The organism is Streptococcus suis (assembly GCF_019794555.1).
Lineage (GTDB): Bacteria > Bacillota > Bacilli > Lactobacillales > Streptococcaceae > Streptococcus > Streptococcus suis_AB.
In genome coordinates this window covers 1-57,671 of sequence record NZ_JAIMEP010000005.1, presented here as the reverse complement: position 1 = coordinate 57,671, position 57,671 = coordinate 1, and the positions used below count along the sequence as shown (strand labels likewise).

The 57,671-nt window shown below is 36.2% G+C and carries 53 protein-coding genes, 3 tRNA genes and 1 other annotated feature; of the genes, 32 read left to right on the top strand and 24 right to left on the bottom strand.

Going from position 1 to position 57,671, the window contains the following annotated elements; translation table 11 throughout:
- Positions 1–63 precede the first annotated feature (63 nt).
- Positions 64–735: an L-serine ammonia-lyase, iron-sulfur-dependent subunit beta gene (gene sdaAB / locus K6V48_RS03370; protein WP_172019099.1), complete on the top strand. Its 672-nt coding sequence runs from the start codon at positions 64–66 to the stop codon at positions 733–735.
- A 12-nt stretch (positions 736–747) separates the two neighbouring features.
- Entirely contained in the window at positions 748–1,620 is an 873-nt protein-coding gene (gene sdaAA, locus K6V48_RS03365; RefSeq protein WP_172019098.1) for an L-serine ammonia-lyase, iron-sulfur-dependent, subunit alpha, read from the top strand.
- A 39-nt stretch (positions 1,621–1,659) separates the two neighbouring features.
- Here the strand turns inward: sdaAA and K6V48_RS03360 are convergent, their stop codons facing one another.
- The 12 genes from K6V48_RS03360 to yfmF form a co-directional block, all read right to left on the bottom strand.
- Positions 1,660–2,262 carry a DUF3642 domain-containing protein gene (locus K6V48_RS03360; RefSeq protein WP_222367998.1) on the bottom strand — a complete coding sequence of 201 codons (603 nt, stop codon included), beginning with the start codon at positions 2,260–2,262 and terminating at the stop codon, positions 1,660–1,662.
- Between the two features lie 120 nt (positions 2,263–2,382).
- A complete protein-coding gene (locus K6V48_RS03355) occupies positions 2,383–3,051 on the bottom strand; it encodes a response regulator transcription factor (protein WP_222367995.1) in 669 nt (222 codons plus the stop codon).
- Positions 3,048–4,430, bottom strand: coding sequence for a HAMP domain-containing sensor histidine kinase (locus tag K6V48_RS03350; RefSeq protein WP_222367993.1), 1,383 nt, complete (start codon positions 4,428–4,430; stop codon positions 3,048–3,050). Before K6V48_RS03350 ends, K6V48_RS03355 begins: the two co-directional genes overlap by 4 nt.
- Positions 4,431–4,545: 115 nt before the next feature.
- Entirely contained in the window at positions 4,546–5,121 is a 576-nt protein-coding gene (apf, locus tag K6V48_RS03345) for an aggregation-promoting factor (protein ID WP_172129862.1), read from the bottom strand.
- A 244-nt stretch (positions 5,122–5,365) separates the two neighbouring features.
- Positions 5,366–6,136: an aggregation-promoting factor C-terminal-like domain-containing protein gene (locus tag K6V48_RS11785; protein WP_261311033.1), complete on the bottom strand. Its 771-nt coding sequence runs from the start codon at positions 6,134–6,136 to the stop codon at positions 5,366–5,368.
- 141 nt (positions 6,137–6,277) lie between these two features.
- Entirely contained in the window at positions 6,278–7,075 is a 798-nt protein-coding gene (locus tag K6V48_RS03335) for an energy-coupling factor transporter transmembrane component T family protein (protein WP_024404131.1), read from the bottom strand.
- Positions 7,068–7,910: an energy-coupling factor transporter ATPase gene (locus K6V48_RS03330; RefSeq protein ID WP_222367990.1), complete on the bottom strand. Its 843-nt coding sequence runs from the start codon at positions 7,908–7,910 to the stop codon at positions 7,068–7,070. Before K6V48_RS03330 ends, K6V48_RS03335 begins: the two co-directional genes overlap by 8 nt.
- Entirely contained in the window at positions 7,886–8,722 is an 837-nt protein-coding gene (locus K6V48_RS03325; protein ID WP_105126890.1) for an energy-coupling factor ABC transporter ATP-binding protein, read from the bottom strand. The genes K6V48_RS03330 and K6V48_RS03325 overlap by 25 nt, the downstream gene beginning before the upstream one ends.
- Positions 8,722–9,261, bottom strand: a complete 540-nt coding sequence (gene pgsA / locus K6V48_RS03320) for a CDP-diacylglycerol--glycerol-3-phosphate 3-phosphatidyltransferase (protein ID WP_024397268.1) — start codon at positions 9,259–9,261, stop codon at positions 8,722–8,724. The genes K6V48_RS03325 and pgsA overlap by 1 nt, the downstream gene beginning before the upstream one ends.
- Before the next feature lie 11 nt (positions 9,262–9,272).
- Positions 9,273–10,163, bottom strand: coding sequence for a helix-turn-helix domain-containing protein (locus K6V48_RS03315; RefSeq protein ID WP_315863152.1), 891 nt, complete (start codon positions 10,161–10,163; stop codon positions 9,273–9,275).
- 66 nt (positions 10,164–10,229) lie between these two features.
- Positions 10,230–11,510: an EF-P 5-aminopentanol modification-associated protein YfmH gene (gene yfmH / locus K6V48_RS03310; RefSeq protein WP_222367988.1), complete on the bottom strand. Its 1,281-nt coding sequence runs from the start codon at positions 11,508–11,510 to the stop codon at positions 10,230–10,232.
- Entirely contained in the window at positions 11,507–12,760 is a 1,254-nt protein-coding gene (gene yfmF / locus K6V48_RS03305) for an EF-P 5-aminopentanol modification-associated protein YfmF (RefSeq protein ID WP_222367985.1), read from the bottom strand. The genes yfmH and yfmF overlap by 4 nt, the downstream gene beginning before the upstream one ends.
- 73 nt (positions 12,761–12,833) lie before the next feature.
- On the opposite strand from yfmF, the gene K6V48_RS03300 reads away from it, so the two are divergent.
- Entirely contained in the window at positions 12,834–13,217 is a 384-nt protein-coding gene (locus K6V48_RS03300; protein WP_222367982.1) for an RNA-binding S4 domain-containing protein, read from the top strand.
- Positions 13,218–13,219: 2 nt separating this feature from the next.
- Positions 13,220–14,311, top strand: coding sequence for a DNA replication/repair protein RecF (gene recF / locus K6V48_RS03295; protein ID WP_222367979.1), 1,092 nt, complete (start codon positions 13,220–13,222; stop codon positions 14,309–14,311).
- Positions 14,312–14,386: 75 nt separating this feature from the next.
- Here the strand turns inward: recF and guaB are convergent, their stop codons facing one another.
- Positions 14,387–15,868: an IMP dehydrogenase gene (guaB, locus tag K6V48_RS03290; RefSeq protein WP_015647590.1), complete on the bottom strand. Its 1,482-nt coding sequence runs from the start codon at positions 15,866–15,868 to the stop codon at positions 14,387–14,389.
- A 231-nt stretch (positions 15,869–16,099) separates the two neighbouring features.
- The gene (gene trpS / locus K6V48_RS03285) at positions 16,100–17,125 is read right to left on the bottom strand and encodes a tryptophan--tRNA ligase (protein ID WP_024391640.1); all 1,026 of its coding nucleotides are present in this window, start codon (positions 17,123–17,125) and stop codon (positions 16,100–16,102) included.
- 46 nt (positions 17,126–17,171) lie between these two features.
- Positions 17,172–17,378, bottom strand: a binding site (T-box leader).
- A 93-nt stretch (positions 17,379–17,471) separates the two neighbouring features.
- Between trpS and K6V48_RS03280 the strand changes: the two genes are divergently transcribed.
- From K6V48_RS03280 to K6V48_RS03270, 3 genes are all read left to right on the top strand, one after another.
- Positions 17,472–18,344, top strand: a complete 873-nt coding sequence (locus tag K6V48_RS03280) for a YitT family protein (RefSeq protein WP_024391641.1) — start codon at positions 17,472–17,474, stop codon at positions 18,342–18,344.
- Between the two features lie 64 nt (positions 18,345–18,408).
- On the top strand, positions 18,409–20,031 hold the full coding sequence (locus K6V48_RS03275; RefSeq protein WP_024391642.1) for an ABC-F family ATP-binding cassette domain-containing protein: 1,623 nt from the start codon (positions 18,409–18,411) through the stop codon (positions 20,029–20,031).
- A 36-nt stretch (positions 20,032–20,067) separates the two neighbouring features.
- The gene (locus tag K6V48_RS03270) at positions 20,068–22,647 is read left to right on the top strand and encodes a YfhO family protein (RefSeq protein ID WP_222367976.1); all 2,580 of its coding nucleotides are present in this window, start codon (positions 20,068–20,070) and stop codon (positions 22,645–22,647) included.
- Positions 22,648–23,230: 583 nt separating this feature from the next.
- Here the strand turns inward: K6V48_RS03270 and K6V48_RS03265 are convergent.
- The 5 genes from K6V48_RS03265 to K6V48_RS03245 all read right to left on the bottom strand — a co-directional run bounded on the left by K6V48_RS03265 (position 23,231) and on the right by K6V48_RS03245 (position 30,936).
- Positions 23,231–24,550, bottom strand: a complete 1,320-nt coding sequence (locus K6V48_RS03265) for a DUF6287 domain-containing protein (protein ID WP_222367973.1) — start codon at positions 24,548–24,550, stop codon at positions 23,231–23,233.
- Positions 24,551–25,618, bottom strand: a complete 1,068-nt coding sequence (locus tag K6V48_RS03260; RefSeq protein WP_222367970.1) for a DUF4767 domain-containing protein — start codon at positions 25,616–25,618, stop codon at positions 24,551–24,553. It lies immediately after the preceding gene.
- Between the two features lie 12 nt (positions 25,619–25,630).
- Entirely contained in the window at positions 25,631–26,722 is a 1,092-nt protein-coding gene (locus K6V48_RS03255) for a hypothetical protein (protein WP_222367968.1), read from the bottom strand.
- Between the two features lie 9 nt (positions 26,723–26,731).
- Positions 26,732–27,340 (bottom strand): zinc ribbon domain-containing protein, encoded by a 609-nt coding sequence (locus K6V48_RS03250; protein WP_105126406.1) that lies wholly within the window; start codon positions 27,338–27,340, stop codon positions 26,732–26,734.
- Between the two features lie 77 nt (positions 27,341–27,417).
- Positions 27,418–30,936: an SEC10/PgrA surface exclusion domain-containing protein gene (locus tag K6V48_RS03245; RefSeq protein ID WP_222368054.1), complete on the bottom strand. Its 3,519-nt coding sequence runs from the start codon at positions 30,934–30,936 to the stop codon at positions 27,418–27,420.
- Between the two features lie 149 nt (positions 30,937–31,085).
- On the opposite strand from K6V48_RS03245, the gene K6V48_RS03240 reads away from it, so the two are divergent.
- Positions 31,086–31,418 carry a helix-turn-helix domain-containing protein gene (locus K6V48_RS03240; RefSeq protein WP_024378806.1) on the top strand — a complete coding sequence of 111 codons (333 nt, stop codon included), beginning with the start codon at positions 31,086–31,088 and terminating at the stop codon, positions 31,416–31,418.
- Between the two features lie 66 nt (positions 31,419–31,484).
- Here the strand turns inward: K6V48_RS03240 and K6V48_RS03235 are convergent, their stop codons facing one another.
- On the bottom strand, positions 31,485–32,378 hold the full coding sequence (locus K6V48_RS03235) for a hypothetical protein (protein ID WP_222367966.1): 894 nt from the start codon (positions 32,376–32,378) through the stop codon (positions 31,485–31,487).
- Between the two features lie 304 nt (positions 32,379–32,682).
- Here K6V48_RS03235 and K6V48_RS03230 point away from each other — a divergent pair, with 304 nt between their 5' ends.
- The 6 genes from K6V48_RS03230 to K6V48_RS03205 all read left to right on the top strand — a co-directional run bounded on the left by K6V48_RS03230 (position 32,683) and on the right by K6V48_RS03205 (position 37,216).
- A complete protein-coding gene (locus tag K6V48_RS03230; RefSeq protein ID WP_222367964.1) occupies positions 32,683–32,970 on the top strand; it encodes a hypothetical protein in 288 nt (95 codons plus the stop codon).
- Between the two features lie 54 nt (positions 32,971–33,024).
- A complete protein-coding gene (locus K6V48_RS03225) occupies positions 33,025–33,519 on the top strand; it encodes a hypothetical protein (RefSeq protein WP_222367962.1) in 495 nt (164 codons plus the stop codon).
- Positions 33,516–34,283, top strand: coding sequence for a type IV secretory system conjugative DNA transfer family protein (locus tag K6V48_RS03220; RefSeq protein ID WP_222367960.1), 768 nt, complete (start codon positions 33,516–33,518; stop codon positions 34,281–34,283). Before K6V48_RS03225 ends, K6V48_RS03220 begins: the two co-directional genes overlap by 4 nt.
- Positions 34,284–34,397: 114 nt before the next feature.
- A complete protein-coding gene (locus K6V48_RS03215) occupies positions 34,398–35,636 on the top strand; it encodes a replication initiation factor domain-containing protein (protein ID WP_222367958.1) in 1,239 nt (412 codons plus the stop codon).
- 57 nt (positions 35,637–35,693) lie between these two features.
- Positions 35,694–36,032, top strand: coding sequence for a DUF771 domain-containing protein (locus K6V48_RS03210; RefSeq protein WP_222367956.1), 339 nt, complete (start codon positions 35,694–35,696; stop codon positions 36,030–36,032).
- A 62-nt stretch (positions 36,033–36,094) separates the two neighbouring features.
- Positions 36,095–37,216: a site-specific integrase gene (locus K6V48_RS03205; RefSeq protein WP_222367953.1), complete on the top strand. Its 1,122-nt coding sequence runs from the start codon at positions 36,095–36,097 to the stop codon at positions 37,214–37,216.
- Positions 37,217–37,388: 172 nt separating this feature from the next.
- On the opposite strand, the gene K6V48_RS03200 is transcribed toward K6V48_RS03205, so the two are convergent.
- Positions 37,389–37,461, bottom strand: a tRNA-Asn gene (locus K6V48_RS03200).
- Between the two features lie 5 nt (positions 37,462–37,466).
- Positions 37,467–37,538: transfer RNA gene (locus K6V48_RS03195), tRNA-Glu, on the bottom strand.
- A gap of 120 nt (positions 37,539–37,658) precedes the next feature.
- Between K6V48_RS03195 and K6V48_RS03190 the strand changes: the two genes are divergently transcribed.
- Positions 37,659–37,732, top strand: a tRNA-Arg gene (locus tag K6V48_RS03190).
- A gap of 15 nt (positions 37,733–37,747) precedes the next feature.
- Here the strand turns inward: K6V48_RS03190 and K6V48_RS03185 are convergent.
- Both K6V48_RS03185 and rlmH read right to left on the bottom strand, forming a co-directional pair.
- Entirely contained in the window at positions 37,748–38,410 is a 663-nt protein-coding gene (locus K6V48_RS03185) for a YoaK family protein (protein WP_277942094.1), read from the bottom strand.
- Between the two features lie 27 nt (positions 38,411–38,437).
- Positions 38,438–38,917 (bottom strand): 23S rRNA (pseudouridine(1915)-N(3))-methyltransferase RlmH, encoded by a 480-nt coding sequence (gene rlmH, locus K6V48_RS03180; protein WP_024396349.1) that lies wholly within the window; start codon positions 38,915–38,917, stop codon positions 38,438–38,440.
- 192 nt (positions 38,918–39,109) lie between these two features.
- On the opposite strand from rlmH, the gene K6V48_RS03175 reads away from it, so the two are divergent.
- From K6V48_RS03175 to ftsH, 17 genes are all read left to right on the top strand, one after another.
- Entirely contained in the window at positions 39,110–40,291 is a 1,182-nt protein-coding gene (locus tag K6V48_RS03175) for a S1C family serine protease (protein WP_222367951.1), read from the top strand.
- 62 nt (positions 40,292–40,353) lie between these two features.
- Entirely contained in the window at positions 40,354–41,112 is a 759-nt protein-coding gene (locus K6V48_RS03170; protein ID WP_024404574.1) for a ParB/RepB/Spo0J family partition protein, read from the top strand.
- 202 nt (positions 41,113–41,314) lie between these two features.
- Positions 41,315–42,679: a chromosomal replication initiator protein DnaA gene (gene dnaA / locus K6V48_RS03165; protein WP_024404575.1), complete on the top strand. Its 1,365-nt coding sequence runs from the start codon at positions 41,315–41,317 to the stop codon at positions 42,677–42,679.
- Between the two features lie 154 nt (positions 42,680–42,833).
- Entirely contained in the window at positions 42,834–43,970 is a 1,137-nt protein-coding gene (dnaN, locus tag K6V48_RS03160) for a DNA polymerase III subunit beta (protein ID WP_171989299.1), read from the top strand.
- A gap of 91 nt (positions 43,971–44,061) precedes the next feature.
- On the top strand, positions 44,062–44,943 hold the full coding sequence (locus tag K6V48_RS03155) for a diacylglycerol/lipid kinase family protein (RefSeq protein ID WP_222367950.1): 882 nt from the start codon (positions 44,062–44,064) through the stop codon (positions 44,941–44,943).
- 9 nt (positions 44,944–44,952) lie between these two features.
- A complete protein-coding gene (locus K6V48_RS03150) occupies positions 44,953–45,156 on the top strand; it encodes a DUF951 domain-containing protein (RefSeq protein WP_024404576.1) in 204 nt (67 codons plus the stop codon).
- Positions 45,157–45,257: 101 nt separating this feature from the next.
- Positions 45,258–45,614, top strand: a complete 357-nt coding sequence (locus K6V48_RS03145) for a helix-turn-helix domain-containing protein (protein ID WP_044687198.1) — start codon at positions 45,258–45,260, stop codon at positions 45,612–45,614.
- 85 nt (positions 45,615–45,699) lie between these two features.
- A complete protein-coding gene (ychF, locus tag K6V48_RS03140) occupies positions 45,700–46,815 on the top strand; it encodes a redox-regulated ATPase YchF (RefSeq protein WP_172017527.1) in 1,116 nt (371 codons plus the stop codon).
- A gap of 587 nt (positions 46,816–47,402) precedes the next feature.
- A complete protein-coding gene (pth, locus tag K6V48_RS03135; protein WP_222367949.1) occupies positions 47,403–47,972 on the top strand; it encodes an aminoacyl-tRNA hydrolase in 570 nt (189 codons plus the stop codon).
- Positions 47,972–51,466, top strand: coding sequence for a transcription-repair coupling factor (gene mfd / locus K6V48_RS03130; RefSeq protein WP_222367948.1), 3,495 nt, complete (start codon positions 47,972–47,974; stop codon positions 51,464–51,466). Before pth ends, mfd begins: the two co-directional genes overlap by 1 nt.
- Before the next feature lie 50 nt (positions 51,467–51,516).
- Positions 51,517–51,789: an RNA-binding S4 domain-containing protein gene (locus K6V48_RS03125; protein WP_130555441.1), complete on the top strand. Its 273-nt coding sequence runs from the start codon at positions 51,517–51,519 to the stop codon at positions 51,787–51,789.
- Positions 51,776–52,147 carry an FtsB family cell division protein gene (locus K6V48_RS03120; RefSeq protein ID WP_222367947.1) on the top strand — a complete coding sequence of 124 codons (372 nt, stop codon included), beginning with the start codon at positions 51,776–51,778 and terminating at the stop codon, positions 52,145–52,147. Before K6V48_RS03125 ends, K6V48_RS03120 begins: the two co-directional genes overlap by 14 nt.
- Entirely contained in the window at positions 52,140–52,253 is a 114-nt protein-coding gene (locus K6V48_RS11780) for an SP_0009 family protein (protein WP_032512079.1), read from the top strand. The genes K6V48_RS03120 and K6V48_RS11780 overlap by 8 nt, the downstream gene beginning before the upstream one ends.
- 22 nt (positions 52,254–52,275) lie before the next feature.
- Positions 52,276–53,556 carry a serine hydrolase gene (locus tag K6V48_RS03115; RefSeq protein ID WP_222367945.1) on the top strand — a complete coding sequence of 427 codons (1,281 nt, stop codon included), beginning with the start codon at positions 52,276–52,278 and terminating at the stop codon, positions 53,554–53,556.
- A complete protein-coding gene (gene tilS / locus K6V48_RS03110; RefSeq protein WP_222367941.1) occupies positions 53,557–54,825 on the top strand; it encodes a tRNA lysidine(34) synthetase TilS in 1,269 nt (422 codons plus the stop codon).
- Between the two features lie 7 nt (positions 54,826–54,832).
- On the top strand, positions 54,833–55,375 hold the full coding sequence (gene hpt / locus K6V48_RS03105) for a hypoxanthine phosphoribosyltransferase (RefSeq protein WP_024391661.1): 543 nt from the start codon (positions 54,833–54,835) through the stop codon (positions 55,373–55,375).
- A gap of 21 nt (positions 55,376–55,396) precedes the next feature.
- On the top strand, positions 55,397–57,367 hold the full coding sequence (ftsH, locus tag K6V48_RS03100) for an ATP-dependent zinc metalloprotease FtsH (RefSeq protein WP_024403536.1): 1,971 nt from the start codon (positions 55,397–55,399) through the stop codon (positions 57,365–57,367).
- Positions 57,368–57,671 lie beyond the last annotated feature (304 nt).

Sequence of the window (57,671 nt, the reverse complement as noted above, 5' to 3'; positions counted from 1 at the left end):
CTAAGCATATTCTCGTAAATGAATTTTTGATATAATAGAACCAAGAAAATCGTGAGGATTACTATGACAAATTTAAAATTTCAATCGGTCTTTGATATTATTGGACCAGTCATGATTGGACCTTCTTCCAGTCACACAGCAGGTGCAGTTCGTATCGGCAAAATTGTCTCATCTATCTTTGGAGAGCAACCCACCGAAGTTGAATTCCAACTCTACAACTCCTTCGCTAAAACATACCGAGGGCATGGTACTGACGTAGCCTTGGTCGCAGGTATTCTAGGTATGGATACCGATGATCCTCGGATTCCTGACTCCTTAGATATTGCGAGGGAACGTGGTATCAAAGTTTACTGGCGTGTCAACAAAGAGAGTAATACACCCCATCCCAATACAACGCGAATCATCATAAAAAATGAGAAAAAATCTATTTCTGCAACAGGTGTATCCATAGGAGGAGGAAATATTCAGGTAACGGAACTAAATGGATTTTCTGTCAATCTGAATATGAACACCCCAACCATCATTATTGTTCATCAAGATGTCCCAGGCATGATTGCAAAAGTTACTGATATTTTATCTAAATACAATATTAATATTGCTCAAATGAATGTCACCCGTGAAAAAGCAGGGGAAAAAGCCATCATGATTATTGAGGTGGACTCCCGCCAGTGTGAAAATTCCATTGACGAGATTGAAAAAATTCCCCACCTGCACAACGTCACCTTCTTTAACTAGAAAGAGAGAACCATGTTTTATACAATTGAAGAATTGGTTTCACAGGCAGAACAGTTTTCTGGTAGCGTCTCAGAACTAATGATTGCTACTGAAATGGAGCTAACTGGTCGGAACCGTGACGAAATATTGACAATTATGTCAAGAAACTTGACAGTAATGAAAAATTCCATTATTGATGGTCTCTCCGAAAGTAAATCTGTTTCAGGATTGACAGGAGGGGACGCAGCAAAACTTGACGCATATATAAAAGGTGGAATAACACTGTCCGACACCTCCATACTGTCAGCAGCTAGAAATGCTATGGCTGTCAATGAACTAAACGCTAAGATGGGTCTTGTTTGTGCCACTCCGACTGCTGGCTCCGCTGGATGTTTACCAGCTGTTTTAGGAGTTGCCATTGACAAGTTGAAGTTGACAGAAGAGCAACAACTTGACTTTCTCTTTACAGCTGGTGCCTTTGGGCTTGTCATCGCCAACAATGCTTCTATTTCTGGAGCAGAGGGTGGGTGTCAAGCTGAAGTTGGTTCAGCTTCTGCTATGTCTGCTGCCGCACTAACATTAGCTGCAGGCGGGACAGCGTATCAAGCTAGTCAAGCTATCTGCTTTGTTATCAAAAATATGCTTGGTCTCATCTGTGATCCTGTCGCTGGCCTAGTAGAAGTGCCTTGTGTCAAGAGAAACGCGATGGGCGCTAGCTATGCTATGGTAGCAGCTGATATGGCATTAGCTGGGATTGAATCAAAGATTCCTGCTGATGAGGTAATAAATGCTATGTATCAAGTAGGTGCTGCTTTACCAACAGCCTTTCGTGAAACAGCCGAAGGCGGGCTTGCTGCTACACCGACTGGTCGCCGACTTGCACAGGAAATTTTTGGGGAAGGTTGACAGTTTTGTAAACAATAAAAGGACCTGACGGTCCTTTTATTATTGTTTCGTTAATATTAGTTTCTCTAAGGTTGTATCATTTGCATCAATTTCTGTCAAAGTAAGAGTTGGACCATTCAAGGTATAACTATCTACCTCACCATCAATGTAGGCAAGTTTTTTATCTAAATCAAAGATAACTTGTTCAATATCTTGATTTCCGTCTTTGTCAACTTCTGTCAAGGTTGCTTGATTCCCTTTTACAGTCAACGTGTAGGTATCATTTCCAGATGTTGCTGTATAAGTACCATCTAGCTCAGAGGTATCAACTAACTTTACACCGTAACTTGTTGCTAGTTGACTAGCAGAAGTTGTATTTTCTGATGAGGCTGATGATGCATTAGCTTGTGCTATTACCTGTTGATTATCATCATCATCTACAATTCCAACTTGTTGCTCAATTTGATTTCCCAATACTTCTATTTTACTATCATATACTTCTGCTAAAACGACTCCTGCAGTTGCAAGTGTCAGAATACCAACAGATAGTAGAATCATTGTTTTCTTACTCATACTTGTCAGTCTGTTCTTTACAGATTCCAATATCGTTTTCTTTGAATTTTCTGTTGCCTCAATGAGTTCTGGTTGATTATGTTGTTCCATCTAATGCTCCTCTTTTATTTGTAGGGATATCTTTCAGCTCATTTGCTGATAAACCCATTATTAAGGATATTCTTGAATAATTTATGGAAAGTTTTTAAATAAATCTTAAACACTCACTAATTAATCATTAAGACGATACCCTGCGCCCCAAACTGTTTCAATTAACTCACTTCCCAACTTGTCTCGAAGGCGATTGATGTGCACTGCAACTGTTGCACTATCCCCCACATAGTCATACCCCCAAATCTTCTCAAATAAATGTTCCTTAGAGAATACTCTGTTTGGGTGTTTTGCTAGATAAACAAGTAATTCAAATTCGCGATTAGGTAGCTTTATCTCTTGTCCATCCAATGTCACCTTCCAATTTTCCAAAAATATTATCATATTTCTGATTGTCAATTCACTGCTGTCACTACCTTTTTGAAAGCGTTGATAGCGCATCAAATGAGCCTTAACACGCGCCACTAGCTCCATTGGATCAAACGGCTTACTAATGTAATCATCTGCTCCTAAACCCAAACCTCTCACAATATCCACTGTCTCTTGTTTAGAAGTAACCATTAAGATAGGAAAATCTACCTTATCCCGCAAATCACGACAAAGATCATAGCCTGTTTTATTCGGCAACATGACATCCAACAGAAGGAGAGAATACTCTTCTTTTTTTATTTGTTCCTCCACAAGACTTCCATCATGGACTAAGTCCACTTGGTAACCCTGCATTTCTAGGTAATCTCGTTCTAAATATGCAATCTCTATATCATCTTCCGCAATCAATATCCGTATCATTTCATATCCTTTCTAGGTAATTTGAAAGTAAATCGAAGCCCTGGAGATGCCTCAACCGACACAGAACCGCCCAATCTATCTATGATATTTTTTACAATGGATAGTCCCAAACCATGACCTTCTACTTTCTGTCGTGTATTATCTTCCCGATAAAATTCGTTAAATATTAAATTCAGCTTTGCATTTTCAATGCCTTTTCCATTGTCTGTAAATGTCCAAATAACTACCTGTCCCTGCGCGTGACCAGAAATATCAATCTTTAATGGACTAACAGCTGCATATTTTCGAGCATTGTCAACTAGATTATCTAAAATTCGTCGAAATTGAATAGGATCAATCTCAACCAACAATCCATCCGAAGTATCCAATTGGAATTGAATAGCCTCATCTGCTAACTCCTTTGATTTTTCCAATACATATGATTGTAGAAAGATTGCTAAATCAAGGGTAATCTTGTCAAAAGGCATTTTATCTGTTTGTAATTGTGAAAAAGCAAATAATTTTTCCAGCAAGTTTTCCATAAGCTGAGATTTTTGATATATAACTGTCAAATACTGTTTACGTTTTTCTTCCGTATTAGCAATCCCATCCAAAATTCCCTTGGCGTATCCTTTGATAGAAGTCAAAGGAGTACGCAAATCATGGGAGATATCTGCAATCATTTGTGTTCGATTTTGCTCATTGATTCGATTTTGCTCATGGGCATCCATCAAGGAAGTCTGCATTTGATTAAATCCTTGGGTCAATTCTTCAAATTCCTTATCTCCTTGATAAATCAGTGGCACCGTATAATCTCCCTGTTGAATACGTTCTACACCGCGATGCAATTCATCCAAAGGACGCATAACAACAGCCAGTAATCGTCGAGTAAAAAAGAAATTAAGAATAACTAAAACAATTATCCCTGTACCACCAACTATTAACAGTTGGACAAGAAAGGCTTGAAATTCCTGACTTTCTTGCTGTTCCTCTATATCTTCCAAAATAGCATACAGGTGATACATTTGTCCATCTGTAGTCACTTTCCGGCTAATTACAACTTCTCCATCAACATAAGAAGTATGAGTGGTAGCTGAAATACTGACAGTAGACAGGTCTTCACTATCATCCTTGAAATTTGAAAATACGACCTCGCCATTGCTTTCTACGTGTAGTTGTGCGCCACTCTTTGCTAATTCATCTGCCAAGGATGAACAATCAGTTCCCGAAAAGTTTTCTAGGCTAGCCTGACTAGTTGCTGTTTTCTGACTGGTAGACTGCCATGTTCCCTGGTTCCGGTAAATACTATTCACCACATAAATACTAACACCAAGCATAGCAATCAAGGATAAAACCAACATCATCATGTTTAATCGAAAAATTCGTTTCTGTAAATTCATTGTTCTACTTTTCTAGTCAATTTTTCCACAATTATAAACAAAACCGACTTATCTGTAAAGTTAAAAAACTCAATCAAAAAAGCCTAGCAGAATGCTAGACTTCCTCTTATGTATTTTAGTACCATCCATTTGCCAACCAGAATGCTTTGGCTGCTGACCATGAACCGTAACGACTGGCAACATAAGCATCAGCTACGCGCTCCTGGTTTTCGATAGAATAATCACCATTTAGGTACGTATTTGTCAATTGGTAACGACCAATATAGATACCATTTTGAGCATCATAGCTACCACTTGATTCCTTCATTGCAATCCATTCTTTAGCTGCGGCATCCTCAGCACTCAAGTTTGAAGAATAAGAGCTAGTTGAAGTAGTTGTAGTTGTTTCTGCTGATACCTCTGTCGTTGTTTCTGCGGTTGTTTCTTGAGTTGCCTCTACTGAACCACTCGCTACTGTGACATCGCCTAATTCAAGTGTTTGACCAACACTAATGAAGTCTGGATTAGCAATATTGTTTTGCTCAGCAATTTTTTCAACAGTTGTACTATACGATTTTGCAATTTCTGATAATGTATCTCCAGATTTTACTGTATACGTATCTGCACTAACTACACCCGCACCTAAAAGTGAGGCACCTGCTACCAAACCATAAATAGTTGTTTTTAAATTCTTTTTTAATGTAATGTTCATAAATAGTCACATTCCTTTCTGTTATGTATCTATCTTACCTTCTAACTATTACTTTAACTTTGTAAATGTATTACAAATGTTACAATGACATTGAGTTTACACTATAAAAGGGCTTTTTATGGGATTTTAGAGAGTCTTTTCCCAAATAAATTTACAGATTTCTTTACATAAATATCTTTGTCTTGACAATTCCTGTCAATGAAAATAAAATGCCTAGGACTTCCCTAGACATCTTAATTTTATGTTAATACCATCCATTTGCCAACCAAAACTGGTAGGCTGCCGACCATGAACCATAGCGTTGCAAAACATAGGCATCCGCTACACGCTCCTGATTTTCTGGGGAATGGTCTCCATTTAGATATGCACTACTCAATTGATAGCGTCCAATGTAAATACCATTACTTACTGTATAGCTTCCACCCGACTCTTTTTGTGCAATCCATTCTTTAGCAGACGCATCATCAAGTACGGAACCTGATGGAACAGGATTAACGGTGGGAGTTGAAACAGCAACTGATTGAGTTTGCTCTACAACTGGAGTGTTTACTTCAGCTACGACAAGCACAACATCCGTGACGGCTTGTACTGTTGATGCTGCTGTATCATACGCTTGATTAGAATCTTCCACAGGTGTTGATATTTCGGTCTGAATACTCTCCTGCGATGCATCTACTGGAGTTTCTGAACTTGAATCCACCACTTCTGTTGATTCAATAATTTGCGGTTCTTCAAACGTGATTTCTAAAGCTTCCACTTGAAGTGGTTGAGAATCAGTCTTCAACTTTAATATGGTTTCATAGCCCAATTCAAAAATAGGACTTGCTGAAATATATTCAGTTGTATGTGGAACACCATTACGAATCTTATTTACTGTATTCTTAATAGTATATGGGGCATCAGATACTGCTCTCACAATTTGTGTATGAGATATCTTCCCTGTTAGAATGAAACCAACTAACACCAAAGCAAGAATAGTGAATAGTCCAGTAACACCTTTCAGTGCTTTATACATCAAACTCTTTTTCATTAAAAAGAATAGTCCTCTACTTATTGTTATAACTATTCCTATCATACTATTATAATATTACTTTTTATTTAAAATTTTATTACAAATATTACAATAAAGTTGTTTTACGGTGAAAAAAATAGTATTTTAAGCACTTTTTAGTACATAGAGTGTTACACCAAGTAATATCATGACAATAACTGCACAGGTATCTGGCAGTTTCCATTCTAAAACACGGTATTTGGTTCTTCCTTCGCCTCCTTGATAACCACGCGCTTCCATCGCTGTAGCAAGGGCATCAGCTCTCTTGAAACTTGAAGCAAATAGTGGAATCAAAATAGGAATAACCGATTTAACTTTTTGAATCAAATTTCCTTCATTAAAATCCACACCACGCGCTCTCTGTGCATTCATAATGCGGGTGGTATCATCCATAAGGGTTGGTACAAAACGTAAACTCATCGAGAGCATTAGACCAATTTCATGAACAGGAACTTTCAACCGTTTCAGAGGGGCTAAACCAGATTCAATACCATCAGCCAAACTCAAAGGTGTTGTTGTTAATGTTAACAAGGTTGAAAAGAAAATAATGAGTACAAAGCGGATGAAGATAATCAGCGCCTGCTGCAAGCCTTCAATTGAAACCTTAAAAATCCAAAATTCCCACAAAACATTTGCTCCAGGTGTGAAGAAAACTTGGAAAAAGGTTGTAAACAGAATAATCCCTATCATTGGTTTTAAACCATTAATAAAAAAAGATAGGCGTATTTGTGATAAAAGGACCATTGCAAACACAAAGGCAATGATTAGAACATTTGTTATCAAATTATTTGCCCAGAAAATAAGCAAAAGAAAGGCAAACATAGCTAACAATTTACTACGTGGATCTAAACGATGAATCATCGAATTTCCAGGAATATACCGACCTAAAATCAATTTATCCATGACTCATCACCTCGGCAAATTCTTTTATCGTAACTGGCAAGCGTTCAAATACAAAGCCCCTTCTCTCCAGATTCGCAGCAAATTTTGTTATTTTTGGCACGCCTAATTGAATTGTTTCCAAAAATTCAACCTCTTGAAAAACATCCCTCGGTTTTCCTGAACGGATTAACTTCCCTTTCTCCATCACATAGACCCAATCTGCATAATTAGCAACATCATCCATTAAATGAGTTACCAGAACGATCGTCATACCATTAGCGTGTAACTGTTTAAAGATATCCATTAATTCCTGACGTCCAGCTGGATCTAGTCCTGCTGTAGGTTCATCCAATACTAGAACATTTGGTTCCATGGCCAATATTCCTGCAATCGCCACTCGGCGCATTTGACCTCCAGATAACTCGAAAGGACTTCGTTCAAATAGCTCTTCTGAAATACCAACGAGTGCAAGTTTTTCACGAGCAATCTTTTCAGCTTCTTCTTGGGAAATACCAAAATTTTGTGGACCAAATGCCACATCTTTTAAGACTGTCTCATCAAAAACTTGACTTTCTGGGAACTGAAAAACCAAGCCAACTTTTTTTCTTACTTGCTTAATACCTTTTTTATCTGAAGTCGCGTTGATAACCATATCATCAACAATCACACTACCAGATGTGGGGATATTTAATCCATTTAAAAGTTGCAAAATAGTTGATTTCCCAGAACCAGTATGCCCAATCAAAGCAGTATAGGAACCCTCAACAATTTCCAAATCTACACCGAAAAGCGCACGCCCCTCAAAAGGTGTGCCAGCTTGATAGGTATAGCTTACTTCTTGGAGATGAATTCCCATAAAGTTTCCTCTAATTCTTCCTCTGTAAAATAGCGTAGCGGAATAGCGATTCCCGCCTGGCGCAATGATTCAGCTAAATTTGCTGTAAATGGCTGTTCTAAATCAAGCTCAATCAAATCGTCCCTCATAAATAATTCTGCTGGGGTACTGGTTGATTCAATTTGCCCATTCTTCATCACAATCACACGATCACTTAGAGCAACTTCGTCTAAATCATGGGTAATAGAAATAACCGTCATATTATGTTGATCTTTAATTTCCTTCACAATACGAATTAATTCTAAACGCCCTTCAGGATCTAACATAGACGTTGCTTCATCCAAAATAACAATATTGGGACGCAAAGCCACGATACCTGCTATTGCAACACGCTGTTTTTGTCCACCAGAGAGTCTAGCAGGTTCTCTCTTCTTAAAATTAGCCATGCCAACCAATTCCAAAGCTTCTTGAACACGAACACGCATTTCTTCAAGAGGAACCCCTTGGTTTTCCAAACCAAAAGCAACATCATCCTCTACTGTAGCCCCAACGAATTGATTATCTGGATTTTGAAAGACCATTCCAATTAGACGGCGTTTTTCCCAGACATTATCAGCTGTCAATTTATCGCCGGATATGTAAATGTCCCCAGATTCAGCTTCCAATAAGCCATCAATTAAACGGACAGTTGTTGATTTCCCTGATCCATTATGGCCAATGATGGACAACCACTCTCCTTGTTTCACGTGAAACGAAACGTCGTTTAAAGTATATTTTTCGTCTTCTTGATCGTACTTATACTTAAGATTTTTAACTTCGATAATATTTTCCATTATTTAAATGTATCTTTGAATAGAAATGAAGCACCCTTGAAATAATCATAACCTGAATAAAGGGTGAAGAAAAGTGCGATATACAATGTTATGTGACCAAGCAGGTTCCAATGCAAGAGTAGGAAAATGACCGCAAACATTTGAGAAAAGGTTTTAATTTTCCCTGGCATTGCTGCGGCTAGGACTGTCCCACCATTTTCAACTAAAAGTAAACGCAAACCAGTTACAGCAAGCTCCCTACAAATGATAATCGCAACAACCCAAGCAGGAGCAAATCCCAATTCAACTAGCATAATAAAAGCTGTCATTACCAGTATTTTATCCGCCATTGGATCTGCAAACTTTCCGAAATTTGTAACAACTTTCCATTTTCTAGCTAAATAACCATCTAAATAGTCCGTAATACTAGCTAAAGCAAAGATAATTGCAGCAAAGGTATGGCTGATTGCATTGTTCCAAAGCGTTAATAATAAAATAAAGATGGGGATAACGAGAATCCGACCAATTGTTAAAGCATTGGGAATATTTTCTTTTTTCATCTTTTCGTCCTTTATTGTTCAAAGTATAAGATAACACTTCCTGTCTCAGTTGTTAATGCAGAAGTGTCTAACGGTTGACCTGCTATTGTTATATCAACACCTTTTACCACACCTAAAACCAAAATTGAAGAAGATACCCCGTCTTCAATTTTTGTTGTTGCTGTTGGATTACTAGGAGTTAGAGTGACCCCTCCTGATAAAGTTGATTCCGTTAGACTAACCCAACTAGTTGTATTTTTAGCCGTAAGAGTAATATCTACTGGGTAGGTAACTTTAGACACTGTTGCAATAATATTTTCTCCAGATCCTGTGACACTTATTTTGCTTGTCGAAGCTGTAGATGAACTATTTGTCGAGCTACTTGTTGTGGTAGAATTGGACGTCCCATCCGAAGAAGATTCACTAGTTGCTGCACTTGACGAGCTTACTGCCTGCTGAGACACACTATAAGAAGTGCTTTGATTCGAAAAAACCGAGGCTTGTTTCATGCGATTATGAATGACAAAAGTTACAAAAATAATCATCAAACTTGATGCTAATAACAAGTAAAACAAAGGAAGAAAAGATGCCTTTTTATTCTTTCGTCCTTTATATCTTCTTTTAAAATCAGTGGAAAGCTCCTCTTCGTCTCCCTCCTCATAATACATCACAAGACTATTCTTTTTATAGGCATCAAGCAATACTGCTGCATCCAAATCAAGCGCTTCTGCATATGTTACCAAAAAACTTTCTATATAGTCTTTGTCAGGAATGTATTCAAAATCATTGTACTCTAATGCCTGCAAATATTTAGCCTGAATTTTTGTTATTCTCTGCACATCATTTAGATTCCAACCTCTATTTTCTCGAGCTGCTCGAAGAACTTCACCAATACTTTTTTGCCTCATAATCCCTTCTCTCATTCTTTCATCATATACAATACTCTATTTTAACAAAAAATAGTAGAAATTTCGATGCTTTATTACTACCTACTTAGGAAAAATCGTATAATCTGTCATATCACAGTTGTAAATAAACTGCCGCCCAACCTCCATTACATCTTCCAGTGTAATAGATTGAATAATCTCTGGTAAATCAAAAATTGTTTCATCATTAAATAAATGTTCGATAAAATGACTGGCAGTAAATTCTAAAGAGTTTAAACTTCTAATAAAATCGCCATACATTTCATTTTTAAGTAAATGGAGTTGATCATCGGTGATATCCATGTCTTTTTCAAATTGCTGAATTGCTTTAATAATCAGACTAGATAGTCGAATCGGTGACTCAGTATCTGTCGTAATAACTACGAAGTGATAATCTGGGTTCACCTCAATTTGAAATTGAAACGAAGAATCAATTATTCCATCCTCATATAAGGATTGATAGCGTTTTGAAGTCCAACCAAATAACATTGCAAACAGTAACTGTAAACAAATTCTATACGCACTTATCTCATGAATCACAATATGATCATTCCCTCTTAACCCTATTGCTAATTTTGAAGTAGCTACCTCAAATTGCTCTGTTTGATGTTCTAAAATTGGTAAATGTGTCAAGGAAAGTTTTTCAAAAGACCTACTATCTTGCTCAGAGTTCTCTTGGGTTTGAATAATTTCTTCCCACACCTCTTCTAGAATAAAATTTCCAACAATAAACATATGCATATTACTTGGACGATAGAAGGCTAAATAATTTTCATACAAAGCATCAGCTGTAATTTGTGAAATTGATTCAACAGTACCAGCAATATCATAAGCTAATGGAGTTCCCGGATAGAGTGAAGCTAAAATTCCCATATAAAGACGATAATCTGCATCGTCTTGGTACATTTCGATTTCTTGTTCAATAATTCCTTGCTCACGCTCTACATTTTCTTTTGTAAAATAAGGCTTAGTAACAAATGATTGCAGTAAATTCAAACAAGATAACACTTCTTGGGTAGTTGAAAAAAGATAGCTTGTTTGACGAAATCCAGTATAGGCATTTGCACTAGCACCTAATTTGGCAAATTGATTCATCACATCGCCATCTTCTTCTGTTTCAAATAGTTTATGCTCCAAAAAATGGGCAATTCCTGCGGGATAGTGAACAATTTCTTGACCATCTGCTTTAAATTGAGTATGTAGAGCCCCAAATTCTGTCGTTAATACTCCATAGGCCTCATTAAAATCAGGTTTTGGAAGTAAAGTTACTGTCAACCCATTGTCAAGTTTAGCATAATAAAGACTTTCCTTCATATACGGATAGCATTTTTCAATTAGTTTCATTGAGCAACTCCTTCCATAAAGTAAATAGCCTGTAAACGAATAACTTTTCCAACTTTTACAACATCGTCTATCGATACTGCATTAATACTATCAATCCACTGTTGCCAAGTTAGATTTCGTTCTCCTAAGCAGACTTCATTATAGGCCTGTTCAATAAGATTATTTTGCCTATCTTGAGCCAGCGTTGCAGAGTGAGTTAGTAATTTTTTTGTTAATTCCAAGTCATCCTCTGTAATTTGACCACGTTTTAGTGCAAGAAATTCACGATTTATGAGCTTCATTGTCCTCAATCGATCTTCTCGATTAATTCCAGCATATACTTTCAACATACCTGAAAAAATATTCACTTGACTCCCAATCGTATAGGCCAGACTTTCTTTTTCCCGAACATTCATAAATAATTTAGAATGAGAAAAGGCACCGAACAGACCATTAAATACCAATAATGCAGGATAGTTTACATCGTTGTAAACAACTTGTAAATGATATGCTAATTCTAAAATAGATTGCTGAGCAACTTTTCGTTCCACTTTTTCATGAACGATATTGGAATAATCTTGTGAGTACTCTAACTCCAATTTTGGATTTCGGTATGTAAAGTCAAAGTTTTTAAATTTATTTTGAACCTCTAATTGATTGATTTCTCCAGCAACAAAAATATCAATTCTGTCCATTTTTAGCATTCTTTTGTATGCTTCATAAACAGATTCAGCTGTCTCCTTTTGTACTAAATCAATTCGAGCAACTCGTGGCACCTGGATATCTTCATCATTAAAATAAAGACGACTCATTTCAACATCCGCATGATAAAAATTATCTTCTACCTCAGATTCTAAAAAACTTAATAAATTTCTTTTCTCCACTTCGAACATTTTTTTATTGAAAGCTTTTCCTTCTGTCAACGGTCGAAATAGACAGGCATATAAAAAATCAATTATTTCTAAGGTTATATCTTCTTTATTGAGCAAAAATGATGATTTCACATACGAGATGTTCACATCAACAAAATGAACTCGTCCCCTCTTAGAAACAGAGGTTGAAAAATGTGCTCCGTATAAAGCAGCTAATTTCATTCGAAGTTGACGCGCTGTTGGATAATCTTGATTTCCCATTTCTAGTAAATTGGCTAGTAGCACACGACCTGCCACTGTATTTTCACTCATTGCTGCAGCAAAACGAACACGAATTCTATTGGTCGTAAACTTACTTGATTCTATAAAATGAAGATTAACTCCTTCTTGTAATTGCATTCTATTCCTCTTTCAAACATTGTACCTTTCATTATACCATTTTGTGTTATAATATTCTGTAACGAGGTGACATATGGAATTTAAACTATTTGATGACTACATTACTTTACAGGCCCTTTTAAAAACAACTGGTATTCTTCACTCAGGCGGTGCTATCAAAGGTTTTTTAGAGGAAAATACCATCCTTTTTAATGGAGAAGATGAAAAAAGAAGAGGGAAAAAAATCCGTATCGGTGACACAGTCGCACTACCAGAACATGGTATTACTATAACTATTATTGCTCCAAGTACAGAAGAAATTCAGCAATACCAAGAAGACAAGGCTGAAAAAGAGCGGGTAGCTGCCATTGTTAAAAAATTGAATCAAGAGAATAAAAAAAATGAGAAACAGGTCCCTCCTTCAAAAAAAACAGCTCAAAAAGCTGATAGAAAACCTGTTCGTTTCCCTGGTACATAAACATGTGGTTGGAACGATTAGCATTAAAACATTTTCGGAATTACAACCATTTAGATATTGAGTTTCACAAAGGACTCAATGTCTTTTTAGGTGAAAATGCCCAAGGTAAAACCAATGTGCTAGAATCTATCTATTTTTTAGCCCTGACACGGAGTCATCGAACCCGAACAGATAAAGACCTTCTACAATTTCAGGAAAAAGAATTATCTATTTCCGGAATACTTCATCGTACAAATGGTAAGATTCCGCTTGACATTCGCTTGACAGATAAAGGGCGAGTAACAAAAGTCAATCATCTCAAGCAAGCAAAGCTTTCAAACTACATTGGACACATGAACGTTGTTCTCTTTGCACCGGAAGACTTGCAATTAATCAAAGGTGCCCCTGCCTTAAGGAGAAAGTTCATTGATGTCGAATTAGGACAAATCAAACCAATATATCTCTCAGACTTGTCAAGCTATAACCATGTTTTAAAACAAAGAAATGCCTATCTTAAATCTACAGAAAAAGTAGACAATACCTTTTTATCTGTATTGGATCATCAACTAGCAGAGTATGGTAGTCGTGTTATCCAACACCGGATTGACTTTCTAAAAAAATTAGAATTACATGGCAACAGCAAAGTTCAAGAAATCTCAAATCAAAAAGAAACCTTAACCATTCAATATCTATCTTCAGTTAACTTGACTAACTCTGTCAATTTAATTGACACTTTCTTGACAGAGTTAGAAAATAGTCGTAAACGTGATTTATTCAAAAAAAATACAGGTGTAGGACCACACCGTGATGATATTGCCTTCTTTCTAAATGATATGAACGCCCATTTTGGTAGCCAAGGACAACACCGTAGTCTTGTCCTTTCTCTCAAACTCGCTGAAATAGAGTTAATGAAAGAAATGACAAGAGAGTATCCGATTCTATTGTTAGATGATGTCATGAGCGAACTTGATAACAATCGACAATTGAAATTGCTTGAAACAATTACCGATACGATTCAAACATTTATAACTACGACATCTTTGGACCATTTACATAAGCTGCCTGAAAATCTTAAAATTTTCCATATTCAAAAGGGAAACATTACCGAAGACTGAAAAGATGCTTTACAATATTTGTCAACTATATTTACATTTAAAGAAAGACCCTGTCAACTAGGGTCTTGTTTTTGTTTACTGTACTGAATAGTTTGGAGCTTCGTTTGTAATTTGAACATCGTGTGGATGGCTTTCTTTCAAACCAGCGCCTGACATTTCGATAAACTGAGCATTTTCATGCAATTCGGTCAAGTTGCCAGCACCTACATAGCCCATACCTGAGCGAAGTCCACCAACCATTTGGAATATCATATCTGCAACAGATCCTTTATAGGCTACACGTCCCTCAATTCCTTCTGGAACAAGTTTGTTAGCTTCATTTACAGATGCTTGGAAGTAACGGTCTTTCGAACCTTGTTTCATGGCAGCGATAGAGCCCATACCACGGTAAGTCTTAAATTTACGACCTTGGAAGATTTCTGTTTCACCTGGTGCTTCATCCGTTCCTGCAAACATAGAACCCAGCATAACGGCATGACCACCTGCTGCAAGTGCCTTCACAATGTCACCTGAATACTTGATACCACCATCAGCAATAATGGTTTTTCCATATTCACGCGCAACACCAGCTGCATCATAGATAGCAGTCACTTGTGGTACCCCAACACCTGCGATGACACGTGTTGTACAGATTGAACCTGGTCCAATACCGACCTTCACAACATCAACACCAGCTTCATAAAGAGCACGAGCTCCCTCAGCTGTGGCAATATTGCCGGCAATTAAGGTACGAGTTGGGAAGTGTTCACGGATTTCTTTAATCTTACGAAGAACACCAGCTGAGTGACCATGAGCAGTATCGATAACAATCGCATCAGCACCCGCTTCAAAGAGAGCCTCAGCACGTTCAAAAGTATCAGATGTAACACCAACAGCACCCGCAACCAAGAGACGACCAAATTCATCCTTCGCTGCATTTGGGAACTCAATGACTTTCTCAATGTCTTTGATAGTAATCAAGCCTGACAAACGACCATTTTCATCAACCAATGGCAATTTTTCAATACGATGCTTGTGAAGAATAGCCTCCGCAGTCGCAAGATCTGTTCCAACTGGCGCTGTCACCAATTCATCGCTTGTCATGTTGGTCGAAATTGGCTGTGAGTAATCTGAAATGAAACGCATATCGCGGTTGGTGATAATACCGACCAACTTACGATTTTCTAATGTTTCAACAATTGGCACACCGGAAATACGATAGGTAGCCATCAATTTCTCAGCCTCTGCAATGGTGTGTTCTGGTGTTAAGAAGAATGGATCGATAATGACACCATTTTCAGAACGTTTTACCTTACGCACCTCATCTGCCTGCTCCGCGATAGACATGTTCTTATGGATGACGCCCAAACCACCTGCACGCGCCATAGCGATAGCCATTTTGCTATCTGTTACAGTGTCCATGGCAGCAGAAATAATCGGAAGATTAAGGGTCAAATTTGGTGCTAATTGTGTTTTTAAATCAATATCATGTGGTAATACATGACTTTCAGCCGGAATAAGTAATACATCGTCGAAAGTAAAGCCTTTTTTCAAAAATTTAGTGTCCCAGTTTGACATTTTCTTCCTCTTTTCTTATTTAGTATTTAGCATGATTGCTATTTGTATTTTAATTATGATAACATTTTGAAATCATTTGTCAATCATTATTCGCTTTAATATTGTCAATCCTAAAAATTCAGAAAATTCTATTCAGTTTTATCTATAAAAATCGAACGTTTGTTTTTTGCTGTGTCGTAAAACAAATGAAAAAAGCAACATTTTTTCAACATTGCTCTTTTATTGTTAACCTTATTTAAAATAGTTAATTCCCATAGCTGACTTCACTTGATCAAGAGTTGTCGCAGCAACTTGGCGAGCTTTTTGGCTACCTGCTTCCAACATTGCATAGACCTGTCCCATATCCTGTGCAAACTCCAGACGGCGTTCACGGATTGGTCCTAATTCTCTCTCTAAAATGTCCAGCAAATAGCGTTTAGTCTTCACATCGCCCAAACCACCACGTTGATAGTGCTCCTTCATAGCCTCAATCTCAGCCTTATCTTCTTCGCGCCCAAAAACGTCAAGATAGTGGAAAACCATGTTTCCTTCAATCTTACCTGGATCTTCAACACGGATGTGGTTGGGATCAGTGTACATGGACATGACTTTCTTTTTGAGTGTATCCATGTCATCTGCCAGATAAATACCATTTCCAAGTGACTTAGACATCTTGGCATTGCCGTCCAAACCTGGCAAGCGACCGGCTGCCTCATTTTCAGGATAAATACCTTCTGGCTCTACCAAAACATCTGTTTGGTAAGCATGATTAAAACTACGAACAAGTTCACGAGTCTGCTCAATCATAGGTTTCTGGTCATTTCCAACAGGGACAAAATTTGCCTTAAAGGCTGTGATGTCAGCCGCTTGAGACACAGGATAGACCAAGAAACCAGCTGGAATTCCTTCGCCAAAACCTTTTTGAGCAATTTCTGTTTTAACGGTTGGGTTACGTTCTAGACGTGCAACAGATACCAAGTTCATGTAGTACATGGTCAACTCTGCCAATTCAGGGATTTGACTCTGGATGAAAATCGTTGTCTTAGCTGGATCAAGTCCTGCCGCTAGATAATCTAGCGCTACGTTTCCAACGGATTCAACAATCTTTTCCGGTTCCTTTGCATGATCTGTCAAAGCTTGTTGGTCTGCTAAAAAGACAAAAAGTTCATGTTGACCTGCATCCTGTAATAAAACACGATTTTTCAACGAACCAACATAATGTCCAATATGTAATTTGCCTGTTGGACGGTCTCCTGTTAGGATAATCGGTTTACTCATAAAATATTCTCCTTTTACATAATAAAAGCCCACGCACAGAAAACTGTGCGAGGGCGTCAAGGACACGGTGCCACCTCACTTATAAGCATTAAATAAGCTTATATCTTTTCGCACATAAGGCCTGCTAGCCGAATCCTTATTTGTTCAGATTCTATTCACTCAGTCCATTCATAAGCGACTCTTGTTTGTTTCCACCAACCACAAACTCTCTAAAAATTATCCACTTACTACTCTTCTGATTGATTCCTATTATAACCGCAAAAAATTAGAAAGTCAAGGTCAGTAAAGCCTTGACGCTACCAAGAGAATGATGGATAATAGTATAGAATTATTTTTAGTGGAGCTTATTATGCAACGATTTAAAGAGTTTTTTCTAGTTACCATTGGTACCTTTATCATGGCTGTTGGCTTTAACAGCCTCTTTTTAGCGAATAACATCGCTTCCGGGGGGATAAGTGGTCTGGCTATTAGTATTAACAAATTATTTGAAATAAATCCAGCCACCTTTGTATTTATCGTTAACATTCCCCTACTTATTGCATGTTACGTTTTTCTAGGTAGAACAACCTTTTTGAAGACCGTATATGGTTCTAATATTTACCCATTTTTTCTTAAACTCACAGACTCACTTCCAACACTTACTAAAGATCCGCTATTAGCAGCACTATTTGGTGGTATTATTGTTGGAATTGGAATTGGTCTTGTTTTTCTTGGAAATTCTTCAACTGGCGGTACTGGAATTATTACTCAATTACTCAATAAATTAACCCCGATTCCTATTGGGATTTTAATGGGTATAATTGATGGAATAATCGTTATTATAGGTTTTATTGCTTTTGATCCTGATTCTGTAATGTACTCCATCCTCGCACTGATGACCATCACTTATATTGTCAACTTGATGATGTCCGGTGCTGATTCCTCTCGAAATGTAATGATTATATCGAGATATCATGAAGAAATAAAAGAATACATTACAACAGTTGTTGATCGAGGTGTTACCGAATTTCCTGTTGTTGGTGGGTTTACAGGTAAAGAACAACGAATGCTGATGACAACCGTTTCACGTCCAGAAATTCAAAAACTTGAAACAAATATTCTTGCAATCGACGATACTGCATTTCTAATTGTCATGCCAGCAACTCAAGTTAAAGGACGTGGATTCAGTCTTCAAAAAGACCACAAACAGTATAATGAAGATATTTTGATTCCAATGTAATTCATTGAAAATTCAAGTTCTTTCTAGTACAATAAAACTAATAGACAGAAAAATAGGAGAAACTATGCTTACAGTATCAGATGTGTCGCTACGTTTCAGCGATCGTAAATTATTCGATGATGTCAACATTAAGTTTACAGCAGGAAATACCTATGGATTGATTGGTGCTAATGGTGCCGGAAAATCTACTTTTTTAAAAATCTTAGCAGGAGATATCGAACCAACAACTGGCCATATTTCCCTTGGTCCAGATGAACGACTTTCTGTCCTTCGTCAGAACCATTTCGACTACGAAGATGAACGTGTGATTGACGTCGTTATCATGGGAAATGACCAACTTTACAGCATCATGAAAGAGAAAGATGCCATCTATATGAAGGAAGACTTTTCTGATGAAGATGGTGTCCGAGCTGCCGAGTTAGAAGGTGAATTTGCTGAACTTGGTGGATGGGAAGCTGAGAGCGAAGCTTCACAGTTACTCCAAAACCTCAACATCTCAGAAGACCTTCACTACCAAAATATGAGCGAATTGACAAATGGTGAAAAGGTCAAAGTTCTCTTAGCCAAGGCGCTTTTTGGTAAACCCGATGTTCTTCTTTTGGACGAGCCAACCAACGGTTTAGACATCCAATCCATCAACTGGTTGGAAGACTTCCTCATTGATTTTGAAAATACCGTCATTGTTGTTTCCCATGACCGTCACTTCTTAAATAAAGTATGTACACATATGGCTGATCTTGACTTCGGTAAAATCAAGATTTTTGTTGGTAACTACGACTTCTGGAAACAATCAAGTGAGTTGGCTGCCCGTTTACAAGCAGATCGAAATGCAAAGGCTGAAGAAAAAATCAAAGAATTACAAGAATTCGTTGCCCGTTTCTCTGCTAATGCATCTAAATCCAAACAAGCCACTTCACGTAAAAAAATGTTGGATAAAATTGAATTAGAAGAAATCATACCCTCTAGCCGTAAGTATCCATTCATCAACTTCAAATCTGAACGTGAAATCGGTAATGACCTCTTGACAGTTGAGAACTTAAAAGTTGTCATCGATGGTGAAACGATTCTTGACAATATCAACTTTATCTTACGTCCAGGTGACAAGACTGCTCTTATTGGACAAAATGACATCCAAACAACTGCTCTCATTCGTGCGCTTATGGGTGATATTGAATACGAAGGAACTGTCAAGTGGGGTGTCACTACTAGTCAATCCTACTTACCAAAAGACAATACTCGTGACTTTGATACCAATGAATCAATCCTTGATTGGCTTCGTAATTTTGCTAGCAAGGAAGAAGATGACAATACCTTCTTACGTGGATTCTTGGGACGTATGCTCTTCTCGGGTGATGAGGTTAACAAACCTGTAAACGTCTTATCAGGGGGCGAAAAAGTGCGCGTGATGTTGTCAAAACTCATGCTCCTCAAGTCAAATGTCTTGGTCTTAGATGATCCAACCAACCACTTGGACTTGGAGTCAATTTCCAGTCTGAACGATGGTTTGAAAGCTTTTAAAGAGTCCATCATCTTTGCCAGCCATGACCACGAATTTATTCAAACTTTAGCAAACCATATCATCGTCATTTCTAAAAATGGCGTGATTGATCGAATCGACGAAACTTATGATGAATTTTTGGAAAATGCTGAAGTACAAGCTAAAGTACAAGAACTTTGGAAAGCATAATAAAAAGGCGATTTATTCGCCTTTTCTTTTAAATCTATGAAAAAAATATTTACAAAAACATCCATTTATTACCTCTTATCTTTCCTTATCCCGCTAACTATTATTTCTATTGTCTTGGCATTTCAAGGAATCTGGTGGAGAAGTGACACAACTATATTAGCAAGTGATGGCTTCCATCAGTATGTTATATTTAATCAAACATTGCGAAATGCTTTACATGGAGATGGCTCAATATTTTACACATTTACTAGCGGTTTGGGACTGAATTTCTACGCATTGTCTTCGTATTATTTAGGTTCTTTCCTATCTCCCATCGTTTTTTTCTTCAATTTACAGTCTATGCCAGATGCCCTATATCTTGTCACTATTGTCAAGTTTGGATTGATAGGGTTATCAACTTTTGTCAGTTTAAAAGGCATTCACCAAAATTTAAAAGAAGAGTGGGCGTTGCTACTTTCTACTAGTTTTTCCCTAATGAGTTTCAGTACTAGTCAATTAGAAATTAATAACTGGCTGGACGTTTTTATTCTTCTTCCAATCATTCTCCTTGGTTTACATCGATTATTAACGGGAAAAGGACAAATCATTTACTATGTAGCTCTGACATGCTTATTTGTACAAAACTATTACTTTGGTTACATGACCGCTGTTTTTCTAATCATTTGGACACTCGTACAATTGTCTTGGTTAGAGGGGCAGAAATTGAAGAGATTTGTAAACTTTACATTGGTGTCAACCTCATCTACATTGAGTAGCATGTTTATGTTGTTACCAACCTATTTTGATTTGAAGACTCACGGTGAAACATTTACAAGCATTGTCAACCTAAAAACAGAAGATTCTTGGTATCTGGACTTCTTTGCCAAAAACTTAGTAGGTAGTTTCGATACGACAAAATTTGGATCCATTCCTATGATTTCTGTTGGTTTAGTCCCATTGATTCTAGCTTTGCTATTCTTCACATTAAAAGGTATCAAACCAATTGTAAAGCTATCTTACAGCCTATTCTTTATACTCATTATTTCAAGTTTTTATTTACAGCCACTAAATCTTTTTTGGCAAGGAATGCATGCTCCGAATATGTTTTTATATCGCTATGCATGGGTTCTTTCAATAGGTATCATCTACCTAGCTGCTGAAACTGTTGTGCGTTTGGATCAAATTAACTTAAAACATTTCACATTAGTTATTTCATTTCTATTTATTGGATTTTTATTCACTTACTTTTTCAAAAATCATTACGACTTTCTAGTGGATGTCAACTTCTTATTGACACTAGAATTTTTGATTGCATACTTTATTCTTTTTATTGCTATCCTAGGCTACAAGTCATCCTTCAAATGGATAACTTCCACCATAGTACTATTTAGTCTCTTAGAAGTCGGAATTCATACTTATTATCAAGTGCAAGGCTTATCGGACGAGTGGCATTTTCCTAGTCGTTCTAACTATGAAGAAAAGTTGTCAGAAATTGACAGTCTTGTAAAGTATACAGCTGAGAGCAATGATTCGTTTTACCGAATGGAGCGTCTCTTGCCTCAAACAGGTAATGATAGTATGAAATTCAATTATAATGGTATTTCTCAATTTTCTTCCATAAGGAACAGAGCATCTAGCTCAGCATTAGATAAACTTGGTTTTCGATCTGATGGTACCAATCTAAACCTTCGATACCAAAATAATACCATTATAGCTGATAGTCTATTTGGAATAAAGTACAACCTAGCAAGCAGCAATCCAAATAAGTATGGTTTTTCGTTAAGCCAGAGTCTTGATACAATTAGTCTCTACGAAAATTCTTTTAGCAAAGGGTTAGCTATTCTAACGGAAGGAATTTACAAAGATGTCAAGTTTACGAATTTAACTCTTGACAACCAAACAAACTTCCTAAATCAATTGACTGGGTTATCACAGAAATATTATTATTCGCTTAAAGACATTGAATCACAAAATACAGTTGAATTAGGCAATCGAATGACTGTCAATAAAGTTGAAACTGAGGATGCTGCAAAAGCTACTTTCACTGTTACAATTCCTGCAAATAGTCAGGTATATTTAAATTTACCAAATATTACTTTCTCAAATGAGAATCAAAAAAGAATTATTATCACTGTCAACAATCAGTCAAGTGAGTTTACAATTGATAATGCTTTTTCCTTTTTCAATATTGGAAATTTCTCTACCGATACTGTGGCTCAGATAGAAGTCTATTTTCCTGAGAATAACCAAGTATCATTTGATTTGCCACAATTTTATCGATTGGATTTACAAGCTTTCCAACAAGCAGTATCTATACTCCAAGAAAAAAACATTGATACACGCACAGATGGTAATAGAGTCACAGTAAATTTTGAAACAAGTAAAGAAGCTTCTATCCTATTAACCCTTCCTTTTGATAAGGGATGGAGTGCAACCATTGATGGCAAGCCAGTAGAAATTCAAAAGGCTCAAAATGGTTTTATGAAAGTGAATGTAGAACCTGGTCAAACAAAACTCGTTTTAACCTTTATTCCACAAGGTTTTTATGTCGGTTTACTGATTTCTTTTGGGGCTATTTTCGTATTTTGTACTTATCAGTTTCTTCGATTTTATTATCTTAAAAACCGAGAAAAATAATACTTCTCGGTTTTTTCTATTTTAGAAAACAAAAAAACCTTGATTTTTCAAGGTTTCCTATGCTTTATTTACTCCGCCAACAGATAATTATACGTTAAAATAAGTTAAAATATATAACAAAAATGGCGATAATCAAGGGTTTGTTACTTATCTAGGGAGTAATAAAAAGCGGCAATTTGACCAAATTTTGACCAAATGAATTTTTCTAAAATATTTACGTTTTTTCTGAATTATACAGAATTTTTATAAAAATACACTCTGACCAAGTTTTAACAAAGAAGCGTTTCGGAGTAACTAAAATATTCAATATCTATCCTTCTTCCAGTTTCGACTCATCTCTTGTCTCTCAGCACCGGTTTCTTTTTACTTCAGTACACGGTTCGATAGTATTTATTTAGGGAGTGTTTAACTAACCAACTAATTGACTGTTCTTCTTCCAAATGAAAATAATTTCTAGTTTCTCAGAGACGGACTTTGGACTTCTTTTTGACATAGTAAAAATTCCCTCATAGTTTCTAGTGAAAATTTTTGATTTTTTAGTGTCTTCTATAAGTGGAGCCTATCAGTATGTAAGAAGATCTTTTTACTCTACTTTGTAATAAATATTGCCTTGTTCTAATCCTTCCATTCTACCTCCAAGAGCAATTCTATCACGATTTGAATCAGTTCCAATCTCTCCTCTAACCGTTATTCCCGATGGAATAATTGTAATATATTGCCCCGTATTAGCGTTTTCTAAGTCTGTGTTGCTATCACCATAAATACCATCAAGGTAGGCTTCATTCATTATCTTTAATTCTCGTATCGCAATATCTGAGGAGTTGATGAAATCTCCTTCCATAGAACCAGTCTCATCAATTGTAAAACTGTCTAGACTATTTTTCCAAGTCCCAGCCAAGCTTGAAAAATCTCCTCTTAATAATTCTGTAAAATCAATAGAAGGGCCTGAATCCTCATTATTTTTGACAACTGAAGAAAATATATCAGAGGAACGATATAGAATAATTTTTTCATCAAATGTATGGACGATTAATCGATCTCGATCTATATCACCTTGAGTACTATCTATCCCTTTGGGAATGAATTCATAAGTGTAATGAATTCCTAGATTAGTCAATGCAGTTAATGATATTTTTCCTCCGACTGGATCGCTTACTGAGTAACCTTCATAATACTGAGAAGAAGTATTTAAAAAACCAAAACGATCACCCGGAATACCTCCACCACCACTTGGAAGGTTATCCGTTCTCTGATCATCAATGTATGCTATGCCGTCATTATAAATTCTAATATTATGGGTATTATCTTCTGTTATCCAAACATCATTTACAGAAGAAAAATCTTGATTAGAGAGCTCTATTAAATTTATTTGGTATAGACCTTTGACATCAAATGGATACCAGTTTTTCTCTGAGGATACATTCAACTTCGGCTTAACTTTCTCAACTTTTCCAAATGAAATGTCGAATTGTTCCAACACTTCAATATTATCTTCACCATCATCAAATCCTATATACATTTCTGTTTTCCCATCACTATCCAAATCATCGATTAAATAGGACGGAAAACGAGTTGGTTGATTGAAATAATCTACATTTACTTTCTCACTATCTTTTTGAAGGATTGCTTCTTGATAGTCAGATATCACTCTTTTATAAAGATCTTCATAACGACTCTCTTGGCTTTGATAATAGAATTTCAAGGCAGGCTTATAACTAATGTACAGCAACAAAATTAATGTTAATAATACTAAAATTTGTTGCCAAACAGGAATTCTACGAATTCGAAACCAATAGGACCTCTTTCTTATCTCACCTCTTTGAAACGCAAGTTTTAATTCAACCTTACTAGGTTTCCTTCCATTAATCGTCTCAAAATAACTTACCCATTCTTTTTCTGTCACTTAATTTTCCTCCACTATGCTCTCAAACTCTTTCGTCAAATCTTCTTTATCCGAAACTCTAACTTTATAGATATTATCTTGACTTGTAGGAGAATAAAGTACAACAGGTGTTCCGTCATATTTTATTGTGAACAAGTAATTATGTTCCAACTTACCACCAGCTACAACTTGAAAATAATGATAGATTCCTACAATATGATATTCCGCTTGACCTGTTCCATCTGTAGAAAAGTCTACAGAATAGTTCGGACCCCCACCCGACTCGTCAACAACTGCTAGGGAACGCTTTCTCACTGCATTAGTCACATCTTTATAGCCATTCTGATTCATTGAATCCCCCCAACTTACCATTAAATCTGCAAGTTGCTGACTTTGTTCTTGAGTCCAATGAGGAGTTTCCGTCGTTTTCTGAGTATGATAGGCAATAGAATATTGTGTATTCTCAACTTTTTTAAAATCAGTTTCTCGATAATAAACATCCGAAGTAATTCCTTCTGAGACAATACGATTCGTAGTAGACATTGTCGGAACGCCTCCAGTAACCATTTCAACAGGCAGGTTGTATTCTACTCCTTTAGGAATAATTTTCAAGGTCGGAGCACCAGCTAAATTATTAGATGATAATATTAGCATTCCATTTTCTTCACGAACTTGATGATTTTTAAAAAAGTCACTCCAGTTAAATTCTTTTGGACTGTCTGAAATTTCTGTGTACCACAAACCAGCGATACTTGAATAATCTCCTGATTGGATAGCTACTAGATCAATCTTATCATCTTCATTGAGAGAACTTGAGGATTGCATCTGATTAGCTTTTGACTGATCCGTTGATGAGCTAACCTTTGTAGAGACAATTGAGGTTTCTTGATTTGAAGTTTTTGTAAATAGTAAATAAGATACTCCTATGGAAGCTAAAATCCCGATTCCGATTAAACTATAGAACCATTTAGGAAATGATTTACTAGGAGACAGCACAAGCCCGCTTTTAACTGCTTCCTGCAATTCTGTAGGAGTTGGCTTTCGACCATTCATTGCTTCAAAATATACAATCCATTCTGTCTCAGTCATCTTTATCTCCTACTACTCTTTTTCAAATGTGAAATTACCCACTTTTAAATTACCAGAGTCATCTTTTTCATAAGTACCAACTATCTCACTTCCAATTCCTGGGATTTCTTCTGGTAAATCTATGCTAATAGTTTTATCAAAAATATTAATTGTTCCTGAAAAGCTTTGTGTCTGCCCTAGAACTTCTACTTCTCCATTTACCACCGTAAATATAACATTTAACTCTATATCAGCAACTCCATCATAACCTATTCGATATTTTCCATCTACAGAATTCTGTGCATAAAAAATTACTGCGAATATAAAGCCAACTAAACTTACAAGTTTTACGATTAGTCCAAATGACAATTTTGGACCTGAAGTACTAGGACTGTGCAATCCAATTGATTCAATATTACTCTTTCTTGGTACTGCTTTAGGCTTAACTGAATTCTTTATTTTTTCTATAGATATATATTTTTCAACATCTTGTATATTTTTCCCTTCCATTAGTAGCAATAAGAACAAGGGAAGAATAATTTGTAACAATGTAATTAAGAAAATATCGATTGTTTGAGTAATTATTGATCCAACAATTGAAATGACTAAGATCCCAGTGCCCCCTAATATAACTTTGTGCGTCTGACCTTTATATATCTGATAATTCGTAAAAATTAGAATCACCCCAAAAACTACTGATAGTAATCCCATCATATTGCTAGATAGACTACTTGGAAAAACAACCCCTAATTGGAAAAAGATACATAAAAATGTAAAACTGATTAACCACAATTTATGGTAAGAAGCACTTTTGTATAAAGTCCCTTGATTGATTTCAATTCCTAATTTGTTTAATTGTTCCTCTAACCAGTGGCCCCAGCGATCTAACCATCGATTTGACTGAACCATATAATATTGACCATTATCCAGTAATGACTGGCTCTCGCGAAAGGATACAGTTTCCGTTGAAAGGTTCATTTGACCACATTGTTGACAATAGTTTGAAGTTAGGACATACTCTTGACAGGAGGTACAAAAGTCGAAAGATGTAACCTTTTTTAAATCTTCTTGATTCACCCAGAGAACCTTCCTCAGTCGATCTATATAAACCTGATTTTTATCCATCTTACTCTCCTAAGCAAATTCTTTTCCACAACAAGCGCAGAACTTATTCTTACCCGCTTGCAAAGTAGAACATACGTCACACTCTTTTACAGTCGCTTCTTCAAGAGCAGATAGTTCTTGAACATCACTTCCGCAAACCGAACAGAAACGACTATCTGAACTTAATAAATTACCACATGCTAAACATGATTTTTCACGTGGAACGTGGATATTGTAATCTTGACGAAGTTTGTAAGATTCTTGAAGAAGTGCAATAATATTTGCCACTTCTTGATCAAGGTTGATTTCCTTCTGGTTGATAGATTGATTATAGTAAGCTAATCCCAATTCAAAGAAATGCTTAGACAAGGTCGTTTCCTTTTCTTCGATCTGCTTGCGCAAAGCTCGCAAGTCAGTATTCAGTAATAAATCCTTCTGACTAATGACTGATTTAGGTTGTGAATGAGGTTGCGAGTTTTCTGAGTGATTCTCTGCAACCTGCTCTTCAACTACATTCTGCTCAGTCTCAATAGTCTCTATCTTGAATTCCCCATTCTTTAATGCTTCTGAGAATTCAGCTGGTTCTGGATTACGTCCATTTGACGCTTGAAAAAATTCTACCCATTCTTTTTGATTCATCTTATTCTCCTAAAATATTGTTTTCATAAATCATATTTAATTGAAAAATTATAGCTATATATCATTGAATAATTTGTTTATTTTTGTTTTTTTCTAGCACCTAATACTAACTGTAAACCTAGTAATCCAATACCAAATATTGTTAATGTCTGTGCTGACTCACCTGTGTTTGGAAGAGTTACGTTATGTTTAGTAGGCAGATTTGTAGATGGATTTAGAACTTTACTATTATTTACCTGTTGACTTGATTCTGTAGATAATTTTCTCTTGTTTGAATCTTCAACAATCGAAACATCAAGAGCTGGAACTTCAGGTTGAACAGGTTCTTCAGCCTTAGGCTCCTCAGTGGATACCCCACCATTTTGGTTGTTTTGAGCCTCTTGTTCAGCTTTTTCACGAGCAAGGCGTTCAGCCTCAAGACGCTCAGCCTCTAAACGAGCCTTCTCTGCTTCTTCACGAGCAAGACGTTCTGCCTCTGCCTTAGCTTTAGCTTCTGCTTCAGCTTTAGCTTGTTCTTGAGCAAGACGGTCTGCCTCAGCTTTCGCCTGAGCTTCCTGTTCAGCTTTGATGCGAGCCTCTTCTTCTAAGCGAGCCTTTTCAGCTTCATCTTTCTCAGCTTGTGCTTTAGCCTCAGCTTCTGCTTTCTCACGGGCAATTCGCTCTGCTTCAAGACGGGCTTTCTCTGCTTCTTGAGCAAGACGTTCTGCCTCTAAACGAGCTTTTTCTTCAGCTTCTGCTTTGATACGAGCTTCTTCTTCAAGACGGGCTTTTTCTTCACGAGCGATTCGCTCTGCTTCAGCTTTGGCTTCCGCCTCTGCTTTTGCCTTAGCCTCTTGTTCAGCTTTGATACGAGCTTCCTCTTCAAGACGGGCTTTCTCAGCTTCCGCTTTGATACGAGCCTCCTCTTCAAGACGGGCTTTCTCAGCCTCTTCTTTCGCTTTCAATTCAGCCTGAATGCGTTCTTGCTCGGCTTTTTCCTTAGCAATACGCTCTGCTTCAGCCTTGGCTTTCGCCTCTGCCTCAAGACGTTCCGCTTCAGCTTTGGCTTGGGCATCCTTCTCAGCCTTGATGCGAGCTTCTTCTGCAAGGCGTTCTGCCTCGATACGCTCAGCCTCAAGTCGGTCTGCCTCGGCTTTTGCTTCTAAATACGCTTGATACGCATTGTACTGAGCCTGCAAAGTTTGATAGTTGGCAAGCGCTTTGTCGTAGTTGGCTTGAGCGATACCCAACTCAGACTTGTACTGAGCCAACTTATCTTGAGCAGACTTCAATGTAGCGTCTGTTTGTGCTTGTTTACTCTTCAAAGACTGCAACTCAACCTTAGCTTGAGTCAACTTATTGAGATACCCTTGAACTGTTGTAAGGACATTGCGAGCAGTTGACAGGTCATTTTGAGCATCTACAAGTGCAGATTGCAAGTTTGACAAGCTGTCTTTGGCATCTGTAAGCTCAGACTGCTTAGTTGCCAAGGTAGTCTGAGTTTCAGTCAAGTTTGATTTAGCAGTAGCAAGCTCTTTTGCTTTAACATTAACGTTGTTCTGACTTGTAACCACATCAGCTTGAGCCAACTTCAAAGCATTTTGAGCTGTTGCAAGCTCTTTCGACCTAACATCTAAGATACCCTTCGCAGATGCCAACTCAGACTGAGCTGTAGCAAGGTTTGATTTTGCAGTTTCCAAGTTCGCTTTTGCTGTATCAAGAGCTTTTTGAGCAGATGGCGTTTGGACTGGAACAGCTTTAGCAGTTGCCAACTTACGTTGAGCAAGCGTTAAGATACCCTGAGCAGACTGGAGCTTTTCAGTTGCAGTTTTAACCGATGCTTGGGCAGTTGATAACTGAGAAGTAGCCGTAGATAAATCCGCTTTAGCCTTAGTAACCGCAGACTCTAGAGCTTCTTTTGAGATTGGGTTGGAGATTGGTGTACCTGCAATGAAGTCCGAAACAACACCGTGGTCATTAAACTCGTACAAGAAAGCAGAGTTAACAGAACCTGTGTAGCCTGACAAACCGAAATACTGGTCACCTTTCTCTGCATCAATATACTTAGAATCCAAACCTGAGATAGAAATCGAATGTCCATAATGCTGAGATGGCAAGTAATCGAACAACATCATATCCTCAAGAGTATCAGCAACATCGACCTTTAACTCCGCCATAGTGACATCTCGTGGATAGGTGTGCAATACACGAGACGCATCCTCTTCAATCCTAGAGTTAGTTGCATCCTGAACCCTAGAAATTGCCTTAGTGTCGTGACCCTTTTGCATATCCCAATCATCCGCCAAGTACTCCTTAGCAACTCTATCTGCAAGTTCAAGTGAACCCTCAGTTATCAACACTTTAGAAGTGATACCCATTTGGGAGCGGATATCGTTTATAATCGTTTGAGCATACTGTGACAACTCTAAACGGTCTTCTTTTGTAAGAGTGTTCAAACCACCAGTGTTAGCCTTAATTACCACACGTTTGTTAGAATCAACCGCATTAAGACTCTTATACAAAGCATTTAGGCGTTTTGCATCAACAGACTCTTCCATTAGACGAAGAGACTCAATTTTCAGCTCATCCCAAATACGGTTCATTTCCTCGGTATCTCTTGACACGTAGCGAGCCTCGTAGAACTGAACAAGCAAATCCTTATAAGTCTGAGACAAATTAACTGTAAAGATAGAACCCAAAGCCAACTCGGCATTATTAACCGCAGTTTGAGCTGAAGATACCCCGGATTGAGCAGTTGAAAGTGTTACATTAGCACTGTCAAGCGTTGATTGAGCATTTGAAACACCAACCTGAGCTGTGTTTACCTCAGTCTGTGCCTTATTAATAGCAACTTGACGTTGTGCATCCGCTTCTTTCGCATCAACCAACTTAGACTCAGCCTCAGAAACAGCAGTCTGGGCAGTTTCAACCTCAGTTTGAGCTGTTGTCACAGTAGTCTCTTTTGCAGACACCTCGGTTTGAGCTGTTGAAACAGCATCTTCCGCCTTCGAAACATTCGTCTGAGCCGTTATCACGTCAGCCTTATCCTGAGCCAACTGAGCATCAGCCTGTGTTTTTGTAGTCTCTGCATTGGAAACCTGTTTCTCTGCGTTGCTAACACTTGTTTGAGCAGTTGCAACCTCATCCTCAAGAGCAGAAACCTCAGTTGTCTGAGAAGATACCGCAGTTTGCAAGTTGGAAACCTCTTGAGTTGCAGAAACAACATCAGCTTGAGCCTCTGACACAGACGGATTAGCATCCACCACAGCTTGAGCCTGAGCGACAACCTGCTCTTGACTTGCAACTGCAGAGTCAGCCGATGAAGCCTGAGCTTGAGCAGTTGAAACAACCTGCTCTTGACTTGCAACATTAGAAGTTGCAACGGAAACAGCTTGCTCAGCCTGTGTTACCTGCGTTTGTGCTTCGGCAACTTGAGCCTCTGTAACCTCAGTTGTCGCATTTGTAACTACAGGTGTACTTGAATCAATCTCATCTGCGGACACTTGAGATACCCCAGTACCGATTGAAAAACCGAACATCAAGATACCCACTGCACCTAGACCTTTGAGTTTACGGATTGAGCCGTATGCCTGTACTTTGTTATCTAGTATTTTCATAAAACCTCCATATGTAACAAACTAATCTTTTAAGGTTATTTTACTATAGTTTTTAGTTTCTAACAACTAAATTAGATGATTTAAAACCTTTTAAGAAGTTTCTTCTTTACTATAAACCTTGTAAGATAATTATTAACGAGGTATTCAAGATGGAAAATGCGAGTTTGAGACAATATATTGGTAAGAGAATACGCCATTTACGACTAGAAAAAGGTTGGACACAAGACGAATTGGAAGAAAAAGCCGACCTTGGAATGAATTACGCTTACAAGATCGAACAATTAGCTACAAATATTAAAATTGATACATTTGAAAGAATTTTAGAAGCTCTTGAAACAGATATTGAACACTTTTTTGATATCAGCATCAAGGAAAATAGCCCTGAACTCTCACAATTATTAGACTCACTATCAGAACTGCCAAAGGACAAACAGGAAAAAAGTATAAAAGCTTTTCAAAGTTTATTGGAACAGATGAAGTAATATTATAAAACACGATACACCAATAAGACGATGTATCGTGTTTTATTATGCTGATTTGTCAAACTTTCAAGACATAATTTTTTCCATATAGTCTGATGCATCCATTACTATTGTATCATTACCTAGCAAACTCTTTAAAATTAGTGATTTAAACCAATTTGAATTCAATAATTCTTTTAATTCATCATCTAATTTAGATTTTATAACATTATTCCTATTCTCTAGTTGAAAATAGTTTAAATCTGTATTTCCTATAAAAAAACCTTTTCCATAACCTGTTTTTCCTTTTGTATTCATTTCCTCAGCATATAGGTAGTTCCTCAAATCTACTACTTTTTTTAACCAAATTGGAGGTAATTTTTTTAGATGATTACTATCTATTTTTATCTCGTCAATAAGATTCTTTAACGGTTCATAGAAATCTGAACTGTAATAGTTTTCTAAAAAATGCTCAGGATCAGCAAAAACCAACTTATTATTTACATATAGATAATATGCAACAATATAATCAAACAATTTATTTAATTTATTCTTATTAAATAATTCTGTATACCTGATATAAAAACGACCACTCGGAATCTTTTTTTCATAATTATTAAATTGAGCGATCGATTTGTCTAAAAGGTCCCAATCTTCTTCACTCATTAAAGGCTTGAATTTCATGAAGTTATCTATATCACCATATTCCTCAAAAAACTCTTTATATCCTTTTCCATTATTATGTTCTTTATAAATTAGAAATAATACTAACTTATTCACAGGCTTGATATCATTTTCAGAGATGTTTGTTGGAATTAATAGTTTTTGAATATCCGATAAAAATTTATTTTTCAAAAATGTATCACTATATAAGTATAGTAAGTGTAAATCTTTTTTTAAATTTTCAAACTGGTACCTAGTTTTTTCTTTTTCCGATAAACTTCTATCTAGTTCTTTTATTTTATTAATAATATTTTCCATCTTACCAACCTCCCTATTAACTATAGTTTCAATCATTATAACATCTTTTTCGAAGAAAATAATTATAACTTTGTCGAATCATTTTCTTCAAAACACCTCATTCTTCATTATGATATTCACAATAATACACCTGAACTTTCAAATCTCTTCGCTCCTTTAATACTATTTTTACGAAAATGGTCACGTTTTCGATGAGTATAATTAAATCATAAAACCTTGAGAGGAGTGAGTCCAATGTACAACAAAGATTAAAAGCTTCCACAGCTAACTAAAATATATTAGTGGTAGAAAGGAGGAATTAGAGATGCAACTATCGAAATGTAATATCATTGGTAACCTCGTTGGAGTTGCTCCAGCTATGGATTTTCAAACAAAGTCAGTAATCGGTGTACAGCTAGACTTGGGACGACGAACCGATGCAGGTAAGTTTGTGATAGACACAATAAAAGTTCTTGGTGCAAAACAAGCGGATTTTACAAACTTTCTAGATGAAGTTGTAGAAATCCAGCTCGAAAATGTAACTATCAGTAGCTATTCGAGAGCAAATCAAGCACTGATATCTTTAAAAGCTCAAAAAGCTACAATTTTATAACTTTTTTCGCTTCAGGGAGGCACTCCCTCCCTTATTTTTCTTTGGAGGACTATTATGTACCATACATATTCTTTTGTTTTATTTATTTTATTTGCAATTTACCTTTTTTTGAAATATCAAGAAAACAAAAAGCAAAGATTGCTAAATCAGCAACTTTCTCTAAATCGTTCACAAATATGTGACGATATCGAAAATACCTGTCACAGAGTAAGTAGAGAATTGGGATGCTCTATTACCTTCTCACGTGATTCTATTTTCTTAGTTTCAAGCACTCCAACAGAGTCAGCTTTAAGATACCGATTCCCTCTCTTAATCAAGGATGAACTTGACGAGGAGGAATTACTCTATCTCGTTAAAAACTTAGTAATCGAATTAGACAAAAAGATTAAACAAAATTACCGTTTTTATTCACAAACACAGGATATTTTTGTTTCTTTTATTTTCAATAATCAAGTTACAAAACGTGAACAGCTTAATTATCTAGATTTAGATATCTTCTTTTACCACAACCAAGAAGAATTGAAACAACTCAAAGGGGACAGACTATGAGACTACTATTGGATCATTTACTATTTAAAAAGTCTTCTCAATTTTTAAGAGAAGTTCCGTTCAACACATCTAAACCTCACTTGTTATGCGTAGGTGCAAGCGGAAGCGGAAAGACAATCTGTGCAATCGCTTTACTAGCCAAAGAGATTTATGAATACTATCAACAAGCCAGAGAACCTCCATTTTTGCTAATAGCTGACTATAAAGCTGATAAAGACTTTGAATTTTTAAATGAGTTACCAACCTTCTTTCGCTTTGATGCCGTAGATAAGGCTATTGATTTAGCTTTAAATGTCCTAGAGCAACGACAATCTAAACAGGATAGCTCAAAGAGAAAAGTCATACTATTTATCGATGAATGGGGTTCATACCTATCCAGTAAAGATAATAAGCAAAAGAATGAAGTCATCGCGAAGTTATCTAGGTTAATGATGCTTGGACGGTCATTCAATATTCAAATTTTTATCTGTAACCAACGTGGTGATGCTGAATATTTTGGGAAAATTAGAGATAATTTTTCATCCATGCTAGTATTAGGAACACTTTCAAAAGAGACAATCCAAATGTTCTTCTCAGAAGAGAAAGATTGGATTGCCTCTTCGAATCCAAGGGGAGTAGGCTACCTTAAAGTTAGTGGGAAAAAGACTGTAAAAGTTATTGTCCCACATATTTCCCCTGACAAACTGAAAATATGCCGAAGATGGATTCATTTTGCGGTAACATCTTCCTCACCACTTTTATCGCTCTTTACCAGCACAGACTAGCAGATAACCTGTAAGGTTGTCTAGATAGGCTGGGCTGGTAAAGAGCCTAGCAACAAACATTCAATCTGGGTACTGTAATAACCCAGATTCCACTTAATTCCAGAAGGAGAAAACATGTATAACTTAACGAATTTACTAAATTTTGATAAACAGTCTCTACAAGTCAATACTGATGAGATTTCAATTGTTATCCAGCCAACAGCTGAAACCATTGGAGAATATCCTAGTTACTGGCAACAAATTGCTCAAGAACTGACAGAAATAATTGTTGAAAAATTGTCACTTCCTACACTTTGCGGATCAATGCAACCAGAAAAAATAGCTCCAAAGGGATATACTACTGCATATAGTTTTGAAAATATGCCCTATTTCTTTAGAATTGCATTCCATGACCACTACATCAATATGGGAATTATTATTAAGTTTTCTGCATCAGCACTCAGTTTCTACCAACAAATTTTTCAAGAGTTCTATAATGAACCGATTGAAGTTTACGATATTCTTCAACGCCTCAATGAACCCTATTGGGATATGCATCTCAGTCGAATAGACTTTTGTGCAGATTACTTTAATTTTCCTTTGTCAGTAAACGACATTTATCAAAATTTAAAAAAGAATAAGTTTACAATCGTCAATAGCAAAGGGAAAAAGAGGCATTCAAAAACATCTGCTATCGAAATAAATCGAGAAGCTAAAACTTTGACAATCGGTTCAAGAGGAAAGGGTACAAATAGTTTTCTAAAAATCTATGATAAAAAAGCAGAGCAATTAGAAAATAATGGTCGGTATGCTCAAGTAGCTCAGAATGTTTCAAGCTGGATACGGTTTGAGGTAACCTATAAAAAGGAATATGCTAGACAGCTTACTAAACTAATCTTAGAGTTACCCTCCAGAGATTCACTACAACCATTTATTGCAAACAAGATTGTTGAAAAATATTGTCTTGTAGATATTGAATCTAATAGAATTACTGAATATAGTCAATCGCTGTTAGACTTTTCTTCTCACTCACTTCCACTTACATTGCTAAGCCCTAGAAATAATGAACTTATTCAGACCGTTCACTATATGCTAAAAGGTAGTGGCTTCTTTCCCTTATTAAGAAAAGTACAAGAAATATGGGGAGTATATGCAATGACCATTTTAATCAAACGATTATTATTTGAGTATCAATTCAACTATGTGCCAAATCCTGACTTAAATATTTGGCTCAAGAAAAATCTCCTAGAACTCCAAGTACTCGATTTTGAAGAATACTTAGAAAGTATTATTGAGATTTTCTATAAAAAGAACGCCTCTTCTTCTAAAGTAACCGCCAAGAAACCAAGAAGAAAAGACGCCAACAAGTTGTAGAGATAAGGCTAGGCTTATCCCTAGTCATTATCTCATATTAAGAAAGGAATTTCCATAATGAGAATAAATGAAATAAACCTTGAATTTTCAGAAATCACAGTAAAACTTCCTGAAGGGTACTCTATCCATTCAGAAGCTGAATATCAAGAACTACAAAAAAAGGCATCTATTGGTCACTATATGACACTTAATGAAGTCCTAGAGATGCTCTCTGTATCTCGTCCATGGCTACTTGAAAATGTCCTATATAAGACAACCATTCGCAAACAAATTGACATTGACCAAAACCCAAATGGATTTGTAAAATATCCTCAGAATCGAGGAGGACGTTATTACTTTCTAGCTAGCAAAACACGTGATTTTTTTGAACGGAATTTTCTAGAAATTTTCAAATAATTATGCTATGATAACCAAGACAACCCTTGGTTATCTGCTTTTTATGAAAGTGAGGTAACTATATGGCATCCTATAGACAAAGAGGTAAGAAAAAATTATGGGATTATAGAATCTTTGATGATAAAGGAAAAGTCATAGCTTCTAATTCTGGTTTTAGAACTAAAAAAGAAGCTGAACTTGAAGCAATTGAGATTGAACTTAGACTTCTAAAGGGAGCTAACATTGATAGACAAATTAGTTTACATGAACTTTGGAAAAAATGGTATGAACTACATATCATACCATTAAATAAAAAACAGGCGACACTCAACAAACACATAAAACGTGGCAAACTTATTGAAGAATTTTTTGGAAATATGCCTTTGGTAAATATAAAGGCTAGTCGCTACCAACTCTTTATAAATCAATTTGCCAAAACTAATGGTCGTGATAATGTTGCACGTTTAAATTCTGAAGTTAGGAAAGTTCTAGAATTTGCTAAACAAGACCGACTTGATTTCCATGACTTTACAATAGGTGTAAAGATTACTGGCTTAGAACCAGCAAAATCAAAAGAGGATAAGTATATTCATAGTAAAGCAGATTATAAAAAGTTAGTTAATTATCTTTACAACAATGTAAACTATACTGACAACTTGATTTACTATCTTCTTTACATACAGTTAAAGACTGGTATGAGATTTGGAGAAGTATTAGGTTTAACTTGGGATTGCATACTTTGGAAAACCAAAGAAATCGTAACTTACAGGCGGTACGACTCAACAAAAAATGAGTTTACAGACCCTAAAACAAAAACGTCAGTGCGTAATATACCTATTGATGATTCAGTAATAGATGTGCTTGACAAGTTATTGAAAGAACAAGAATCATTAAACTTGAAAAATTCAAAAAATCTTTTATTTGTTGACCCTATTTATGGTGTACCGTCAAATAAAACAGTCAACACTTGTCTTAGTGAACTCCTTCATCAACTAAATATAACTCCAAAAGTTCTAACCGCTACTGGTATTCGTCATACCTACATCAGTATTTTACTTGCTGAAGGAATCGATATTTGGACACTTTCAAAAATCGTAGGTCATAAGGACACAAAGCAGATTATAGAAACGTACTCTCATCTTATTAAGGAAAAAGAGGAGGAAGAAACTGAAAAAATTAGGAAAATCATGTCATCTACCAATTGACCAAGTTTTGACCAAATTTCCCTTTTGTATGATTATTCATGCCATTTTTTCACTATTTTTTCATTCTTATCCAATATATAGTAGAAGTTGAAATATTTGTAAGTTCATTGACCAACTTTTGACCAAAACAAGAAAAAACCTTGATTTCTCAAGGTTTCCTATGCTTTATTTACTCCGCCAACAGGGCTCGAACCTGTGACATCATGATTAACAGTCATGCGCTCTACCGACTGAGCTATGGCGGAAAAAATAGTCCGTACGGGATTCGAACCCGTGTTACCGCCGTGAAAAGGCGGTGTCTTAACCCCTTGACCAACGGACCATTTATTCTACAGAACAATATTTAGTATAATATAGCTCCAATCGTTTGTCAATATATTTTTACTATTTTTATTAACTTGACAGACTAAACCCTTTAATGTAAAATAAAATGGTTACTAGCGGTTCCATAGCTCAGCTGGATAGAGCATTCGCCTTCTAAGCGAACGGTCGCAGGTTCGAATCCTGCTGGAATCATTTTATCCCATCAGATTAGGTGGGATTTTTTTCTTGCCATAATTTGTAAGTTACATACATCATAGGAAGTATAACCCCAACCAAAGCATATTCATGAAACATTCTGGACAGGATTGTAGCACAAATAACTCCAAGCATAAAGCCAATTATGGTTATAAATATATTTCGTCCTGTCTTTATCAACTCCTTATTTTTTTCCATTATTCCTTTGAACCAAATAAAGGCTGCATTTTTGACATTACCAGTCATCATTACATTTGCATATGGAACACCCCTTAAAGTTCTAAATGTTTCAACTTGTATAGAAGCTACAAAAGCTAAGATAGCCATAGTAAAAAATGAAGACATAACCGGTGTCAGTATAACAGCAATTAATACAAAACATAACATAATGACACTGCTACCTAAATGCCAGGGATGGTGTCTTTTTAGAAAGTAATTTTTCACCAAATAGGTAAAAAATTGCCCACATACAAAGAAGACAATAGGAATTAGAAAATGGATGGTATTTGTAAAATTCCCTTGTCCCAATTGATTAGCTAAAAGAATAACATTTCCTGATTGAACACCTGCAAAGCGACCACCTTGAGTTAAATATGTAAAAGCATTTAGATAACCACTTATAAAAGTTAAACAACTTGCGATACGAAGTCCTTCAAAAACTCTATATTTCCTCACTCTTTCTCTCCTATGTTTCACATGAAACTATTTATGGTAAGGACTTCCCTGCTGAATCATAAAAGCCCTATAAATTTGCTCTATCAATACTAATCGCATTAATTGGTGTGGAAGGGTCAATTTTCCAAAACTCATCAATAAATTTGCCCTATTCTTAACAACAGAATCTAATCCCAAACTTCCACCAATAACAAATGTAATATCTGAATAGCCACTAGTTGTAATAGTATCTAATTTTTTACTAAATTCCTCTGAAGGGAATTGGGTTCCTTCAATAGCCAATACAATGACAAATTCTCGATCAGAGATTTTTGACATAATGCGATCAGACTCTTTTTTCAGAATTTGTTCATTCTCTGCCTGACTAGCATTGTCTGGTGTTTTTTCATCTTGTAGTTCTATGAATTCAAGCTTCGCAAATCTTCCCAACCTCTTTGCATATTCGCTTATACCATCTTTTAAATATTTTTCTTTCAGTTTACCAACGGTTATCAATTTTATTTTCATAAAAATATTGTAACATATCCACAGGGTATTCTCAGTAGTTGATTATAAAAAATTCTCTATAAATCAGTAGTTATTCACATACTAGTAAAAGTTATCCACAGCTTGTGGATTGATTTTTGAAAACTTTAAGTTATAATTAAGAAAGTAATTGTAATCTTAAAGCGAAATTGGGAAACTAGGAGGAATCCTTTAATGAAAAAATTATTGAAATTTGTTATTTTGTTTGTTGTTGGATTTTTAGGAGGAATTGGTGGGTATTACTTTGCTTCATCAACTCTGACTCAAGGAAATTCTACTTCAAATCAAGCAAAGACAACCAGTGTGAGCAATGTTCAATATAGCAACGATACCTCCACCACTCAAGCTGTGGAAAAAGTTCAAGATGCTGTTGTCTCCGTTATCAATTATCAAACTCAATCATCAAATAGCCTCAGTTCTATTTTTGGCAACATTGAAAGTTCAGATGAGCTAGCCGTTGCTGGAGAAGGTTCAGGTGTTATTTATAAAAAAGATGGTGATACAGCATATATTGTTACAAACAACCACGTAATTTCAGGTGCTGAAAAAATCGATATACTTTTGGCTTCTGGAGAAAAGCTTAGCGGAGAACTCGTAGGTGCAGATACTTATTCAGACATTGCTGTTATCAAAATTGCTGCAGATAAAGTGACCACTGTTGCTGAATTTGCTAATTCAGACACAATTAAAGTTGGAGAAACTGCGATTGCAATTGGTAGCCCATTAGGAAGTGTCTATGCAAATACAGTAACTCAGGGGATTATTTCTAGTCTCAGTCGTACAGTAACTTCACAAACAGAAAATGGCCAAACAATCTCAACAAATGCTATCCAGACTGATACAGCCATTAACCCAGGTAACTCAGGTGGACCACTTATCAATATTCAAGGACAAGTTATTGGTATCAACTCAAGTAAAATAACCTCTAGTTCTGTCAGCAGTTCAGGAGTTGCAGTAGAAGGAATGGGCTTTGCAATTCCATCAAATGATGCTGTACAGATTATTAATCAATTAGAAACAAATGGTAAAGTTACTCGTCCAGCTCTTGGTGTACAAATGGTCAATCTAACAGACCTATCTACTAGTCAATTAGAAAAAGCAGGGTTAGCAAATACAGACTTAACATCTGGAGTACTAATTGTATCTACTCAATCAGGTTTGCCAGCTGATGGAAAATTTGAACCATATGATGTCATTGTCGAAATCGATGGTGAAACCATTGAAAATAAGAGTGATTTACAAAGTGAACTTTACAAGCATCAAATTGGCGACACCATAACTGTTACCTATTATAGAAATAATAAGAAAATGACCGTTGACATTAAGTTGACACATTCAACGGATGATTTGTCATAAGATAATGTTTAAATAGACTTTACACAATTGTAAAGTCTATTTATTTTTGTTAGAATAACCGTATGGAAGAACTACACTATCTCAAAATAAAAGACATTCAGGCCAATCCCTATCAACCAAGATTGCATTTTGATGAAGAAAAATTATTGGAATTAGCTCAATCTATCAAAGAAAATGGCGTCATTCAACCCATTATTGTTCGCAGATCACCGCTGATTGGTTTTGAGTTACTTGCTGGTGAAAGACGATTAAGAGCTAGTCAACTAGCGGGATTAACAGAGATTCCAGCAGTCATCAAGCATCTATCTGATGATGATTTACTCTACCAAGCTATCATAGAAAACTTACAACGCTCTGACCTCAATCCTATTGAAGAGGCTCATTCCTACGAAAAGTTGATAGAAAAAGGCTTAACACATGATGAGATTGCCCAAATCATGGGAAAATCACGACCATATATCACTAATCTTCTTCGTTTACTCCATTTATCCGAATCTACGAGGCAAGCAGTAGAAACAGGAAAAATCACACAAGGGCATGCTAGACAGCTAGTAGCGCTATCAGAGAAACAACAAGCAGAATGGGTTCAAAAAATCCAAGAAAAGGATATCAGCGTACGACAGTTAGAAACAATACTATCCTCTAAAAAGAAAAAAACAATTAGAAAATCCGACCAATTTGTTGCAGAAGAAGAAGAGAAATTAGCAAAACTACTTGGAACCAAGGTAACAATCCAACAAAAGAAAAATGGATCGGGACAACTAACTATTCAATTTCAAAACATCGAAGAATTTGAAAGAATTATCAACAGTCTGAAATAGCATTGTTCATATTTTTATTCTATATACAAGGTTTTCCACAAGAAAATGTTTAAGAAATTCACTCGTATAGACTGTTTATTTGATTTATTCACATATTGTGGATAACTTTTATAAACAGTGTGGATTTTTTAAAACACCTGTGGAAAACTTTTCTTTTTTATGGTAAACTATTAGGACGATAACAAAAAGAAGGGAGGAGGTTATGAATCAAGAACAACGTTTTTGGCATCGTTTTTTAGAATTGGTGCAATCGAATTTTAAACCGTCTGTATATGACTTTTACGTTGCTGATGCAAAACTACTGACTATTCAACATCAGACTGCCAAAATATTTCTGAATCGTGATTTCAAAAAAGAATTTTGGGAAAAGAATTTTGAAGAATTAATGGTAGCTGCAAGTTTTGAAGTATACGGTGAACCTATTACGATTCAGTACCAGTTTACTGAAGAAACTACACAATATACTCCTCAGAGTGGGGCAATACCACCAATAGAAAATAGCATAGCTGAGGCTGCACCTGCTGAAATTCTTCCTGCTGTTCATCCTGATATTAAACCTCAATATACATTTGAAAACTTTGTGCAAGGGGACAATAATCAATGGGCAAAAGCAGCCGCACTGGCTGTCTCTGATAATCTGGGAGGCTTGTACAATCCATTATTTATTTTTGGAGGCCCAGGACTCGGTAAGACTCATATTTTGAATGCAATTGGAAATAAGGTATTAAGTGATAATCCTCACGCGCGAATTAAGTACGTCTCTTCAGAAACCTTTATCAATGACTTTTTAAAACATCTGCAATTAAACGATATGGATAGTTTTAAAAAGACCTATCGGAATCTAGATTTGCTACTCATTGATGACATTCAATCATTGAAAAATAAAGCCTCCACGCAAGAAGAGTTTTTCAATACATTTAATGCACTCCACACCCAAGATAAACAAATTGTATTGACAAGTGACAGAAACCCTGATTTCTTAGATAACATTGAAGAGCGCTTGGTAACACGTTTTAAATGGGGATTAACAAGTGAAATAACTCCGCCAGATTACGAAACCCGAATTGCGATTCTACGAAATAAATGTGATGAATCGCCCTATACATTTACCAATGAGACACTCTCTTATCTAGCAGGACAATTTGATTCCAACGTTCGTGATTTAGAAGGAGCATTGAAAGATATTAATCTTTTGGCCTCCATGCGAAATCTTTCTGAAATTACCGTTGAAGTTGCAGCAGAGGCTATTCGTTCTAGAAAACAAACAAGTCCTCAAAACCTAGTCATACCAATTGAAAAAATTCAAAATGAGGTAAGCAATTTTTACGGTGTTAGTGTAAAAGAATTGAAGGGCTCTAAACGAGTGCAACATATTGTTCACGCGCGCCAGGTGGCTATGTATCTAGCAAGAGAATTGACCGATAACTCTCTTCCAAAAATAGGAAAAGAATTTGGTAATAGAGACCATACAACTGTCATGCATGCCTACAATAAAATTAAATCTCTCTTGTTAGATGACGATAATTTAGAAATAGAGATAACTGCTATAAAAAATAAAATCCGCTAAGTTGTGGATAACTTCTATCAAAAACTGCCAAGTTATCCACATTTTGTGAACAAGTAGAAATCCTTGATTTATCTATAGTTTTTTAAGTTATCCACACTTTTCACAGAACCTACTATTACTATTAACCTTATAGATACTAAATAAAGGAGAATCCATGATTCAATTTTCAATAAATAAAACTATTTTTTTACAAGCATTGAATGTTACTAAAAGAGCTATTAGTAGTAAGAATGCTATTCCAATTCTTTCAACTGTTAAAATTTCAGTAACAAGTGAAGGAATTACTTTAACAGGTTCAAATGGACAAATTTCAATTGAACACTATATTTCAACTCAGGATGAAAATGCTGGTTTATTAATCTCTTCACCAGGTTCTATTCTTTTAGAAGCTGGATTCTTCATCAATGTTGTTTCTAGCATGCCGGATCTAGTATTAGATTTCGCTGAGATTGAACAAAAGCAGATTGTTTTAACCAGTGGAAAATCTGAAATTACCTTAAAAGGGAAAGATTCTGAGCAATATCCTCGTTTACAGGAAGTTCCTACCTCAAAACCTCTGATATTAGAAACAAGTACACTTAGACAAACCATCAATGAAACAGCCTTTGCGGCATCTACCCAGGAAAGTCGTCCAATTTTGACAGGTGTTCACTTTGTTCTGACAGAACATAAGAATCTAAAAACAGTAGCAACAGACTCGCACCGAATGAGTCAACGTAAACTAGAATTAGACACATCAGGAGATGACTTTGATGTTGTAATCCCAAGTCGATCCCTTCGTGAATTTACAGCTGTATTTACAGATGATATTGAGACAGTAGAAGTATTCTTCTCCAATAATCAAATTTTATTTAGAAGTGAGTCAATTAGCTTCTATACTCGGCTATTAGAAGGAACATATCCAGATACTGATCGTTTGATTCCAGTAGAATATAAAACAACAGTTGTTTTTAATACTGCTTCCTTACGCCACTCTATGGAACGCGCACGCTTACTGTCAAATGCTACTCAAAATGGTACTGTAAAACTAGAGATTACCAATAGCATAGTTTCTGCCCACGTAAATTCGCCAGAAGTTGGACGGGTGAATGAGGAATTAGACACTGTCGAAGTATTAGGTGAGGACTTAGTAATCAGCTTTAACCCAACTTATTTGATTGAAGCTTTGAAAGCTACAACTAGTGAACAAGTGAAAATTAGCTTCATTTCTTCAGTTCGACCATTTACCTTGGTGCCAAATAATGATGGTGAAGACTTTATTCAATTGATAACCCCAGTTCGCACAAACTAATATGAACAAGAACGGCCAAACAGGCCGTTTTTATGTTATACTAAAAAAATAATACTCTGTAATAATGAATGTGACTAGTGACGGGAAATAGATGACTTTATATATCTTAGCAAATCCGAATGCAGGTAGCCATGCTGCCAATAGCATCGTATCAAGCATTAAGGATAATTATCCGCAATTTACAATAAAAGAGTTTATGACTGTAGAGCCAGGGGACGAAAAAAATCAAATAGAGGCCATTTTAAGAGAATTTTCGTACAGAAAAGATCATTTTATCATCATTGGTGGAGATGGTACTTTATCAAAGGCTCTTACTTTTTGGCCTGCAGAATTACCTTTTGCTTACTTTCCGACCGGATCTGGGAATGATTTTGCAAAAGCTATGAATATCAAAAATTTATCTACAGTTATAGACTCAATCCTAGAGGGAAAAAGACAAAGCATATATGTTTTACAGAGTTCTTTTGGAACAGTTATGAATAGCATGGATATTGGTTTTGCAGCACAAGTAATCAATAGTTCTACAGATTCAGCTTTAAAAAGAATGTTAAATAAAATAAAATTAGGCAAATTAACTTACTTATTTTTTGGTATCAAAACCCTATTTTCAAAGCAATCCATTAATATAGAAGTGATTCTTGACGGAAAATCCTATCCATTAGACAATCTCTTTTTTCTTTCGATAGCCAACAGTAGTTATTTTGGTGGTGGAATTATGATTTGGCCAACAGCAAGTGCTAAAAAGAAAGAAATTGATCTTGTTTACTTTGAGAATAGTTCGTTTTTTCAACGACTTCAGTCATTGTTATCTATGGTTTTGAAAAAGCATGAATTATCACCAACTATTCGTCATCTAACAGGTTTACACGTAGTACTTAAATCAAATGAAAAACTATTATTACAGATGGATGGAGAGATTACTACAGCAAACGAAGTAAGTTTAATCTATCAAGAAAGAAGTATGTATCTTTAAGGAGGAAGTATGTATCAATTAGGATCCTTTGTCGAAATGAAAAAGCCTCATGCCTGTGTCATCAAATCGACCGGCAAGAAGGCCAATAAGTGGGAAGTAATCCGTCTAGGAGCGGATATCAAAATCCGCTGTAGCAACTGTGACCATGTAGTGATGATGAGCCGGCATGATTTTGAGAAAAAAATGAAGAAAGTTCTGCCAAGCGAAGGCTAGTTGACAACTTGCAACCATTGGTTGCGAAAATTTCTGAAGTGTTGCTAGTCAGCGACTCATGTCTAAGTTATACTAATCTTAGAAATCAGGGGGAATCTATCATGACTCAATTAGCCCAACAAATTCGAGCTTTACGCACAGCTAAGAATTTATCCCAAGATGGATTGGCAGAAAAACTCTATATTTCCCGTCAGGCTATTTCCAAATGGGAAAATGGTGAAGCAACGCCAGATATTGATAAACTGGTCCAGCTGGCAGAAATTTTTGATGTCAGTCTAGACTATCTGGTTTTAGGAAAAGAACCTGAGAACAATACCAAGGAAACAGGAACATATCAAACAGCAGAGCAAAAAATGGATATTTGGCAATTTATTGCTGGCTATTGGTGGATTGTGCTCTCTATTTTGGGATATTTATCTTGGTTTCTACCTCATATTTTGCCATCTATTTTTGGATGATACAAAGCTTGTTGATTCGCAAGCTTTTTTTCAAACTTTCTGCTATAATAGTCATGATTGAATTTTTAATTGGAGAGTAAAAAACATGGCTTTAACAGCAGGAATCGTAGGTTTACCTAACGTAGGTAAATCGACCTTATTTAATGCAATTACAAAGGCAGGAGCGGAAGCAGCAAACTACCCGTTCGCAACAATAGATCCGAACGTCGGTATGGTGGAAGTACCTGATGAGCGGTTACAAAAATTGACCGAACTCATTACCCCTAAAAAAACAGTGCCAACTACTTTTGAATTTACCGATATTGCTGGTATCGTCAAAGGTGCTTCAAAAGGTGAAGGGCTTGGAAATAAATTCTTGGCCAATATCCGTGAGGTGGATGCCATCGTTCACGTTGTCCGTGCTTTTGATGATGAAAATGTTATGCGTGAACAAGGCCGTGAAGATGCATTTGTGGATCCAATCGCAGATATTGATACTATTAACCTAGAATTGATTTTGGCGGACCTAGAGAGCATCAACAAGCGTTATGCGCGTGTTGAAAAAATGGCCCGTACTCAAAAAGACAAGGATTCTGTAGCAGAATTTACGGTTCTTGAGAAAATTAAGCCAGTTTTAGAAGATGGAAAATCTGCCCGCACCGTATCATTTACTGATGAAGAACAAAAGATTGTGAAACAGTTGTTCCTTTTGACTACTAAGCCAGTACTCTACGTAGCCAATGTTGATGAGGATACGGTAGCTAATCCAGACTCTATCGCATATGTCCAACAAATTCGTGATTTTGCTGCGACAGAAAATGCAGAAGTGGTGGTGATTTCTGCGCGTGCTGAAGAAGAAATTTCAGAACTAGACGATGAAGACAAGGGTGAGTTTTTGGAAGCTCTTGGTTTAACAGAATCTGGCGTGGACAAATTAACCCGTGCAGCCTATCACTTACTTGGATTAGGTACTTACTTTACAGCAGGAGAGAAGGAAGTACGTGCATGGACTTTCAAACGGGGTATTAAAGCACCTCAAGCTGCAGGTATTATTCACTCAGACTTTGAAAAAGGCTTTATCAGAGCAGTAACCATGTCCTATGATGATTTAATCAAGTATGGTAGCGAAAAGGCTGTAAAGGAAGCTGGACGTCTTCGTGAAGAAGGAAAAGAATATGTCGTTCAAGATGGTGACATCATGGAGTTCCGTTTTAATGTCTGATAGCCAACAATTCCCATTCTCTAATACTGTATTTACAAAGTGCTTAGGTAGAGGAATTGATAGAAAAAGAGTTCGTAGAATAATAGGACTAGTATTCGGTTGGGAAGTATTTTCCAGCCTTTTGGTATTTCTGATCGTTTAGTTTGTTTTTAGCACTAGGCATTGAACTATTGGCAGTACTAGAGTACAGCAAAGTGAGTGTGAAGTAACTTGACCAGTTCAAAAAGAGTACCTCCTCACTTCCAAATATGTAGGTTCGGGCTTCTATGGTCACCTTCTAATTTTACGGTGACCAGCTGAAACAGTTTTCCAAACAAGCCTCGCTTTTATTTTTTTAGCTCGGGTTAAAACAGTCATTTCCCTGACAGTTTTAATCCACCCCACTGGACTATTTTGACACAAACTTCGTTTGTTTTATTTCCTACCTCTAAGAATCTCCCAGATTGTTAGAGCAATCAACCACTGCGCTGAGATGCTGACACGAACTCTGAGAAGTGGCCCTGGGCTTGAGCCAAGCCTCATCTGGAAATAAGGAAACGGTTCAATGAAGTAATAAAAGATAAACTAAATGACAATAAGGAGGATAAATGACACGATTGATTATTGGTCTAGGGAATCCAGGAGACCGTTATTTTGAAACCAAGCATAATGTTGGTTTTATGCTTATTGATAAAATTGCTAAGCGTGAAAATGTAACCTTTACCCACGATAAGATTTTTCAAGCTGATATTGCAACAACTTTCATTGATGGAGAAAAAATCTTTTTAGTTAAACCAACTACGTTTATGAATGAGTCAGGAAAAGCTGTCCATGCTCTGATGACCTACTATGGTTTAGACGAAAAAGATATTTTAGTTGCATACGATGATTTAGATATGGCTGTTGGGAAAATTCGTTTTCGCCAAAAAGGTTCTGCTGGCGGCCATAATGGAATAAAATCTATCGTAAAATATATTGGAACACAAGAATTCGATCGGATTAAAATTGGAATTGGTCGCCCTAAAGGGAAGATGAGTGTTGTCAATCATGTCTTATCAGGATTTAATGCAGAGGATCGCATTGAAATTGATTTAGCACTAGATAAACTTGACAGTGCTGTCAACTTTTATTTAGAAGAAGATGATTTTGAAGCAATTATGAGAAAGTTTAACGGATAATGAATATATTAGATATACTTCACAAGAATAAGCAAATCAACCAATGGCAGTCAGGATTGAATAAATCAACTAGGCAATTGCTGTTGGGGCTTTCTGGAACGAGTAAATCTTTAGTCATGGCTACTGCTTATGATTGTCTAGCAGAGAAAATAATGATAGTGACTGCTAGTCAGAATGAAGCTGAAAAGCTGGTAGCAGATTTAACAGCGATAATTGGCAGTGAGAATATTTACAACTTCTTTACAGACGATAGTCCGATTGCAGAGTTTATATTTGCCTCAAAAGAACGAATCCAGTCAAGAATTGACAGCTTGAATTTTTTGACTGACACCACTCGGTCAGGAATTATTGTTGTCAGTATGGCAGCTTGTAGGGTTTTTTTGCCAAATCCAGTAGCCTATAAAAATGCGAAGATTCAAATTGAAATGGGTCAAGAATTTGAAGTTGACACTCTTGTAAAGAAACTTATTAATATTGGTTATAAGAAAGTGTCTCGTGTCTTAACACAGGGGGAATTTAGCCAACGTGGTGATATACTAGATATTTTTGATATGCAAGCAGACTCACCATATCGTTTGGAATTTTTTGGAGATGAGATTGATGGCATTCGTATCTTTGATGTTGACAGTCAAAAATCCTTAGAAAATCTAGACGAAATCTCGATTTATCCAGCTTCCGATATCATTTTGTCTTCGGAAGATTATGAGCGAGCGAGACAAAAAATTCAAACAGCCATTGAACATTCAAGCATAGAAGATCAGCAGTCATATTTACGAGAAGTATTAGCAGATATGCAAGCGGAGTATAGACATCCAGACTTGCGTAAATTTTTGTCTTTTTTATATGAAAATTCATGGACCTTATTGGACTATTTACCTAAGAGTTCGCCTCTATTTTTAGATGATTTTCATAAAATTGCTGACAAACAAGCACAGTTTGAAAAAGAGGTTGCTGAATTATTGACAGATGATTTACAAAATAGTAAATCCGTGTCAAGCCTTCAGTATTTTGCATCAACGTATTTAGAATTAAGAAAATATAAACCTGCTACCTTCTTTTCGAGTTTTCAAAAGGGGTTGGGAAATGTAAAATTCGATGCACTTTATCAATTTACACAACACCCTATGCAAGAATTCTTCCACCAAATTCCACTTTTAAAGGAAGAATTGACTCGGTATGCTAAGTCAAAGAATACGGTCATTATTCAAGCAAGTTCTGAATCAAGTTTACATACTTTACAAAAAGCTTTACAGGAGTATAATATCCAACTACCATCTTATCCATCCGATAAGTTGGTAGAAGGTCAACAACAAGTTACTATTGGGCAATTTACAGCTGGGTTTCATCTGATGGATGAAAAGCTTGTTTTGATTACTGAAAAAGAGATTTTTAATAAAAAAATTAAGCGCAAGGTTCGAAAAACGAATATTTCTAATGCTGAGCGCATAAAGAACTATAGTGAGCTAGCTGTTGGTGACTATGTAGTTCACCATGTTCATGGTATTGGTAAGTATTTAGGAATTGAAACCATAGAAATTTCAGGAATTCATCGTGATTATCTGACTGTCCAATATCAAAATGCAGATCGAATTTCCATTCCCGTCGAACAAATAGATCTTCTCTCCAAATACTTAGCATCTGATGGAAAAGCTCCAAAAGTTAATAAATTAAATGATGGTCGTTTCCAGCGAACAAAACAAAAAGTTCAAAAACAAGTAGAAGATATAGCAGATGATTTAATTAAACTATATGCAGAGCGTAGCCAACTAAAAGGCTTTGCCTTTTCACCAGATGATGAGAATCAAGTTGAGTTTGACAACTACTTTACACATGTGGAAACCGACGACCAACTTCGTTCCATTGATGAAATAAAAAAGGACATGGAAAAAGATTCTCCAATGGATCGTTTATTAGTAGGAGATGTTGGTTTTGGTAAAACAGAAGTAGCTATGCGTGCTGCCTTTAAAGCTGTCAACGATGGCAAACAGGTTGCTATTCTTGTACCAACGACTGTTCTGGCTCAACAACATTATGCGACTTTCCAAGAACGGTTTGCAGAATTTCCTGTAAATGTGGATGTGATGAGTCGTTTTAAAACAAAGGCAGAGCAGGAAAAAACACTTGAGAAGTTGAAAAAAGGACAAATTGATATCCTGATTGGTACCCATCGACTTCTATCAAAAGATGTTGTTTTTGCTGATTTAGGTTTACTGGTCATTGATGAAGAGCAACGGTTCGGTGTTAAACATAAAGAACGCTTGAAGGAACTGAAAAAGAAAATTGATGTCTTAACATTAACTGCTACCCCAATTCCTCGGACATTGCAAATGTCCATGCTAGGAATAAGAGATTTATCGGTAATTGAGACTCCACCGACCAATCGGTATCCTGTTCAAACATATGTGATGGAAACAAATCCATCTGTAATTCGAGATGCAGTTCTACGAGAAATTGATCGTGGAGGTCAGGTTTACTATCTTTACAATAAAGTTGACACCATTGAACAGAAAGTGTCTGAATTAAAAGAATTGGTTCCAGAAGCTACTATAGGATACGTCCATGGACAAATGTCGGAGATCCAATTAGAAAATACTCTCTATGCCTTTGTAGAGGGTGAGTATGATATTCTAGTGACCACAACAATCATTGAAACAGGTGTTGATATTCCCAATGCTAATACACTGTTTATTGAAAATGCAGACCACATGGGACTGTCAACTCTTTATCAACTTAGAGGACGTGTTGGCCGTTCCAGTCGGATTGCCTATGCCTATCTCATGTACCGTCCAGACAAGTCCTTGACAGAAGTAGCTGAAAAACGCTTGGAAGCCATTAAGGGCTTTACAGAACTAGGATCAGGTTTCAAGATTGCCATGCAAGATTTGTCCATTCGTGGTGCGGGAAATATTTTAGGTGCTGCTCAGTCAGGTTTTATTGATTCTGTGGGATATGAGATGTATTCACAATTGCTGGAACAAGCCATCTTGGAAAAACAAGGCAAGGCGTCTCAGCGTCAGAAAAGCAACACTGAGGTCAATTTACAGATTGATGCCTATTTACCAAGTGATTATATTGGTGATCAGCGACAAAAAATTGAAATTTACAAGCGTATAAAGAATATTGACAGTCGTGTCAATTATCAAGAATTACAGGAAGAATTGATTGACCGTTTTGGAGAGTATCCTGATGTAGTAGCCTACTTACTTGAAATTGGACTTCTTAAATCTTACCTGGACCAGGTCTTTTGTAATACGGTTTTAAAACGACAACATCAGGTGATTGTTACATTTGAACCGATGGCAGGTCAAATTTTTCTAACGCAAGATTATTTCGAAGCACTTTCTTCCACTAATTTAAAAGCTCAGATAACAGAAAATAGAGGAAAGTTGGCAATTATTTTTAATATTCAACAGAAAAAAGAATATGAGATTTTAGAAGAAATGATTTCTTTTGCTGAAAAGTTGCAAGAAATAAAGGCTAGAAAGGCAGAATAAATTTCTCAATTGAATGAAAAAATGGTAGAATATTTACTTGAGGTAAAGGTATGAGACTAGATAAATATTTAAAAGTTTCTCGCATTATCAAGCGTCGCACAGTTGCAAAAGAAGTAGCTGATAAGGGAAGAATAAAAGTCAATGGCATTTTAGCAAAATCTTCAACAGATTTGAAAATGAATGATCAGATTGAAATCCAATTCGGTAATAAACTACTCACTGTTAAAGTACTTGAAATGAAAGATTCTACAAAAAAAGAAGATGCACTGAAAATGTATGAAATCATCAGTGAAAAAAGGATAGAAACAGATGAAAAAATCTAACATCCTCCAACTGAATAATTCGTTTATTCAGTCAGAACGCCAAAAAAATCAACATTTTCACGAAGAACGACAACGAAAAAATCGTTTTATGGGAGCCATACTTGTTTTAGTCATTTTTTTGTTTATATTGCCGACTTACAACTTAGTTCAAAGCTATGGTAAGTTGCAAGAAAATGAAAAGAAATTGGTTGAATTAGAAACACGGTATGAAGAATTAGTCGATGTTGAAAAGCAAGAATCTCAATTGGTAACCAAATTAAAAGATGAAGATTATGCTGCCAAATATGTTCGAGCAAAATATCAATACTCCAAAGAAGGGGAATTTGTCTACAATATTCCAGGGTTACCGAATGACTGAGTCTATTTTACAAATTGTGGAGCAATTTTTACAGCATTCTGACGAAAAATTAGAAGAATTATCGCAAAAAAATAGGGAACTGAAGCTAGAAGAAAAGGAAACATAGAATAGAGAGGAAAGGAGGGAATATGCAGAAAAAACTGATCGTATGGTTGTTACCAATTTTATTTGGATGGCAAGTGGTTGATAGTACTGAAATACCGTTTGAACTCACAGCGCAAGAAGAATATGGATTAACGCAAACTGTTTATGATCAGTATTTTCAAACAATCCCTCAAAATCCAAATGTTTTTCAAACTGAAAGTATCTATTCTGATGTAAACTTGACTCAGGTAAGTGGACAAATAAAACCAAATCAAGATTTTTCTATCACAAGTGTAGCAATCAATGAAAGGAAAGAGTTAGTGTATCAATTAGATAATACTCACTATATTCTTGCAAGTAAACAGCTACTCTTTGATGATACGATTGTGACCGAATCCTCTGTAGAACAAACTTATTGGCTTAAACAAGGATTTACTGTATTGTCTTCCCCAATTTCTAATCAAGCAAAGGAATTGAAAACAGACTTGCGAGCCTATCAAGCAATTACCATTTCTAAAATTACGACAACTGCCATTGGAGACTTTGCCTATATCAGTGATAGAGGCTGGATTTCACTAAAAGATTTATCAGAAAAAGACAATAGAATGGAAGCTGTTCAAGCATTATTGAGCAGCAACTATTCAAAAAATAATATAGGAATTTATGTAAAAGATTTAACAACTGGAAAGGAAGCAGGTGTTAATCAAGACAAGATATTTTATTCTGCAAGTATTGCTAAGCTCCCTATTTTATACTATGTCCAAGAGAAACTGAATGCTGGTCAGGTTTCCTTGACCACTTCAGTTAAATATACAGCAGAATCAATCTCATTTAATGGGGCATATAAAGTCTCTGGTAGTGGTTCCTTATCAAAAACACCCGATAACAAAGACTACACCATTGAGGAATTAATTAATAAAACAGCTAAAGTGTCAGATAATGTAGCAAGTAATTTACTTTCATATTATATAGCAAATAAATTTGATGATGATTTTTATCAAGTGACGACTGCTGTTACAGGTAGTAAATGGGATATGGTTTCACGTGAAACATCAGCTCAAGTTGCAGGAAAAATGATGGAAGCCTTATATGAACAAAATGGCTATGTCATAGAAAGTTTATTATCTACCCAATTTGATAACCAACGCATTTCGAAAGACATTCCAGTCCCAGTTGCTCATAAGATTGGTGATGCAGATGATGTGAAACATGATGTGGCAATTGTATATGCAGAATCTCCTTTTGTTTTATCCATCTTTACGGATAAATCAAGCTATGATGAGATTACTCAAATCGCAAATGGTATTTATGGTATATTAAAATAAATGAAAAATAAATTTTTAAAAGTGACACAGGAAGGTCACTTTTTTGATAAACACAAGAAAGTATTAGTGGCTGTATCAGGTGGTTTAGATTCTATGAATCTATTTCATCTCTTGCACGAATATAGCAAAGAATTAGGCATTGAACTTGGACTTGCCCATGTCAACCATGGACAAAGAGAGGAATCTGTTACTGAGGAAAAATATCTCAAACAGTTAGCAAAAGATTGTGAAGTACCTTTCTATTTATCCCGCTTTGAAGGAATATTTTCAGAAGAAGCAGCACGTAAATGGCGCTATACATTTTTTGCTGAAGTTATGGAGAAAGAGGGATACACTGCTCTAGTCACAGCCCATCATGCTGATGATCAAGCCGAGACGGTGTTGATGCGTTTGATAAGAGGGAGTCGACTGCGCCACCTATCTGCCATTAAGCCTATTCAACCCTTTGCCTCAGGTGAGCTTATCCGACCACTATTATCTTTCCATAAAACCGAGTTTGAAGACTTATTTCACTTTGAAGATAGTAGTAATACAGATTTGGGATATTTTCGAAATAGAGTCAGAAATAACTACATTCCACAGTTAAAACAAGAAAATCCTAAAATTGATATAGCACTCAATCATCTAGCAGATGACACCAATTACATCTATCAAGCAGTACGAGACTTAACAAAGGATATATCAACAACTGATTTAGTAAGTTTTCAACAACAGACACCTGCGGTTCAACGCATCTTAATTGAAGAGTATTTAGATAATTTTCCTGATTTACAACTCTCTCGTTCTCAGTTTGAGCAATTGATACATATATTACAATCGAATAAGAACTATTATCACATATTAAAAAATGACTATGTACTAGAGAAAAACTATCAGAATTTTCGTATCTATAAAATAGGACCAGAGACGTATAGCCAACAGGAAAAAATCGTGATAAAATCAGAAGGTATTTTTTCATATGATTCTTATGTTTTTTCTCTGAACCACCCCTTAAAAGATGCGGATTGGGTAATTCATTTTCCAACAGATGAACCAATTTTATTAAGAGGAAGACAAGCAGGAGATACTATCTTAGTAAATGGTATCACTAAAAAACTCCGTCGCTGGTTTATTGACCATAAAATTCCACAAAAAATTAGACAGGAGGCTATTATCATCGAACAATCGGATAAAATATACGGAATTGTAAAACTAGTGACTAGTGATTTGAGTAAATTTGCAAAGAATGATATAATTAAGGCTACATTATATATAAAAATGAAAGAGTAGAACAACTATGTTGGACAAAGATATAAAAAAAATTCTTGTCTCAGAAGAAGAGATAGTCGAAAAAAGTAAAGAACTCGGACAAATTATTGCGAAAGAATATGCTGATAAGAACCCACTTCTCGTTGGTATTTTGAAAGGTTCTATTCCTTTTATGGCAGAACTTATCAAACATATTGATGCCCATATTGAAACAGACTATATGGTTGTTTCAAGTTACCATGGTGGTACTGAAAGTAGTGGGACAGTTAAAATTGTTAAAGACTTAGACAATAGTGTTGCTGGTCGTCATATTATTTTTATAGAAGACATCATTGATACTGGTCGCACACTGAAAGAATTAAAAGAACTCTTTGCGTTGCGACAAGCAGCATCAATAAAAATTGCTACACTTCTAGATAAACCTGAAGGTCGTGTTGTTGAAATAGAACCAGACTATACTTGTTTCACCATTCCAAATGAATTTGTAGTAGGGTTTGGATTAGATTATGACGAAAATTACCGTAACCTTCCTTATGTTGGTGTACTCAAAGAGGAAGTTTATACAAAATAGAAAAAGGTTTCCTATAATATTATGAACAATCAACCAAATAAAGGATTTATAAAAAATCCTTTTCTCATTATTCTCGTTATAGCGACCTTGGTTACAGCTTTTCAATTTTTTAATGCTGGTCAACAGGTTGCAACACAAGAAATTAGCTATTCACAAGTCATTACGGAATTAAAAAATGACAATGTATCTGAAATTACATATCAACCTGATTCAAGTGTCATCGAAATAACAGGTACATATAAAGAAGAACAAGAAGCTAATGATGAACTCGCATCTTCTATCAAATTATTCCAAGTCTCTAGTACAATTAAATATAAAAACTTTAAGGCTCTAATACTTCCATCTGAAACAAGTTTGTCAGAATTACAAACACTTGCAGATGAAAATGGTGTTAAAGTTACAGTTAAACCAGAGAGTACAAATGGCTTATGGTTCAGTATCTTGATAAATCTTGTTCCACTCATCATTTTTGGTGTATTTTTCATGATGATGATGAACCAAGGTGGCGGTGGAGCACGCGGAGCAATGAACTTTGGTCGAAACAAAGCTAAAGCTCTTGAACAAAGCAATATAAAAGTACGTTTCTCAGACGTCGCAGGCGCAGAAGAAGAAAAACAAGAACTGGTAGAAGTTGTTGAATTCTTGAAAGATCCTAAACGTTTCACGAAATTAGGTGCTCGTATTCCAGCCGGTGTCCTTTTAGAGGGCCCTCCGGGAACAGGTAAAACACTACTTGCTAAAGCTGTGGCTGGTGAAGCCGGTGTACCATTCTTTTCTATTTCAGGTTCTGATTTTGTTGAAATGTTTGTTGGTGTTGGTGCTAGTCGTGTACGTTCACTTTTTGAAGATGCTAAAAAAGCAGCCCCAGCCATTATTTTCATCGATGAAATTGATGCCGTTGGTCGCCAACGTGGCGTCGGCATGGGTGGCGGAAATGATGAACGCGAACAAACTCTTAACCAACTCTTGATTGAAATGGATGGTTTTGAAGGAAACGAAGGAATTATTGTTATTGCTGCAACAAACCGTAGTGATGTACTCGATCCAGCTTTGCTTCGTCCAGGGCGTTTTGACCGTAAAGTATTGGTTGGCCGTCCAGATGTTAAAGGACGCGAAGCTATTCTTAAGGTTCATGCTAAAAATAAACCACTTGCAGCAGATGTTGATTTAAAATTAGTAGCACAACAAACACCAGGTTTTGTTGGAGCTGATTTAGAGAATGTTCTTAACGAAGCGGCACTTGTCGCAGCTCGGCGAAATAAAACGATTATTGATGCATCCGATATTGATGAAGCAGAAGATCGTGTCATTGCAGGTCCATCTAAGAAAGATCGTCAGGTGTCTGCTAAAGAACGTGAAATAGTTGCCTATCATGAAGCGGGACACACTATTGTAGGTCTTGTTTTATCAAACGCTCGCGAGGTACATAAAGTAACTATCGTCCCACGTGGTCGTGCAGGAGGTTACATGATTGCACTACCTAAGGAAGACCAAATGCTTCTTTCAAAAGATGATATGAAAGAACAATTGGCAGGCCTTATGGGTGGACGTGTAGCAGAAGAAATTATCTTCAATACACAGACCACAGGAGCATCAAACGACTTCGAACAAGCAACGCAGATGGCGCGTGCAATGGTTGCAGAGTATGGTATGAGTGAAAAAATGGGTCCAATGCAGTACGAAGGGAACCATGCAATGTTTGGTGGTCAAACCACTCAGAAATATATTTCAGAACAGACTGCTTATGAATTAGATAATGAAGTCAGAGATTTATTAAATGAAGCTCGAAACAAAGCAGCAGATATTATCCAGTCAAACCGTGAAACACATAAACTCATCGCTGAGGCATTGCTCAAATATGAAACACTTGATAGTGTCCAAATAAAATCACTCTATGAAACAGGTAAAATGCCTGAGCATACCGAACATGGTGAGGACGATGTCCATCCACTTTCATACGATGAGATAAAAAATAAGATGAATGATCAGTAAAAAAATAATTCAAAATATAAATGATTGTTCAAAATAAATTCCCATAGCGCTCTTGGTCAAGAGCGCTATGTTTGGTATTTAGGGAAATAGACAAAGAAACTTCGGCTCCTAGATATTAGTACAAAAACAAATGAGAATACAGTTGAAAATAAAGTATGAAAAGAAACAAAAAAAGTTTAAAAAAGTAGTTGACATGTAAGTCTGAAGATGATAGAATAATTGAGTTGTCTCTTGAGGGACTGGTTAACAGAGGAACGAAAAAAAGTTTCAAAAAAGTGTTGACAAGACCTTGAAGAAATGATAA

Coding starts and splice junctions, on each gene's coding strand:
- sdaAB (WP_172019099.1), top strand. CDS start 64: ATGACAAATTTAAAATTTCAATCGGTCTTTGATATTATTGGACCAGTC.
- sdaAA (WP_172019098.1), top strand. CDS start 748: ATGTTTTATACAATTGAAGAATTGGTTTCACAGGCAGAACAGTTTTCT.
- K6V48_RS03360 (WP_222367998.1), bottom strand. CDS start 2,262: ATGGAACAACATAATCAACCAGAACTCATTGAGGCAACAGAAAATTCA.
- K6V48_RS03355 (WP_222367995.1), bottom strand. CDS start 3,051: ATGATACGGATATTGATTGCGGAAGATGATATAGAGATTGCATATTTA.
- K6V48_RS03350 (WP_222367993.1), bottom strand. CDS start 4,430: ATGAATTTACAGAAACGAATTTTTCGATTAAACATGATGATGTTGGTT.
- apf (WP_172129862.1), bottom strand. CDS start 5,121: ATGAACATTACATTAAAAAAGAATTTAAAAACAACTATTTATGGTTTG.
- K6V48_RS11785 (WP_261311033.1), bottom strand. CDS start 6,136: ATGTATAAAGCACTGAAAGGTGTTACTGGACTATTCACTATTCTTGCT.
- K6V48_RS03335 (WP_024404131.1), bottom strand. CDS start 7,075: ATGGATAAATTGATTTTAGGTCGGTATATTCCTGGAAATTCGATGATT.
- K6V48_RS03330 (WP_222367990.1), bottom strand. CDS start 7,910: ATGGGAATTCATCTCCAAGAAGTAAGCTATACCTATCAAGCTGGCACA.
- K6V48_RS03325 (WP_105126890.1), bottom strand. CDS start 8,722: ATGGAAAATATTATCGAAGTTAAAAATCTTAAGTATAAGTACGATCAA.
- pgsA (WP_024397268.1), bottom strand. CDS start 9,261: ATGAAAAAAGAAAATATTCCCAATGCTTTAACAATTGGTCGGATTCTC.
- K6V48_RS03315 (WP_315863152.1), bottom strand. CDS start 10,163: ATGAGAGAAGGGATTATGAGGCAAAAAAGTATTGGTGAAGTTCTTCGA.
- yfmH (WP_222367988.1), bottom strand. CDS start 11,510: ATGAAACTAATTGAAAAATGCTATCCGTATATGAAGGAAAGTCTTTAT.
- yfmF (WP_222367985.1), bottom strand. CDS start 12,760: ATGCAATTACAAGAAGGAGTTAATCTTCATTTTATAGAATCAAGTAAG.
- K6V48_RS03300 (WP_222367982.1), top strand. CDS start 12,834: ATGGAATTTAAACTATTTGATGACTACATTACTTTACAGGCCCTTTTA.
- recF (WP_222367979.1), top strand. CDS start 13,220: ATGTGGTTGGAACGATTAGCATTAAAACATTTTCGGAATTACAACCAT.
- guaB (WP_015647590.1), bottom strand. CDS start 15,868: ATGTCAAACTGGGACACTAAATTTTTGAAAAAAGGCTTTACTTTCGAC.
- trpS (WP_024391640.1), bottom strand. CDS start 17,125: ATGAGTAAACCGATTATCCTAACAGGAGACCGTCCAACAGGCAAATTA.
- K6V48_RS03275 (WP_024391642.1), top strand. CDS start 18,409: ATGCTTACAGTATCAGATGTGTCGCTACGTTTCAGCGATCGTAAATTA.
- K6V48_RS03270 (WP_222367976.1), top strand. CDS start 20,068: ATGAAAAAAATATTTACAAAAACATCCATTTATTACCTCTTATCTTTC.
- K6V48_RS03260 (WP_222367970.1), bottom strand. CDS start 25,618: ATGACTGAGACAGAATGGATTGTATATTTTGAAGCAATGAATGGTCGA.
- K6V48_RS03255 (WP_222367968.1), bottom strand. CDS start 26,722: ATGGATAAAAATCAGGTTTATATAGATCGACTGAGGAAGGTTCTCTGG.
- K6V48_RS03250 (WP_105126406.1), bottom strand. CDS start 27,340: ATGAATCAAAAAGAATGGGTAGAATTTTTTCAAGCGTCAAATGGACGT.
- K6V48_RS03245 (WP_222368054.1), bottom strand. CDS start 30,936: ATGAAAATACTAGATAACAAAGTACAGGCATACGGCTCAATCCGTAAA.
- K6V48_RS03240 (WP_024378806.1), top strand. CDS start 31,086: ATGGAAAATGCGAGTTTGAGACAATATATTGGTAAGAGAATACGCCAT.
- K6V48_RS03235 (WP_222367966.1), bottom strand. CDS start 32,378: ATGGAAAATATTATTAATAAAATAAAAGAACTAGATAGAAGTTTATCG.
- K6V48_RS03230 (WP_222367964.1), top strand. CDS start 32,683: ATGCAACTATCGAAATGTAATATCATTGGTAACCTCGTTGGAGTTGCT.
- K6V48_RS03225 (WP_222367962.1), top strand. CDS start 33,025: ATGTACCATACATATTCTTTTGTTTTATTTATTTTATTTGCAATTTAC.
- K6V48_RS03220 (WP_222367960.1), top strand. CDS start 33,516: ATGAGACTACTATTGGATCATTTACTATTTAAAAAGTCTTCTCAATTT.
- K6V48_RS03215 (WP_222367958.1), top strand. CDS start 34,398: ATGTATAACTTAACGAATTTACTAAATTTTGATAAACAGTCTCTACAA.
- K6V48_RS03210 (WP_222367956.1), top strand. CDS start 35,694: ATGAGAATAAATGAAATAAACCTTGAATTTTCAGAAATCACAGTAAAA.
- K6V48_RS03205 (WP_222367953.1), top strand. CDS start 36,095: ATGGCATCCTATAGACAAAGAGGTAAGAAAAAATTATGGGATTATAGA.
- rlmH (WP_024396349.1), bottom strand. CDS start 38,917: ATGAAAATAAAATTGATAACCGTTGGTAAACTGAAAGAAAAATATTTA.
- K6V48_RS03175 (WP_222367951.1), top strand. CDS start 39,110: ATGAAAAAATTATTGAAATTTGTTATTTTGTTTGTTGTTGGATTTTTA.
- K6V48_RS03170 (WP_024404574.1), top strand. CDS start 40,354: ATGGAAGAACTACACTATCTCAAAATAAAAGACATTCAGGCCAATCCC.
- dnaA (WP_024404575.1), top strand. CDS start 41,315: ATGAATCAAGAACAACGTTTTTGGCATCGTTTTTTAGAATTGGTGCAA.
- dnaN (WP_171989299.1), top strand. CDS start 42,834: ATGATTCAATTTTCAATAAATAAAACTATTTTTTTACAAGCATTGAAT.
- K6V48_RS03155 (WP_222367950.1), top strand. CDS start 44,062: ATGACTTTATATATCTTAGCAAATCCGAATGCAGGTAGCCATGCTGCC.
- K6V48_RS03150 (WP_024404576.1), top strand. CDS start 44,953: ATGTATCAATTAGGATCCTTTGTCGAAATGAAAAAGCCTCATGCCTGT.
- K6V48_RS03145 (WP_044687198.1), top strand. CDS start 45,258: ATGACTCAATTAGCCCAACAAATTCGAGCTTTACGCACAGCTAAGAAT.
- ychF (WP_172017527.1), top strand. CDS start 45,700: ATGGCTTTAACAGCAGGAATCGTAGGTTTACCTAACGTAGGTAAATCG.
- pth (WP_222367949.1), top strand. CDS start 47,403: ATGACACGATTGATTATTGGTCTAGGGAATCCAGGAGACCGTTATTTT.
- mfd (WP_222367948.1), top strand. CDS start 47,972: ATGAATATATTAGATATACTTCACAAGAATAAGCAAATCAACCAATGG.
- K6V48_RS03125 (WP_130555441.1), top strand. CDS start 51,517: ATGAGACTAGATAAATATTTAAAAGTTTCTCGCATTATCAAGCGTCGC.
- K6V48_RS03120 (WP_222367947.1), top strand. CDS start 51,776: ATGAAAAAATCTAACATCCTCCAACTGAATAATTCGTTTATTCAGTCA.
- K6V48_RS11780 (WP_032512079.1), top strand. CDS start 52,140: ATGACTGAGTCTATTTTACAAATTGTGGAGCAATTTTTACAGCATTCT.
- K6V48_RS03115 (WP_222367945.1), top strand. CDS start 52,276: ATGCAGAAAAAACTGATCGTATGGTTGTTACCAATTTTATTTGGATGG.
- tilS (WP_222367941.1), top strand. CDS start 53,557: ATGAAAAATAAATTTTTAAAAGTGACACAGGAAGGTCACTTTTTTGAT.
- hpt (WP_024391661.1), top strand. CDS start 54,833: ATGTTGGACAAAGATATAAAAAAAATTCTTGTCTCAGAAGAAGAGATA.
- ftsH (WP_024403536.1), top strand. CDS start 55,397: ATGAACAATCAACCAAATAAAGGATTTATAAAAAATCCTTTTCTCATT.